This window comes from Rhizobium sp. YAF28 (genome assembly GCF_052113285.1).
Taxonomy (GTDB): Bacteria; Pseudomonadota; Alphaproteobacteria; order Rhizobiales; family Rhizobiaceae; genus Rhizobium.
Genome location: NZ_JBFRCX010000002.1, coordinates 553,496 through 610,156, shown reverse-complemented (window position 1 = coordinate 610,156; position 56,661 = coordinate 553,496). Strand labels below are relative to the sequence as shown.

The window sequence follows — 56,661 nt, the reverse complement described above, 5'->3', positions numbered from 1 at the left end:
CGGCAAGATCACCCGCGACACGAAGTTCGCAAGCGACGACCACCGCAACTTCAACCGAAATGGCGAAGCCTTCGATGTCGGCGAGACCTTCTCGGGCGTGCCCTTCGAGGTCGGCCTGCAGGCCGTCGAGGAAGTACGCAAACTGGTGCCGGCGGGTGCGAGCATGGCCGCCTTTGCGCTGCGCTGGATCCTGATGGCAGAGGCCGTCACGGTCGTCATCCCCGGCGCACGCAATGCCGAGCAGGCCAAGGCCAATGCGGCCGCCGCCGATCTTGCGCCGCTCTCGGCTGACGTCATGGCGGCGACACGCGAGATTTACAAGCGACTGATCGCACCGCATGTCCATCAGCGCTGGTAGGCCCTGACTGATTGCTCAGGCCCGGCCGGCCAAGACGGCCGGGCCTGATCTATCCATCCGGCCCGTGCTGGATCACACCGTTACGACAATCTTGCCGAACTGCTCGTTCGATTCCAGGAAGCGGTGCGCCTCGACGATCTGCTCGAAGGGGAATGTCCTTGATATGACGGGTTTGAGAGCACCGGATGCGAACCCTTCCAGAATAAACCGCTTTGCCGCGTCCAGCCGGGCCGGATCGCGGGTGATTTCGTGAACGAGATAGCCGCGCAGCGTCAGACATTTTCCGAGCACGGCAGGCAGAGGAAAGGGCGTCGGCGCCGAGCTCAGTCCGCCATATTCGATGAGAATGCCGCCCGATGACATTGCTGCCGTCAGCGGTCCGAAGATCGGGCCTGCCACGGCGTCGAAGACGACCCGCACACCGTCCGCCCCGGCGATTTCCCTCAGCCGCATTTCAAGGTCCTCCTCCTGCGATGCAATGACATGCGCGGCACCGACATCCTGCAATGACTGACGTTTCGCCGCGGTCCTCGTGATCGCGATCGGCGTGGCACCCACCATGTTGACGATCTGGATCGCAGCAAGCCCCACGCTGCTCGATGCCGCGGTAACGGCAATGAAATCACCCTTCTGCAGCCGAGCAATATCGATAAGAGCGCCATAGGCCGTGAGATATTGCATCCAAATCGCGGCTGCCGCCACCCAGGAGAGCGACGGCGGGTGCCTGACTACGTATTCAGCGGGAAATGCGACCAGTTCGCCATAAGCCGGTGTGCGCACCATGGAGATCGGCGGAATGATGCTGACGCCGTCACCCGGCGCAAAGCCATCCACGCCCTCGCCTACCGCCTCGACGATGCCGGCCGCTTCGAGGCCCAGCCCAGATGGCAAAGGCGCAGTCTCGATGTAGTTGCCGGACCGGAGCAGCGCCTCGGCTCTGTTGATGCCCAGCGCCTTGACGCGGATTTGAACCTGCCCCGGCCCGGGTGCCGGTACATTTACATCCTCGATGCGAAGAACCTCGGGACCACCCAGCTCGTGAAAGCGGATTATGCGTGCCATTTCCATCGACTCCAAAACAATTGAACCGAATGAGCTATGACAAGCGGACGACAGAAGATAAATTCGCCAGAAAGCAAGACAGAAGAAACTATGGGTTTGCAATATGGATCGTCTCACCAGCATGACCGTCTTCGTGAAGGCCGTGGATCTGGGCTCATTTGCGGCAGCGGCAGCAGCACTCGGCCTATCTGGCCCCATGGTCGGCAAGCACATCCGCTTTCTGGAAGAGCGATTGGGGGTCAGCCTTATCAGCCGGACGACACGCCGCCAGAGCCTGACGGATTTTGGGCGCGCCTATTATGAGCGCTGTCGGATGATCCTTGCCGAGACGGAGGCGGCGGATGCGCTCGCGATCGATCATCTTTCCGAACCATGCGGCAAGCTGCGTGTCACCATGCCCGTGCATTTTGGGCGTCATTGCGTGCTTCCGGTTCTGATCGAGCTTGCAAAGCGATATCCGAACCTCGAACTCGATCTGTCGCTCAGCGATCCCATTACCGATCTCGCCGATGACGGTTACGATCTCGCGATCCGGACCGGCGAACTGGCAGACAGGTCAGGCATTATCGCGCGCCGCGTCGCGCGCCAGCGCATGGTGGTCTGCGCCTCAGCGAGCTATCTCGATGCGCATGGTAGACCTGAGCAGATCGAAGATATCGGCAGGCACAATGCGATCATCTACGCACGCTCTGCCCGCTTCAGCCCATGGCTCTTCCCGCATGGCGACCAGCCTCCGGTGGAAGTTCGGCCGAACAGCCGATTGCGGCTCGATGATCTCGATGCAATTGCAGATGCGGCAACGGCCGGCATGGGGCTTGCCTGGCTGCCTTACTGGCTCATCCGCGACCGCGTGCAGGCTGGAGCGCTGGAAGTGCTGCTGCCGGGTCAGCCGGAGTTTCTCTATGACTGCCATGCGCTTTGGCTGCAGACACCGCACCTGCCGCTCAGGATCCGTCTTGCCGTCGACGCATTGGCGGCCGCACTGCCCAAATTCATGGTCTAGGTCCGTCGGGTCGTCAGTGTGATTGAGCCAAAGAAAAGGCCGGGCAAAACCCGGCCTTTCCATTTCGCGGGAATGCGAACTCAGTTCGTAGCGGTCAGGTTGACCGGGAAGAACAGGGTTTCGCCCGAGGAGTCGCTCACACCGTCATTGTCGGTCACAGCATAGGCCTTGCCTGATGCGTCGAAGGCGAAACCTTCCAGCTTGTCGAGAACATAGCCATTGGTGGCCGACTTCAGGTCGCCGATGAAATCATGGGCTTCCGTCTTCTTGACGACCGGCAGTTCGGCCCCGAGCTTGCCGGGCTTCAGGTCGGAGATTGCGACCTTATAGAGCTTCTTCAGCTTGGCCGCATCGCCGACGAGGTTGTCGCGCTCGATGATGTAGACGCTGTCGCCCTGAGCGGTGATTTCGGAGAGGCCGACCCAGCCGCTCTCGGTCTTATCAAGCGGATAGCGGACGCCGCCCCATTCCTTCTTCTTGGGGTTATAGGAGAGGAGCTTCACAAAGCCCTTCTCGTCGTCGTTCCACTCGCGCTGAACGGCCATCCACAGCGTTGTATCGTCGCCGGTACCGATGATCGTGACACCTTCGAAGCCGTAGCGGATTTCGTTGGCGAGCAACTCCTTCGGCAGGGCGATCTCGGTCTTGATGTCGCCCTTGGCGGTAACATTGTAGAGCGCATGCGGAACCAGGCGCTCGGTATAGCCTTCCGAAGCCAGCCAGAAGGAGCCGTCGGCGGCAACAGCGATGCCTTCGATATCGAGCTTCTGAGCCGGAGCGCCGTCACGCTTGACGACCAGCGCATCGGTGATGACGGCCGGCTTCTTGGTGGCGTCGATCGTGTAGATCGTCGGCTGCGAACCGAGGACGCTGTCGCTGACGGCGTAGAGCATGCCCGGCTTGCCCGGAACGGCGGCGAGGCCCGAAAGGGCTGCAAAGCCGATCGGATTGCCGTCCTTCTCGGCGGAGACAATGTGCGGATAGGCCTTCTCGCCTTCGCGGCGCTCGTAGATCATCACGTGCGAACGCGCACCGCCGTCTTTGCCGAGGTCGAGTTCATTGGCGGTCGCAAGCAGGTTACGCTGCGGAATGGCGATCGCGCCTTCCGGAGAAATACCCGACGGCAGGATCTGCAGCAGTTCCGGATCGGCGCCCGTGTCCTTGTAGACGCCGACGACGGAAGCGCGCTCGGCGAGCAGGAAGAACAGGTTGTCAGTGCCGAACTTGGCCGCTTCGAGACCTTCCGGCTCGACGCCCTTCGACGAGGAGCGGCTTTCCGGATAGTGGCCGAGCGCGGCGACGGCACGCTCGAAGGAGCTGCCGGATTCGAAGAGGACCTTGCCGGTCTTGTCGAAGATGGTGAAGCCGCGCGAACCGCCTTCATAATCGCCTTCGTTGGCGACGACGAGACGGTTGTCGTCCAGCCACTTCACAGCGTCGGGCTCGCGATGGACGCCCTTCTTCTCGCCGGTAAATTTCAGGGCGCCGTCACGCTTGGTGTCGATGCCGGTGAGATCAACGGTGCCGGCGGTGAAATGCGTCTTCACCGTGCCGGTCGCGCCGTCGAGGATGATGATCTCGTTATTTTCCTGCAGGGTCAGGGCGATTTCGTTCTGGCTGTTGAAGGCAACGAATTCCGGCTCCGGATCCTCGGGTGCAACGCCGGCGAGACCGGCCAGGGCAACGTGCTTGATTGTGCCACAATCGACGGTACCGTCGGTCTTGACCTGGAAGACGACGAGGTCGCCTGCCGGCATCTGCGGGATCTTGCCGTCGTTGACATCTTCGTCGCGCTCGTTTTCGATCGCGATAGTGCCGAGCGTCCTATCCTTGTTGAGGGCGATCGAATCAGGCTGGCCGCCGAGATCGCAGGTGGCATCGATCTTCTTACCGGCGATATCGACGATCGCCAGACGGCCTGACGGCTTCTGCTTGCTTTCGCCGGTGTTGACGGCGACGAGCGCCTTGCCGGCTGCAGTCGTGACCGAGGTCGGTTCACCGTCCATCATCAGCGCGCCGCCGGCCTTGGGCGCTTTGGCATCGGTGATGTCGATGAAGCCAATCGCGCCGAGCGGACTGTCGCTGTAGATCAGCGTGTTACCATCCTGCGAAGCGGTAATGATTTCGGCCGAGGTGGCCGAAAGCTTGTCCTTGTCAGCCGGCAGGTTGGTCGCGACCGGGAAAGAGGCGATGCGGTTGAAAACCGGCTCGGCCGCTGCCGGGAAGGCAACGGATGCAAAAAGCATGGCAGCGAGCGCTGCCTTGCGCGAAGACAATGTCATTGAAAATCCCCCAATGTCGAAAAAATCGAACAGAGGTTTTTTGCGGGACTGCCATGACAGACACATGACAGCCTGCGACATTTTGTACGGTTTGCGTCAGGCCGCCTGCCGTTCGCGACGCATCTCGCTGCGCATGATGAAGAGCGACGCGGCGAGGATAAGCGCAGCGCCGAGCCACAGATAACCAGCCGGCGCATAGCCGAAGAAAAGCCAGCCGGCGAGCACGTTCAGCGGCAGCTTCAGGTCGTCGAAAGGCTGCACATAGGCAGCGTCGGCACTGGCATAGGCGAGCGTCAGCAGATATTGCGCCACGACCGTCAGGAGGCCTGCCAGAAGGAAGAGAGCAAGTGCGGCGCCCGTCGGCACCACAAAGCCCGCCGCGAGCGCCAGGCCGCCATTGATCGGCGTCAGCAGCACCAGCAGCCACACGGTGATCGTCTCCGGCTTCTCAATGCCGGTCAGGCTCTTGGTGATGAGCGAAGAGGCGCCCCAAAGCAGGGCCGAGATAACAGGCAGAAGTGCTGCCCAGGTGAAGCTGTCCGACCATGGCTGGAGGATGATCATGGCGCCGATAAAGCCGACACCTGTCGCCATCCAGCGAGTGGGGCCAACACGCTCGCCGAGGAAAAGGCGTGCGCCGAGAATGATGAAGAAGGGCGAGGTCATGACGAGTGCGATCGCCTGCCAGATCGGCACGGAGGCGAGGCCGGAGACCCAAGCCTCGACGCCGAGCGCGGCAAGGACGACACGCACGATATGCCGCCAGGGATAATCCGTGCGCATGGCAGAAAGGCCAACCTTGCGCAGGAAGGGCAAGGAGAAAAGGAAGGCGAAGCCATATTGCCAGAAGGCTGCGGAGGCCGCCGGGAAGGCAAGCTTCATCGTGAGCCATTGGGTGACGACATTGAGGAGCGAGAAGACGACGCCTCCAAGCACCATGAAGGCTGCACCGGCGAAGGCGCGGGAGTGCGAAACTGCAAGGGAATTCTGATTCATGTCTTCCATCCGGAATAGGGACCAAACATAAATCAGGACGCATGAGGCTACAGAACGCAGACGCCGACAGATCCCTGCCCGCGCGCGGCCATGCTCATTCTCTTTCATCCGGACTCTAACCGTCGGCTCCGGAATCACACCGGATCTGCTGACCCTTCCCAAACCAAGGCTTGAGAAGGCGCTCGCGGGCTCAGGCCGTAGCCCTTACCGCCGGTGGGGACTTTCACCCCGCCCTGAGAACATCACCGTCGTAAGACAAAGCGCTGCATGCCGCAAGCGGCGAAAACAAAAAGGGGTCCGGCGATGCCGAACCCCCCTCGAAATCCTGCGCGACCGTTCTCGTTTACGGCCGGCGGACAATCTCGTATCAGCCGTTGACGGCGTCCTTCAGGCCCTTGCCGGGCGTGAACTTCGGCACGTTGCGTGCCGGAATGTCAACTTCGGCGCCGGTCGACGGGTTGCGACCCTTCGTGGCAGCGCGATGAGAAACCGTGAAGCTGCCGAAGCCAGCGAGACGGATGTCGCCCTTGTTCTTCAGCTCGGCCTGCACAACATCAAAAACTGCGTCTACGGCAGATGCTGCGTCAGACTTCGTCAGTCCAGCCTTTTCGGCTACTGCGGACACGAGTTCATTCTTGTTCATGTTTCCACCCCTTTCTAAATGGTTTGAAACAACTCAATCTGTAAGCTAGGCGCAGAAATCGCTTTCATCAGGCCCGCCGAGAACCCAAAAACCCTGCAAATCAAGGAAAAGCAAGCGTCTACATGACGTTTTCACAAAAAAGGCCGGCGTTTCCGCCGGCCTTTTTCAGGATTTGCAACAATTGGGCATAAATGTGGCCGCCAAAGCTCAATGAGCGATGGCTGCACCTGCATCATCGAGCCCTTCGACAGTCGCGATGACGGGCGTTTCCACCGTGCCATCCCACTCGATCGGCTCGGGACGACGGACCAGCGCATGCTTGATCACTTCGCCCATGCGGGAGACCGGAATGATCTCCATGTTGTTCTTCACGTTGTCCGGAATCTCTGCCAGATCCTTGGCATTCTCTTCCGGAATCAGCACCTTCTTGATGCCGCCGCGCAATGCGGCCAGCAGCTTTTCCTTCAGGCCGCCGATCGGCAGGACACGGCCGCGCAGGGTGATTTCACCCGTCATTGCCACATCCTTGTTGACCGGAATGCCAGTCATGATCGAGACGATCGCGGTTGCCATCGCGACACCTGCAGACGGACCATCCTTCGGCGTTGCGCCTTCCGGCACGTGCACATGGATGTCGCTCTTGTCGAAGAGCGGCGGCTGGATGCCGAAATCGACGGCGCGCGAGCGGACGTAAGACGCCGCTGCCGAGATCGATTCCTTCATCACTTCCTTCAGGTTGCCGGTGACGGTCATGCGGCCCTTGCCGGGCATCATGACGCCTTCGATCGTCAGCAACTCGCCGCCAACTTCCGTCCAGGCAAGACCCGTGACCACGCCGACCTGATCCTCACGCTCGGCTTCGCCGTGGCGGAAGCGCGGAACGCCAAGATAATCGTCGATATTCGCTGCCGTGACGTGAACCGACTTCGTCTTGCCCTTGATGATCTCTGTGACCGCCTTGCGGGCGAGCTTCATCAATTCGCGTTCGAAGTTACGGACACCGGCTTCGCGGGTATAATGCTGGCTGATCGCCATCAGGGCATCGTCGCTGACCGAGAATTCGCTCGGCTGCAGCGCATGTTCCTTGATGGCCTTCGGCAGCAGGTGCCGCTTGGCGATCTCGCGCTTTTCGTCTTCGGTGTAGCCGGCGATACGGATGATTTCCATGCGGTCCATCAGCGGAGCCGGGATGTTCAGCGTATTCGCCGTCGTGATAAACATCACGTCCGACAGGTCGTATTCGACTTCCAGGTAGTGGTCCATGAAGGTCGAGTTCTGAGCCGGATCGAGTACCTCGAGCAAAGCCGAAGACGGATCGCCGCGATAATCCTGGCCGAGCTTGTCGATCTCATCGAGCAAGAAGAGCGGGTTGGACTTCTTCGCCTTCTTCATCGACTGGATGACCTTGCCGGGCATCGAACCGATATAGGTGCGGCGGTGGCCGCGGATTTCGGCTTCGTCACGGACGCCACCGAGAGCCATGCGGACATATTCACGGCCGGTTGCCTTGGCAATCGACTGGGCGAGCGAGGTCTTACCGACGCCCGGAGGGCCGACCAAGCACAGGATGGGACCCTTGATCTTGGTGGCACGAGCCTGGACCGCCAGATACTCGACGATGCGCTCCTTGACCTTTTCGAGACCGAAGTGATCGGCTTCGAGGATCTTCTCGGCATTGTTGAGATCGGCCTTGATCTTCGACTTCTTGCCCCAGGGAATACCGAGCAGCCAGTCCAGATAGTTGCGCACGACGGTGGCTTCCGCCGACATCGGGCTCATCTGGCGCAGCTTCTTCAGCTCCGCATCGGCCTTTTCACGGGCTTCCTTGGACAGTTTGGTCTTGGCGATGCGCTCTTCCAGTTCGCTCATCTCGTCGCGGCCTTCCTCGCCGTCGCCGAGTTCCTTCTGGATCGCCTTCATCTGCTCATTCAGGTAGTATTCGCGCTGGGTCTTCTCCATCTGGCGCTTGACGCGCGAGCGGATGCGCTTTTCGACCTGCAGGACCGAGATTTCGCCTTCCATGAAGCCAAGCGCCTTTTCGAGGCGAGCCTTGACGCTGGTGGTTTCCAGCATCTCCTGCTTCTCGGTGATCTTGATCGACAGGTGCGAAGCAACCGTATCGGCGAGCTTCGAATAGTCGTCGATCTGGCTGGCCGCACCGACAACCTCGGGCGAAATCTTCTTGTTGAGCTTCACGTAGCTCTCGAATTCCGACACGACGGAACGCGACAAGGCTTCCAGTTCGACCGGATCGTCATGCGGCTCTTCGAGCACATGGCCGAGGGCTTCGTAGAAATCCTCGCGGCTCGTATAGGTATCGATCTCGGCGCGGGCACGGCCTTCGACCAGAACCTTTACGGTGCCGTCAGGCAGCTTCAGGAGCTGCAGCACGTTCGCAACCGTACCGACGCGATGGATCGCTGACGGGTCCGGATCATCATCGCTGGCGTTGATCTGGGTGACCAGCATGATCTGCTTGTCGGAACCCATGACCTCTTCGAGCGCGCGGATCGACTTTTCCCGTCCGACGAACAGCGGGACGATCATATGGGGGAATACCACGATGTCGCGCAGGGGGAGAACAGGATAGGCGGTGCTGGTGCTCGCTACAGACGTTTTCTTCGTCATTTTTATTCCTTTCCATCGTCCCGTTACCGGGCTCTTTGGCGCGGCCGCTTGGGACCGGCCGGCACTCTCACTTGTTGTTACAAGTGGAGGTTCTGACTACGCTTTTCAAGCCACGTTAACGCCCGCGTTCCACGGTTGTGACAGCTTTATTACATGGAACGCCAACACAATGAAGCGCCTATCTGGAGCGACGCTTACCATTTCCGAACCGCCTAAAATAACAACGCCAGCAACACGCTACGGAATCACAGCATCATTGCCAAGGGTCATCCTTTGCGCAATATCGGCGAAGGCTGTTTTCAACCTTGCCCGCAACTATTATCAGCGCCCGGCACCTGTTTTCAAATAGAAAGGGGCCTGCACAAGGCAAGCCCCTTAAAATAACGGTTCTCAGCTCAAGCTTCAGGCCGAAACGTTTGCCTTCTCGTCCTGGCGGTCGGCGTAGATATACAGCGGACGGGCCGAGCCGCGTGCGACCTCTTCGGAGATGACGACTTCACGAACGCCTTCCAGCGCCGGCAGTTCGAACATCGTGTCGAGCAGGATCTTTTCCATGATCGAACGCAGGCCACGAGCACCGGTCTTGCGGATGATCGCCTTGCGGGCGATTTCGCGCAGCGCGTCCTCGTGGAAGGACAGTTCCACGTCTTCCATCTCGAACAGGCGCTGATACTGCTTGATCAGGGCGTTCTTCGGCTCGGACAGGATCTGGATCAGTGCATCCTCATCGAGGTCTTCCAGCGTCGCCAGAACCGGCAGACGACCGATGAATTCCGGGATGAGGCCGAACTTGACCAGGTCTTCCGGCTCTAGTTCGCGCAGCACTTCGCCGACGCGGCGGTCGTCCTGTGCCTTAACGGTCGCGCCGAAGCCGATCGAGGTCTTCTCGCCGCGAGCCGAAATGATCTTGTCGAGGCCAGCAAAGGCGCCGCCGCAGATGAACAGGATGTTCGTCGTGTCGACCTGCAGGAATTCCTGCTGCGGATGCTTGCGGCCGCCCTGCGGCGGTACGGAAGCAACCGTGCCTTCCATGATCTTCAGAAGCGCCTGCTGCACGCCCTCGCCCGATACGTCACGGGTGATGGACGGGTTGTCGGACTTGCGGGAGATCTTGTCGACTTCGTCGATGTAGACAATGCCGCGCTGGGCGCGCTCGACATTGTAATCCGCAGCCTGCAGAAGCTTCAAAATGATGTTTTCGACATCTTCACCGACATAGCCGGCTTCCGTCAGCGTCGTCGCATCGGCCATCGTGAAGGGAACGTCGATGATGCGGGCGAGCGTCTGGGCAAGATAGGTCTTGCCGCAGCCGGTCGGGCCAACCAGCATGATGTTCGACTTCGCCAATTCGACGTCGCCGTTCTTGGAGGCGTGCGCGAGACGCTTGTAGTGGTTGTGAACGGCGACCGACAGGATCTTCTTCGCCTGACGCTGGCCGATGACATATTCGTCGAGGACCTTGATGATGTCCTGGGGCGTCGGGACGCCGTCACGGGACTTGACCATCGAGGACTTGTTCTCCTCGCGGATGATGTCCATGCACAACTCGACGCATTCATCGCAGATGAACACGGTCGGTCCGGCAATAAGCTTCCGGACTTCATGCTGGCTCTTTCCGCAGAAAGAACAATAGAGGGTGTTCTTACTGTCGCCGCCGTTGCTGCCGCTGACCTTGCTCATATCACTTTCCTTCCAGCACGCCGCATTTCGAACGCGAAATCACGGTCCACTCAATCAGCTCCCTGGCAGCACTCCCTACCCGGAGTTCCTGCCGACAAGGGCTTCAGGGGGTACGAACCGGGCCCAATCAATCATGTCCGGGTACCGGCGGCAACGAATTCCCCTTCGAATGCCGAATGCTATGTCACAAAAATTCAACATAGCATTAATAGTTACTATTAGCGTCTCCGCCGCCAGATGAAACCCCTTGTTCAATCACAAATGGGATAGAACTGTGGCGGCGAAAACACCATCCCTATTAATTACTAGGCCTGATCGCCTTCCATTTCGATGCGCGAGGTCAGAACCTTGTCGATGACGCCCCAGGTCTGGGCCTCGTCCGCATCCATGAAATGGTCGCGGTCAAGGGTCTTTTCGACTTCCTCATAGGTACGGCCCGTGTGCTTCACATACACCTCGTTGAGGCGGCGCTTCATCTTCAGGATGTCGCGGGCGTGGCGCTCGATGTCCGATGCCTGACCCTGGAAACCGCCCGAAGGCTGATGGACCATGATGCGTGAATTCGGCGTGGCGAAGCGCATGTCCTTGTGACCGGCGGCCAGAAGCAGCGAGCCCATGGAAGCGGCCTGACCGATGCAAAGCGTCGAAACGGCCGGCTTGATGAACTGCATCGTGTCGTAGATCGCCATGCCGGCAGTGACGACACCACCCGGCGAATTGATGTAGAGCGCGATTTCCTTCTTCGGGTTTTCGGCCTCGAGGAAGAGAAGCTGGGCGCAGACGAGTGTCGCCATATGGTCCTCGACAGGGCCCGTCAGGAAGATGATGCGTTCCTTGAGCAGGCGGGAATAGATGTCGTAGGAGCGTTCACCGCGATTGGTCTGTTCCACAACCATCGGCACGAGTGCCATAGCGGTATCGACTGGGTTTCTCATGTGCGTCCTTTTAACGTCTTTCCGGCGAAAGCCGGGAATCAAAGAAAAATGCCTTGTCCCTACATAGAGTGTCCCAGCCCCCCTCTTCAAGACACGCATAAGGATAACGTTAAGAAGCAGGCGCGACATATGGCTTTGACATTTCCCTATCCCGTTTCTCCCAAACGCTTGTTAACGGCGAGGCCAGACCTTTGGCTCTCACAGTTATTCTCTGCGACAGGATGAAGGAAGGCTTACCGCGCCCGATGGATCTCACGGGTATTTACCGGGCGGAAAGCTTACCGGCAGATATCGACGAAATTGCCGAGCGCAGATCTGTGCCATTAATCAAACAGCGAGCTTCTTCGGCAAGGATGCGGCCAATTCTCAAGGGGTTGCTGCCGTGTTCAATGTCACTACAGGTCTGTCCATCTGGTGTTCCGAAGCCCTTACGCTGGCTCTGGTTCTGTTCGTGGCCTGGCGCCACGACCGGAAAAGCGGCGCCTACCTTTATTGGGGGCTCGGCTTCCTGTTCAGCGGCATCGGCTTTGCGCTGGTTGCGGTCCGCGGCGAAATCCCCGACCTGCTTTCCATCGAGATCGGCAATGCCATCGCCCTGCTCGGACAAAGTGCCTGGGTCGCCGGCTTCCTGGCGCTCGACCGCAAGAAGATGGAATGGTGGGCGCTTCTGCCGCCAGTAATCTGGCTTGCAGGCGTCTTCCTGCCGTGGATCAACGAGGATTATTCCAACCGCGTCATTCTCTACAATCTCGCCTCGGCGACCGGCGCCACTGCGCTTGCCATGGCGATAGCCGCCGGCGATATCCATCGCGAACGCACGCGCATCATGCTGATGGCCGTCTTTGTGCTGCAGGCCTTCCTCTGCTTCGGCGTGGCGCTGGCAATGGCGCTTATCCTGCCCTCGGATAAGCAGGCGACGAATTTCAGCGGCGGGGCCGCCATGGCCAGCGCCTTCCTGCTCACCATCGCCTTCGCGCTCACCTGCCGCCTCATCATGGAACGGTCGGAACGTCACCTGCGCTTCCTGACGCTGACGGATTCGCTGACGGGCGTGCTGAACCGCCGCGGCCTGCTCGGCTATTTCGACAAGATCCAGGAAAAGGCACATGACGAGCAGCACCAGGTCGGTGTCATCCTCTTTGACCTCGACCATTTCAAGCGCGTCAACGACCGTTTCGGCCATCAGTCGGGCGATGCCGTCCTCACCGCCTTCGCCCGCCTTGCCCGTCAGTATATCCCGAACAATATCTTCGGCCGCATGGGCGGCGAAGAATTCGCGGCCTTCGTGACCGTCCGCGACCAGACGGAAGCCGAAGCGTTGGCGGAATCGATCCGCGCCGAATTCTGCCGCCTGCCGGTCAGCACGGGCGAGGCACTGATCCCCGCCACCGTCAGCGTCGGCATCGCGCTTTCCTCGGCGATCGAAGCCAATATCGACCGGCTGGTGTCGGCCGCCGACCGTGCGCTCTATTCGGCAAAAGCTGCCGGCCGTAACTGCACGGTCGTCTTCGGCGAGGAAGAAGCGGCGGCACCCGCGCCTGGCGAGCCGAACTCCCATGCCGGCGAACTCGTGCCGACGGTCGACGATCAGGTGGAAGCACTACGCCGCATGGGTGTACTTTCCCGCGCAGGCTGAGTGGCCATCTTTTCGAGGCAAGGCAAATCCGCTAAGCCTCTGCCCATGATGATACCGCCCTTCCTCAAGATCGATCCAGCCACCCGCCATGTGTCGCTCGACGGCAGCGACCCGGCCTTCTACGGCAACCCGAACGCGGTCTATGCCGCGCTCCATGCCCATTGTCCCACCTTCTACTGGGAACAGCAGAAGCAGTGGTTCGTCACCGGCTACGATCATGTGAACGGGCTGCTGCGCGACCGCCGGTTCGGCCGGCAGATCCTGCATATTGCCAGCCGCGAGGAGCTCGGCCTGCCCGAACCTGAACCGCACCTCGCCGCCTTCGATCTCGCCGAGCGCTATTCGCTGCTGGAGCTGGAGCCGCCGGAACACACGCGGCTGCGCACCCTCGTCAACCGCGCCTTCGTCTCGCGCCATGTCGAGAAGATGAAGCCGGAAATCGAAGAACTTACCAACAGGCTGATCGACGCCTTTGCCGACAAGGGCGAAGTCGAGCTGCTTTCGGCCTTTGCCGATATCATCCCGGTGACGATGATCGCCCGCATGATCGGCATTCCCGAGGAAATGGGGCCGCAGCTCCTCAAGTGGTCACATGCCTATGTGCGCATGTATATGTTCGGGCGCACCCGTGCAGACGAAGATGCTGCGGAGCAGGCGGCACGGGAATTTTCCGATTATGTGAAGACGGTCATTGCCGTGCGCCGGTCCGAACCGCGTGACGACCTGCTGACACATATGATCCATACCGAGCACAAGGGCCAGTACCTGACGGAAGACGAGCTCATCTCGACGACCATCGTGCTGCTCAATGCCGGCCATGAAGCGACGGTCCACCAGATCGGCAATTCGGTGCGCATCATTCTGGATAGCGGCTACAACCCGGCTGAGCTTTTCCGCGACGAAACCGCCACCGAGCGCACCGTCGAGGAGTCACTGCGCATCTGCGCGCCCGTCCACATCTTCCAGCGCTGGGCGCTCGAGCCCGCCGAGATCGACGGCATCGCGTTCAAGCGCGGCGACAAGGTGAGCATGATCCTGGCCGCCGCCAATCACGATCCAGCGAAATTCAGCGATCCCCTCACCTTCAAGCCCGACCGCAACGAGGCACCCAATCTCTCATTCGGCGCCGGCATCCATTTCTGCATCGGCGCGCCGCTGGCGCGGCTGGAGCTCAACGTCGTGCTGCCGATACTGTTCAAGCGCCTGCCGGGGCTCAAACTTGCCAAGACGCCCGTCGTCAAGGACGTCTACCACTTCCACGGGCTCGATCGCCTGGATCTCGTCTGGTAAGCCTTCATATCCGACACTCGGAAACGAAAACGGCCGGCAAGCTCATCGCGTGCCGGCCGTTTCTGTTCCGCGAGGAAATATCGCATCAGCCGTAACGGCCGGTGATGTAGTCTTCCGTACGCTTGACCTTCGGAGACTGGAAGATCTGCGCGGTCGGGCCGTATTCGATCAATTCGCCCAGATACATGAAGGCTGTGTTGTCAGAGATGCGGCTTGCCTGCTGCATGTTGTGAGTGACGATGACGATCGTGAACTCGCCCTTCAACTGCGCGACCAGCTCTTCGACCTTGGCAGTCGAGATCGGGTCGAGGGCCGAGGTCGGCTCGTCGAGAAGCAGCACCTCCGGACGCAGCGCCACGCCGCGGGCGATGCAAAGACGCTGCTGCTGGCCGCCCGAAAGGCCGAGGCCGCTGCCCTTCAGCTTGTCCTTCACCTCATCCCAGAGAGCGGCCTGACGCAGCGCCTGCTCGACGCGCACGTCCATATCGGCCTTGTTGAGGCGCTCGTGGTGGCGAATGCCATAGGCGATGTTGTCATAGATCGACATCGGGAACGGCACCGGCTTCTGGAACACCATGCCGACGCGGGCGCGCAGTTCATTCATCGAGAAGCTCGGGTCGAGGATGTTCTTGCCGTCGAGCTTGATCGAGCCGGTGGCGCGCATCTTCGGATACAGCATGTAGATGCGGTTCAGGATGCGCAGCAGGGTGGACTTGCCGCAGCCGGACGGACCGATCAGGGCCGAGACCTGGCGCTCCGGGAAGCTCAGGCTCACATCCTTGATCGCGTGGGCGTCGCCGTAATAGAAATTGACTTTCTCGAGGGAGATCTTATCTCTCGCCATCGGCTTTTCCAGCTTGCTGGCAGTATCGATAGTGTCTGCAGACTGAAGCATCATTTCCCACCTTTTCGGTTCAGGACGGAGCGCGATACGACGCTCAGGATTAGAACGACGGCCGTCATCACGAAGGCACCGGCCCATGCAAGATTCTGCCATTGCTCATAGGGGCTCATGGCAAACTGGAAGATGACGACGGGAATGTTCGCCATCGGCTGCGACATATCCAGGCTCCAATACTGATTGTTCAGAGCCGTGAAGAGGAGCGGCGCGGTTTCGCCCGAAATGCGGGCGATCGCAAGCAGGATACCGGTGAGGATACCCGTGGAGGCGGCACGATAGAGGACGTTGAGAGTGACCTTCCAGCGCGGAATGCCGAGCGAAAGGGCTGCCTCACGCATGACATCGGGAACCAGCCTCAGCATCTCGTCGGTCGTGCGCACCACGACCGGCAGGAAGATGAAGGCGAGCGCGATGCCGCCGGCAAAGCCGGAGAAGCGTGAGGTCGGACGGACGACCACTTCATAGACGAACAAGCCGATGATGATCGACGGCGCAGAGAGCAGGATATCGTTGACGAAGCGGATGGCCTCGCCGAGCTTCTTGCCGCGGGCGAATTCCGACAGGTAGGTGCCGGCGAGCACGCCGATCGGTGTACCGATCACAACGGCGAGAACGACCATCAGCAGGCTGCCCATGAACGCGTTGGCGAGACCGCCGCCGTCTTCGCCGGGCGGCGGTGTCATTTCCGTGAGAAGGCTGGGGCTCAGCGCAGACAGACCGTGGACCAGCGTCGTCCAGAGTATCCACACCAGAAAGACCAGGCCGAGTACGGTGGCGATGCCGCAGAGCGTCAGCGCGATTGCGCTGCCGATCTGGCGGCGGCGGTAGAGGGAGCCCGAATAGGTAGCCATGATTATTCCCCCCTCTGCTTTGCCATACGCACCAGCATGAGTTTGGCGGCCGCCAGAACGATGAAGGTGACAACGAAGAGGATGAGGCCAAGTGCTGCCAGCGACGACCGGTAGAGGTCGTCCGAAGCCTCGGCAAACTCATTGGCGAGCGTCGCGGCAATCGAGGTGCCGGGCTCCATCAGCGACACGGCAATGTTATGGGTGTTGCCGAGGACGAAGGTGACCGCCATGGTCTCGCCGAGCGCGCGGCCGAGACCAAGGAAGATGCCACCGACAACGGCAGTGCGGGTGTGCGGAATGACGATGTCGCGCACCACTTCCCACTTTGTCGAACCAAGCGCATAGGCCGATTCCTTCAGCTGCGCGGGGACGACTAGGAAGACGTCACGCATGACCGACGAGATGAAGGGGATGATCATGATCGCCAGCACGATGCCTGAGGTCAGCATGCCGATGCCGAGCGGGGCACCCGAAAACAGCGCACCGATCAGCGGGATCGGACCCAGCCAGTCGATGAGCACCGGCTGGATGTAATCCGACATGAACGGAGCAAAGGTGAAAAGACCCCACATGCCGTAAATGATCGAGGGGATGCCGGCGAGAAGCTCGATGGCACCGCCGATCGGTCCGCGGATGGAGCGCGGCGCAACTTCGGTAATGAAAACCGCGATGCCGAGGCTAACGGGAACGCCGATGATCATGGCGAGTGCCGAGGTGACCAGCGTGCCGTAGATCGGCACGAGACCTGCGAATTGCTGAGCAACCGGATCCCATTCGGTGCCGGTCAGGAAGCCGAAGCCGAAGGTGCGGAAGGCAAGAAGCCCGCCCATGGCCATGGAGATCGCCGCTGCCAGCAGAGCGGCGAGAACAAACAGGCCGCAGCCCAAAACTATCCAATAAAAAATCCGATCGCCTGCGGCGCCGTCGCGGCGCTTCACGCCCGCGGTGTCGGCGGGCAGCGATGCCAATGCTTCGCTCATATCCGTACGCTCTGCTGCTTTGAGGGGGTGTCAAAGGCATTCGGGGCAGAAAGCTTGGCTTTCCGCCCCGACCGCAGTTTCGTCAGGATCAGCTCTTGAAAGAGGCCGTCCAGTAATCTTCGATCTGCTTCACGAGCGTGTCCGGAAGCGGAACGTAATCGAGCGAGGAAGCTTCCTTCTGGCCCTTTTCGAGAGCCCACTTGAAGAAGGAGAAAGCAGCCTTGGAGCGTTCAGCGTCCTTCGGCTCCTTGTACATGATGGCCCAGGTGGTTGCCGTGATCGGCCAGGCCTTTTCGCCCGGAGCGTTGGTCATGATCAGGTAGAAGTCCTGAGCCTTGCCCCATTCTGCGCTTGCAGCGGCAGCCGAGAAGCTTTCAGCGTTCGGCTTCGGATACTGGCCGGCAGCGTTCTGGATGAGAACGTAGGGCAGCTTGTTCTGCAGGGCGTAGGCGTATTCGACGTAACCGATCGAGTCCTTGACGCGGGTAACGTAAGCAGCAACGCCTTCGTTGCCCTTGCCGCCGATGCCGACCGGCCAGTTAACGGCAGTGCCTTCACCAACCTTCGACTTCCAGTCCGGGTTTACCTTGGAGAAGAAGTTGGTCCAGTTGAAGGAGGTGCCCGAGCCGTCCGAACGGTGAACAACTGCGATCTGGCTGTCGGGCAGCTTCAGGCCCGGGTTCAGATCGGCGATGGCCTTGTCGTTCCACTTGGTGACGTTGCCGAGGTAAATGTCAGCGAGGACCTTGCCGGAGAGCTTCAGTTCGCCTGATTTGATGCCCTTGACGTTGATGACGGGAACGATGCCGCCGACAACGAGCGGGAACTGGCCAAAGCCGCCAGCCGTCAGATCTTCCGGCTTGAGCGGGGCGTCGGAAGCGCCGAAGTCAACCGTTGCAGCCTTGATCTGGGCGATACCGCCGCCCGAACCGATCGACTGGTAGTTCAGCTTGTCGCCGGTTTCCTTGTTGTAGTCTGCCGACCACTTCGAAAGAACCGGATAGACGAAGGTCGAACCAGCGCCGGTAATATCGGCAGCGGAGGCCGAGACTGCCAGAGCGGCAACCAGGCCGGCGCCGAGGCAGGCCGAAAGAAGTTTCTTGGTGAGCATTTGCGACTCTTCCCTGATGGAACGAAAGGACGACGAGGCTCGGCGCCATGGAGGGGGTGTCCACTGTCAGGGGCGCTGAATTTCCTCGTCACGGGAAGGCGGCTAGGCGTCTATTATTACAGTTTGATGACAGTTTGTGACGGGTGACATGAAATGCAACGCTGTGCATAAGTCGCTGAAGTCACTGACTTTCCTAGTGAATCGCGCGCTGACAAAGCCTTCGTAAATGAGGTGCGGCCCTATTGCCGCAGGGCTGCGGTCGATTGCCGCAGCAATGCGTGAAAATGTCGTTTTCAGACGCCAAAATGCTCCGAGGACCGGACGACCACCCGAGTGTGCTGCCGCAATCTATGCGGCAAGCTCTTGAAGCTTGCTGGATATCTCGAGTGCCGACATAGGTTTTCCGATCAGATAGCCCTGCAGCTGGTCGCAGCCGGCCTCACGCAGGATCGCCGCCTGGCGCGTATTCTCGATACCTTCAGCTGTCACGGGAATCTGCAGAGCGGTCGCCAGGGAGATGGTGGCTCTCAGAACATCGGCGCCATTCGAGGCTTGGTCGAGAGCGGATACGAGCGAACGGTCGATCTTCATGCGATCAAACCCGAACTGCCGCAATGCGCCGATGCTTGCATAGCCGCAGCCAAAGTCATCAAGCGCGAATTTTATACCGACCTGTTTGAGGTGATCTATCGACCTGCGGGCCTGTTCCGGATTTGTCATCAGGACGCCTTCCGTGATCTCCAATGTCAAACGCTTCGGATCGAAATCGAGCTCCTGCAGAAGCGAGATCACTTCGGCGGCGAATTCCGGATTGCAGAGTTGGACCGGCGAAACGTTCACCGACAATGACAGGCCAGGCCAGTTCTTGGCATGCCCGATCGATGTTTTCAGCATATGAGCGCCGAGCGCATCGATGAGGCCGCACCTTTCGGCGAGCGGGATGAAAATCTCAGGGCTTATGTTCCCTGTTGGAACTCGCCAACGCGCTAGCGCTTCAAGACCAGTAACAGCACCTGTCGCAGCAGAGACGAGAGGCTGGAAAAAGGCTTCGATCGCACCATTGCTAATGGCGCTCTTCAACAAAGCTTCCATTTCGGCGACCCTCTGGCGTTCCAGATCCAGCTCCGGGTCGTATTCGATCGCCCGGCCTCTGCCGTTTGCCTTGGCACGATAGAGCGCCATATCCGCCCTGCGGAGAAGCTCCAAAGGCGGTACGTCTCCGTCACGTGCGGCAGCTCCGATGCTTGCGCCAACTTCGATCGTTCGCCCTTCGATTTTGAAGGGCTCGGTGAACAGCGCCAGAATAGTCTCTTCTATCTCCCCACGCGCGGCGGTTCCAATCTGCACCAGCGCAAACTCGTCGCCTCCCAGCCGGGCGGCCGCAACGACTTCAGGGTGACAGGCGATCAGGGCGTTCGAGACGATCCGGATCAGGTCATCCCCTACCGCATGCCCCCAGGCGTCGTTGACAGCCTTGAATCCATCGAGATCGACCAGATAGAGCCGGGGTGGCGCAACATCGGTATCTTCCAGCTCTTCCAGCAGTGCGAGAAGCCCGTGCCTGTTCAACAGGCCGCTCAGGCTATCGTGGTTCGCTTCGAAAATCGCCGCTTGCGCCAATTGGCGCAGGCGGCGCGCCTCTGCTGCACCCACCAGCAGAACACCACCCAGAAACATCGCAAGGATGATGACAGCAGCCGCGACGTAAGGATAGACTTCGTGAAACACGGCGGTTCCGGGCGCTTTGCTGGGCCAGACAAGATGGCCTATGACGCCACCTCCTATGTCCGTGATCGGTGTGTTCAGCAGGCCCGACTCGGGCGCGGCGGCGAGGCGCAGCCCTTCGAGTTCATGCTCGTCCGAAAAAGTGTCGAGAACCTCCGACGTGAGATCCTTGTAGAGGCTCAGCACACTCAGCTTCGGAAGCTCGCCTTCTGCGGTGAAAGGCTGGATTGCCTGTGACACGATCAGCGCGATGCCCGTTTCGGTTCGGATGAAATTGACCACCGGCGCCTGTCCGGATTCAGCAGCTTTGTCGATCTGCTGGTAAAAAGCTTCGCCGAAAGAAGCACTAGGCTGGAAGGGCTTGCCTTTGGCATATGCGGAGATGACCGAAGAGCGGTCGGGGCCGATCACGACCGCGCCGTCATAGAGCGGATAATCCGCTGTGGTCTTGCCCCAGTTCTCATAGGCCCAATCCGTGGCGTCAGGAGATGAGATCGCTTTATAGGCATCATCCCATACGGCGTTGTCCGTGGTTGTCGCGCTCAAACGATTGGCAAAGGCCGAGATCGCTGCACGGGCAGCGCGCGTGGCCCTGGCATCATCGATCTTGTTTGCAGACCGGTTCATCGTGGCGACGACATGGGCCATGAGGCCCGTCAGCACGAGAGCGACGACGAGGAAGAAGATGGTTGTCGCAATGATGGAAGACGTTTGGGTTCGAACGTGCCTACCTGCAAGATTCGACGACATGCCAATCCCGAAAAGATGAATTGCAAGGCCATGTCTATGGTGACGGCAGGAGACATCATGTCCGCAATGCGCTGCAGATAAGATCTATCATTTGATGATGTAGACACTATTAACGAGAATGATCAAAAGCCATCCATCCGGGCAGCTTTTTAGACCTTGATCACATAATCCTTGCGAGTCGTTTCAACGACTTCCCAGGTTCCTTTAAAGCCTGGCCTGAGGATTATCCGGTCGCCCGCCTTCAGATGAACCGGCTCACCGCCATCCTCGGTCACGATCGAATGGCCGGAGAGCAGGCTGAAATATTCCCACTCCTCATAGACGATCCGCCACTTGCCAGGCGTTGCCTCCCAGATGCCGGAATATAGGCCGCCCTCGGCCTCCTCCAGGTTCCAGGTGCGGAATTGCGGATTGCCGGAAATGATGCGCTCGGCGGCGGGAGCGCCGACTTCCGGTTCGACGCTGTCGATATCGAAGGAGATCATGTTTGCCATGGTTATCGCGCTGAGGTCAGAAGTTTCAGGCCGAAGCCCATGAAGATGACGCCGGCCGCGGCGTCAAGTGTTCTACGGCCGCGCGCATAGACGCCTGCAACGGCAGGGTTGCGCAATACTGTCAGCACGAACGAGTACCAGAGCGAGGAGACCAGAACCATCGTGGCGACGGCAGCAGCACCCTGCATCCAGCTATGCTCGGCCGGCAGCGTCGCCGCAAAGAGCGAGGCGACGAAGAAGGCCGATTTCGGATTGGCGAGGTTGGTTGCGAGCCCCGAATAGAAAGCCTGCTTCGGGCCGATCCCTGCCCGCACGGCTTGCGGCTCTCCACTGCCCGCCTTGCGCCAGGTGCTCCAGACGAGCTTTGCACCGAGGAAGCAGAGATAGAGCCCGCCGGCGACCTTCAGGAACAGATAGGCGAAAGGTGCGGCCGCAAAGAGTGCGCTGATGCCGAGCCAGCCGGCGAGCCCCCAGCAGAAGGTGCCTAGGATGACGCCAGCGATGACGGCCACTGCCGCGCTTCGCGAACCCTCCAGCGCCGTCCGGACGACGATGAGGAAGTTCGGACCTGGCGTGATGGCGGCCACCGCCCAGATGGCGGCGACGGAAAGCAAAAACATGAAGGCTTTTCCTCAGGTGTAGTCCGTCACATAGCTTTGACAGACTTCTCATTGAAATCAAACGATTTTAGGGATGATAGCAGCCACCATGTCCGGCAATTTCCGCGAATGATCGGCTTGGCCGCCTTCACGCCAAATCCGTCACCACCAATAAAAGATCGCTGCAATTACAGCGCGCTCCGTGCCTCTCAGCCGGCTTGCGCGAGCGCCTGCGCGGCCGCACGAAGAGCGGGCGTGTCCCTCCCCTCCGTCAGCCGCTCATAAACGGGTCGAAGCAGCCCATCGGCTTCCTCGGTCCGCCCATGCTCCGTCCAGAGCCTCGCCAGATCAGTTGCCGCCCGGATTTCCCAGGCGCCAGCGCCTTGCCTGCGGCTCACGTCCAATGACAACGTAAAACAGGTCTCTGCATCCATGTGGCTCAGTCCTGGTGCAGCCAAAAGAATGCAGCCCCTCAGCCGCAGAAGCTCCGGAAGGTAGGAATAGTAGCCCTTTTCCTCGATCAGCTGCTCGGTTTCCTCTGCGAGTTCCCATGCTTCGGCAGATCGCCCGCCGGCCAGAAGGCCCATGATGAGAACGAAGTGGAACCGCACTGTGAAGAGTTCGAAGCGTGTGGCGTGAAGATCCTCCAGCTGTTTACGCAGCGCCGTAACGCCGGCTTCGAAGTCACCCCGCCGTATCGCGATCTCGGCCTTGTAAGCATGCCCCATGGAGAGATATGGGCCGAAAGCCTGGGTCTCCGCGCGGGCGATGAAGGAAACCAAGTGTTCCTCCGCCACGTCGAAATCGCCGATCCACAGAAGCGTCGCGATCGAACTCAGCGAGATCGCGAAGGATACGGGATGGCGCATCGTCTCCGCATCCTTGAAGCATTGGCGGATCACCGCGCGAGCCCGGTCGGTATGGCCTTCCAGCCAGAGATTTGTCGACCAGCCTATCCTGGCCCAGGTGTAGTGATCGAAGCCGTAATGCATCTGCTTGCTGGCTGGCGAAAGAGCGGGCTCGACAACGGGTTTCAGCGTCGCATGTGCTTCAGCGAGGCGCCCGACCAGACAGTAAGAGAGGCCGAGAAGAGCCCTGGATAGCGTGGTCGCCGCAGGATCGCCTATTCGATCGGCGATCTCGGTGCAGCGCTCGGCGTATTCCACGCATAGCCTGAACTCGCCGCTGCGCAGATGGAAGAAGTGGATCGGTCCCAGCAGTCTTGCGGCATTGAGGTCGTCGCCGCGCGCTTCGGCTATCTCCAGACTCCTGTTCAGCGCGGCAGCCGACATCTCGTTGTGGCCTCGCATGAACATCATCGATACTCCGAATGCCGCCTGGAGCTGCATCTCCTCGCTCGTGCCACGGGTGGCATCGTCCAGCGACTGGAGTGCGCGCTCCGTCCATCGTTGGCACTCCGGCAGCAAGCCCATCGCACGGAAGACAGGAGCAACGGAGGCGACAAGGCCGACCCCGAGCGATGTGTCGCCGTTCTCTCCAAAACACCATTCAAGTGCGCTGCGAACGTTATCGACTGCATTGAAGTGCGGCGCTCGCTCCAAGGGGGTCGAGAGCGACGTCCACTCGCTGCCGTTCTGTTCGAACCAAAGGCGGCAATAGGCTGCGTGCCGCCTCGCCAGTTCCTGCCACTCGTCGTCCCTGCCGAGTTCGATCACGTAGGCGCGCGTGGTGTCGAGAAGCCGGTAACGCATCATGGCACCGATCGGGCGGGCGGCCACCATCGACTTTTCCACTAGATTGTCGATAGCCGCAAAAACCGAAGCACGATCGAGCGTGTCGTTCGTCACCACCTCCAAAGCAGCATCGAGTGGAAAATTTCCCACGAACACCGCGAGCCTGCGCAGCACCGCACGTTCGGTTTCGGACAGAAGCCCATAGCTCCAGTCGAGGGTGGCCTGCAGCGTTTGCTGGCGCGGCGGGGCTGTCCGCAAACCCTGCCACAGGTGTGTCAGCCTTTGATCGAGCAATGCTGCGGTCTGCTCCAAACCATAGGCCTCGACGCGTCTGGCGGCGAGTTCGATGGCCAGGGCGACCCCGTCGAGCTTTCGGCATATGTCGCAGACAATTGCAGCTTCGGCCTCGTTTCCGTCGAGTTGGGCACCGCTGGCTATCGCACGTTCGACGAAAAGCTGCGCTGCCGGATATTGCTGAACGGCTGCGGACGGCGCTTCATTGACTTCCGGTGGATATCCCAAAGCATCCAACCTGTAGATGCGCTCGCTGTCGATGCGCAGCGCCTCACGGCTCGTCGCAATGATATGCACCTGTGGTGCGGCGTCCAGAATGGACGAAGCAATGGTGGCGACCGTTTCCACCAGGTGCTCACAGGTATCGAGGATCAGGAGAAGGCGTTTGTCCCTGAGAAACCGCATCACATCGGGTGTCGCGTCTTCGGCCTGGACCGGAAGTCCGAGCAGGGCAGCGATCGTCGTCGCAGCAAGTTTCGGATCGGCGACCACGCCGAGATCAACGAACAGCACGTGTCCGGCAAAAACCTCGGCGGCCTGATGGGCTGCAGCAATCGCGACGGTCGTCTTTCCCACTCCGCCCGGGCCGACGATCGTGACGAGCCGGGAATCCGTCAGTTGTGCGCCCAGCTTCATGACATCGACGTCACGGCCGACCATTCGGGCGAGCCGTGGAGGAAGGTTCGCATGCGGAAACACGTCCTCGACGAGCGGGCTATCGCGATGATCGGGCAACACGGCGACAGTGGGTGCGACGAAGCAGTAGCCCCTCCCCGCAATCGTGGTGATGTAGCGCGCGCCGTCCTGGCCATCGCCGAGGGCCTTGCGTAGCCCGGCCATATGGAAGCGAAGGCTGCCTTCCTCGACGAGGGCGTCGGGCCAGACCCTGTCCATCAGCTCCTTCTTGCTGACGATTTCATTTGGGGATGTCACGAGCGCTACAAGAATGTCGAGGGCACGTCCGCCCAGTTCCACAGGGACACCCTCCCTGCTCAGAAGCCTTTCGCCTACCGCCAGCTTGAACGGTCCGAAGCGAATTCCCTTGATATCCCCGACTGCTACGATCGCCATGGCTCATCCCTCTGGCCGACGTCTGTGCGCTGGCGGACATTAGTCCAGCAGTTCGATCCGTGCCACTACCCGAAGGTATTGAAACGGGAGAAAAACAGTCGATGCGCGAATATCGGCTGTTGTTAACATGCTCCGCTTTCGTCTCCTGACAACAGCTAACAACGCATAACGGGCGCTTCTCGGCATACGGCAGTAGGTTTCGGTCAGCACAAACGTGCAACTGCAACATCCTGATCCCCGAGGAGAAAGCCATGATCAAGACCGAAGTCGCTGATGCAATCGACCAGGACCGCCGCCGTTTTCTCGCCGCCGCCTCCCTGGGCGTGGCGGTTGCAAGTTCAGGCGCGCTTCTGCCTTCCCATCTGCTTGCTGCCACAGCCGATGAGGCGATCAAGCCGTTCCACGTTCATTTTCCGAACGAAACCCTCAAAGACCTCCATCGCCGCGTCGCCGCCACACGCTGGCCGGATCGCGAGACGGTGAGCGACCACTCGCAGGGCGTTCAGCTCTCCACCATCAAGAAGCTCGCCGACCACTGGGCCAAGAACTACGATTGGCGCAAGGTCGAAGCGAAGCTCAACTCCTACCCGCAGTTCATCACGAAGATCGATGGGCTGGACATCCACTTCATCCATGTGAAGTCCAAGCACGAGAATGCGCTGCCGATCATCATCACCCATGGCTGGCCGGGATCGATCATCGAGCAATTGAAGATCATCGGGCCACTGACCGATCCGACAGCGCATGGCGGCAGCGCCGAAGACGCCTTCCATGTCGTCATTCCCTCGCTTCCCGGCTATGGTTTCTCCGGCAAGCCGACTGAGCCGGGCTGGAATCCGCCGCGCATCGCCAAGGCCTGGGCCGCGCTCATGCAGCGTCTCGGTTACACGAAGTATGTCGCCCAAGGCGGTGACTGGGGCAATGCCGTCACCGAACTGATGGCGGTGCAGGAACCGGCCGGCCTTCTCGGCATCCACACCAACATGGCGGCCACCGTACCTGCCGATATTGCCAAGCTGCTGTCGTCAGGCGCCCCCGCACCCGACAGCCTCTCGGCCGATGAAAAGCGCGCCTATGAGCAGCTCGACGATTTTTACAAGAACGGCCTCGGTTATGCGATCGAGATGAACAACCGGCCGCAGACGCTCTATGGCATCGTCGACTCCCCGATCGGCCTTGCCGCCTGGATGCTCGATCATGACATCCGCAGCTATGACATGATCGCCCGCGTCTTCGACGGAAAACAGGAAGGGCTTTCGAAGGACGATATCCTCGACAACGTCACGCTCTACTGGCTGACGAACACCGCAATCTCTTCCGGCCGGCTTTATTGGGACAACGCCCACTTCCCCTCCGGCGGTTTCTTCGATCCGCGCGGCATCAAGATACCGGTCGCGGTCAGCGCCTTCCCCGACGAGATTTACCAGGCTCCGAAGAGCTGGGCCGAGAAGGCCTATCCGCAGCTCATCTTCTACAACCTCCCATCCAAGGGTGGCCACTTCGCAGCCTGGGAGCAACCCATGTTCCTGACCGAAGATCTGCGCGCCGCGTTCAAGCCGCTTCGCAAATCGATCTGACAACAGGGCGGCGCGGTGCGCGCCGCCCGACACAGCGATCTCAACCCCTTATCGAAGAAGGAGACAGACAATGCGCGACAATCAGATCGTCGATTCCAGCTTCACCGCCATCATCAATGCGCCGATCGAGAAGATCGACATTCCCAACTGGTGCTTCACACTGCCGGAGAAGGAATATCAGTCCTGCTCGCCAGCCCATATCGCCGCCGGCTTTACGACCGCGCCTGACGGCACGCGCATGTCGATCAACGTCGAGACGATCGGCGGCAGCCTGATGGTCCAGCACTATGTCGAGACGCTCGGAGAGAAGGATCATCTGATCCTCGATTCAGACTCCGACGTCTTCACGCCGACCGGCCGCGTGACCATCCATGTGACCTGGGAATTGAGCGTCAAGGCAATCGACAAGGACCGCTGCGAGTTCACCAACCGCGTCCAGTCCTTCGCCACCGACGAAATGTTGGCGAACCTGGATCGGCAGGGCATCCCCTTCGAGGTGTTCCGCACGCAGCGCCAGCCGATGTCGATCGCCCATAACAAGGGTGAGACGCCGCTCTTTGCAGCGAGCATCGAGCGCTTTGCGCTTCGTAACCAGTCATCGTCGAGAGCCGCCTAAGCGCCAAAGGAGGATGCGATGACCGAACTGTCCTACGAACACGGCATTACCGGGCTTCTGGTGGTCGACCCGTATAACGACTTCATTTCCGAAGGAGGCAAGATCTGGCCGCGCATACAGGCGGTCGCCGAGGCCAACAATTGCGTCCCGCACATGGAGCAGATTCTCAAGGCGGCACGGCAGGTCAAACTCCCCGTCTTCTTCGCGATGCACCACCGCTTTCGCGAAGGCGACTATGAGAACTGGAAGTATATCGCCCCTATTCAGAAGCTGGCCTGGAAGCGCAAGACCTTCGAGTTCGGCACCTGGGGCGGAGAATTCAAGGCGGAGTTCGTTCCTGCTGCGGGCGAGGTCGTGGCATCGGAGCATTGGTGCTCCAGCGGCTTTGCCAACACCGACCTCGACAACCAGCTCAAAAGGCGGGGCATCCACAGACTGATCGTCATCGGCCTGATCGCGCATACCTGCATCGAGGCAACGGTCCGCTTCGCAGCCGAGCTTGGATACGACGTGACGGTCGTGAAGGACGCGGTCGCCGACTATTCCGACGAGATGATGCATGCGGCGCTGGAAATCAACATGCCGAACTACGCCAGCGCCATCGTGACGACCGAGCAAATCCTCGGAGCATTGGCGGCCATGCAGAACATGGCACCGGCGGCGTAACCGGCCGTATCGAGAGCTGAAGGAGGTCGGCCGAATGGCCGTCCTTGGCGCCCACGGCATTCGCCAGCGCTCATAGACGTCGCCGACGCCTGACCGAAGAAGTAAACACCCGCCCAACAGGGGCATCCGCAACGAAAGCAAAAAGGAGTGCGTCATGGACCAGAAAATGAACCCCAAAGTCCTCTACACCGCAAAGACACACGTCACCGGCGGTCGCGAACACGGTGTCGCCCGCAGTTCCGACGGGCGTCTCGATGTAAGGCTCGGCGTACCGGGCACGGCGCGCATCGGCACCAATCCCGAGCAGCTCTTCGCAGCAGGCTGGTCGGCTTGCTTCGAGAGTGCCATCGGGCTCATCGTGAAGAAGAAGCACATCACGCTCGGCGGTGACGTCACGATCGATGCCGAAGTCGATCTCAACCTGTCCGACACTGACGGCTACTCGCTGACCGCTCGCCTTAACGTCGGCATTCCAGGCGTAGAGCGCGACGTCGCCCAATCGCTGATCGACGAGGCGCATCAGATTTGCCCGTACTCGAAGGCAACGCGCGGAAATATCGACGTCACGATCAAGCTGGTCTGACGAGGCCGACTGGCCGCGACCGGTGCCAAGAAGGAGCGCCTGCAGTAACGTCAGGCCTTCGTGATCGCGTTAACGCAGTCGCTCAACAAGGACAGTCTGGAAGCGGTCCACGCTTCCAGACTGTCCTCCGAACAACTCGATTGCCCGCCTGCCACAACGGATCGACGTACTGGCGCCGTCTACTTCATCGGCTTACGCCAGCTTTTTCAAGGCGGCGACCGGTTCCTTTGCCAGCGGTCTCGCCGAGGCAGGGTTCTGGCCGGTGATGAGGCGGCCATCAACGACGACATGGGGCTCCCAGTTGGCCACGGACGAGTACTGGGCACCCTCCGCCGTTAAGGCGTCCTTGGCCCAGCCGGCAGATCAAAAGCCGATCAGAATCTTTCCGACAATCTTGCCGCTTTCCTGCAGTTCATGCGCCTCAGCGATCTGATCCAGCACGAGCGTCACCGCGATCTTCGGAACGTAGGCTCCCGAAGCCGCGCAGGCAGAGACTTCCTCGGCCGCTTCCCGCATCGCTGGTTCCGGCATGGTGTAGACGTAGACGAAACGGAAAGCGAAGCCACCGAGCAGCGCGGGGAAGAAGGGGATCGAGAGCGTGGCTTGCGGCGACTCCGTGGAATAGGCCGAGACAACGCCGTCACGCGCGAGACAAGCGACTGCGGTGTCAATATTGGCGGTGATGTCCACGTCGACAATACGGTTGACGCCCCGGCCGTCGGTTGCCGATCTCACCGCCTGCGCGACATCCTCCCTATACCTGTTGATGACGAGATCGGCCCCTGCCGCACGCGCGACGTCCGCCTGTTCGTCTCGACTGACAGTCGCCGCCACCCATGCCCCGGCCCACTTGGCGAGAAGAATGGCGGCGTTGCCAACCGAACCCGCGCCTCCCTGGACGAGAACCCGCTTGCCGCGCAGGTCCCCATCGGCGAACAGGCATCGATGCGCAGTCATCGCAGGGACTCCGAGCGATGCTCCGGTCTCGAACGACACGTTGGCAGCAAGTCCGACAGCCTGCCCGGACGGTACCAAAACGAACTCCGCCGCGGTACCAAACGCCCTGCCCGTCTGCGCCATATAGACCCACACCCGCTCGCCGATACGGGCGTCGGGCACGCCGGGACCGACGCGGTCGATGATGCCCGCTCCATCCTGGTGCGGGACGATCCTCCGGAACGGCATCGCCTTTCCGCCAAATCCGGTTCTCGTCTTGATGTCGGAAGGATTGATGCCCGACGCGAGAACCCTGACCCGGACTTCCCCGGCCCCGGGTTGCGGATCGGGAAGTTCGCCGATGGTCAGCACTTCTCTCGCAGTCCCTTGTCTTTCGTAGAACGCAGCTCGCATAACGCACCTCTCACAAAAAGCTCGCTTCCAGCTAGGTGCGACACACGCGAACTTGCAAGTAGGCAATAGTTTTGCTTATAGGGATACAAAGTACACTATTGGAGCGCAGGATGGACGTCGATTATAAATGTCCGGTCGAGATCACCGTGGATGTCACAGGCGGCAAGTGGAAGCCGATGATCATCTACCGTCTCCTCGACGGCCCGCGTCGGTTCGGCGAGCTACGCCGCCTGGTGGGAGACCCGAGCCAGCGTTCGCTCACGATGCAGCTGCGCGAACTCGAGGCCGACGGGATCGTCACCCGCAAGGTCTTCGCGGAGGTCCCTCCCCGTGTGGAATATTCCTTGACCGAGTTCGGGCAGACCCTCGCGCCCGTGCTGATGGCGATGCGGGATTGGGGCATGTCTTTCCGGGACCAGCGCCGTTCGACATCAAGGTGACCTACCCCGTCCGCGACTACAGCTGTGGCCTGCAATGATCTGTTTCGCCCGTCCTGTCTTCTTTCCATGTTGAAGTCTCTCATCTCTACGATACGCAAACCAATAGAGGCGATGTCGATGATGTTCGATGGAAGTCAGGCAATTGACTGGATGATGAGCGAATATGAAGCGATCCGCAGTCAGATCTTCGACAGCGACTGTTCGAGATCGGCGATGATATCCTTAACGTCTTCGATGCCGACGGAGAGGCGCACGACATCAGGCCCAGCGCCGGCCGCAATCCTCTGCTCATCCGTCAACTGCCGGTGCGTAGTGGACGCCGGGTGGATCACCAGGGAGCGCGTGTCGCCGATATTGGCAAGATGCGAGAAAAGCTCCAGCCCTTCGACCAGCGCCTTGCCGGCCTCGTAGCCGCCCCTGACGCCGAAGGTGAAGACCGAGCCTGCTCCCTTGGGCGAGTAGCGCTGCTGCAGGGCGTGGTTCGGGTCATCCTCCAAGCCGGCATAATTCACCCAGGCGATCTTGGAATGGGCCTTCAGCCATTTGGCCACATCAATCGCATTGTCGCTATGGCGCTGCATGCGCAGCGGCAGCGTCTCGATGCCGGTCAGGATCAGGAAGGCGTTGAAGGGCGAGAGGGCCGGGCCGAGGTCGCGCAGGCCGAGCACGCGGCAGGCGATCGCGAAAGCAAAATTGCCGAAGGTCTGGTGCAGGACAACGCCATTATATTCCGGCCGCGGGCTGGAGAGCATCGGATAGTTGCCGGTCTTCGACCAGTCGAAGGTGCCGCCATCGATGATGATGCCGCCCATGGAATTGCCATGACCGCCGAGGAACTTGGTCAGCGAATGCACGACGATATCGGCGCCATGTTCGATCGGCCGGATGAGATAGGGTGTCGCCATGGTGTTGTCGACGATCAGCGGCAGATCGTGGCGATGGGCGATTTCGGCGATCGCGGCGATATCGACGAAGGTGCCGCCGGGATTGGCAAGGCTCTCGATGAAGATCGCCCGCGTCTTGTCATCGATCTTGCTCTGGAAATCATCAGGGTCGTCGGAATCGGCCCAGCGCACCTGCCAGCCGAAATTCTCGAAGGCATGGCCGAACTGGTTGATCGAGCCGCCATAGAGGCGGCGGGCGGCGACAAAATTCTCGCCGGGACGCATCAGCGTGTGGAAGACGATCATCTGCGCGGCATGGCCTGAGGCGACGGCGAGCGCTGCCGTGCCGCCTTCAAGGGCCGCGACGCGTTCCTCCAGAACCGCCTGGGTGGGGTTCATGATGCGGCTATAGATATTGCCGAACTGCTGCAGGCCGAAAAGGGCTGCGGCATGGTCGGAATCGTTGAAGACGAAGGCCGTCGTCTGGTAGATCGGTGTAATCCGCGCGCCGGTCGCCGGATCGGGCTGCGCGCCCGCATGGATTGCCAGCGTGTTGAATCCCGGATCGTTTTTGGCCATGTCGTCCTCCCGTACAATTGTTGACGGGCGCGATCATAGCCGCTCGAATGTGAAAGTTAACCGCGATCTTTTTCAACCGCGGCGCGTTCCGAGGAAAATCCGTTCTGCCCGACCGCGTCAACCAAAAAGACGCGGATACTCGATCGCCGGGCAACGGTTCATGACGACCTTGATGCCGCCGGCTTCGGCCTTGGCGGCGGCCGCGTCGTCGCTTACGCCGAGCTGCGCCCACACAACCTGCGGGCGGGGCTCGAGTGCCAGCGCTTCGTCCACCACCCCATCAAGATATTCGGATGCGCGGAAGACATCGACCATGTCGACCGGTTCGGGAATGTCGGCGAGACGTGCGTAAACGGTCTGGCCCTGGATCTGCTTGCCCGCCTGCCCCGGATTGACGGGAATGACCTTGTATCCGCGCGACAGGAGATAGCCCATGACACCATTGCTCGGCCGGGCCGGATTGGGCGAAGCCCCCGTCAGCGCGATGGTTTTGACGGATTTCAGAATGCCGGAAAGATAGTCGTCGGCGTAGGCATCATGATCCATATCTGGTGTCTCCGGTCTGGTGCCGCAGGAGGCGGATTTGACAGTCGCGATTCATTGAAACCGGGCGGCTCGTTTCGACGTATATATAGGTGCCGGAAATATCAGGGAGAAATTATGCCATGAAAAAAATAATCCTTGCGCTCGCGCTCGTGCTAGCTGCCTCGCCGACGCTTGCGATCTCACGCTACAATCCGCTTGCCATGAGCTGCCAGAGCGTGCGGGCGGCGATCCACAACGAAGGCGCCGTCATCTTTCGCTATACCTCGCCGCGCGGCCTTCCTCTCTACGACCGCTATGTCCGCAACAGCTACTATTGCGACGCGACCGATTATGCGGAATGGACGAGCATTCCTTCCAAGGACAACCCCAAGTGCCGGGTGCTGAACTGCCAGAATATCGACAACCTGGACGGGATGCTGTTCATTCCACACTATAGTCTCTAACTCTGCATTTATTCGGAATTGTGAATATTATCGATCCTTTCGCACCTGCGAAAGGATCGGACGATCAATCTAGGGATACAAAATATCGGCGACACCTCTCCCGGTTGTTAATTTATAATCATTTCAAAGTTATAGAATAATGTCTATATTTCAGCATCATAGGATTGTCGACACTCTCTTTCTACAGATGAATTTCACCTTTCATACATAATTTGATCACGATATGTTCATGCGTCCATTAGCGACATCTCATAGTTGTGTGAGCTGAGCGTAATTGAACGTATTTCGAGCGCACGCAGAAATTGCTACAACGATGGGCAATTGTTCACCTGATCAATCCATGCTATTGAAAATTCGACCGTGCGGAGTACACCTTCCGGGGCAAATCACGCAAACCCAGGTTGTTATTTCAAGGCAGGTTCAAACGGGAAAGCTGTGATGTTTTCCCCAATTTTGTTGCACTGCTCCTGGACCATCCACCTTGCCCCTCGATGTTCTTCTTCTCGTCCTTTTCGGTGCTCTTCTGCATGCGACATGGAATGCCATCATCAAAGCCGGCAAGGACAAATCGCTTGATGCGGCGCTGATCTCTGCAGGCGGCGCGGTCGCCTCGCTACCTTTCCTACCGTTGCTCCCCCTGCCGCAGCCACAGGCCTGGCCCTTCATCGGCGCTTCCGCCATCCTGCAATTTGCCTATTTCCAGCTGGTCGCCGCCGCCTACAGGGCCGGCGATATCGGCCTGGTCTATCCGCTGATGCGTGGCGGCGCGCCCCTGCTCATCGTCGCCACCAGCGGCTTCATCCTGGGAGAGCATCTGACGGGTGGAGCGCTTGTCGGAACCATGACGATCTGCGTTGGCATCCTGACGCTCGCCTTCGAAGCCCGCCACGGCAGCCGTCACGCGATCATGCTGGCGCTCATCAACGCCTGCGTCATCGCCACCTATACCTATGTGGACGGCATCGGCGCACGGCTTTCGGGCAATGCGATTTCCTACACGCTGTGGATGTCGCTTCTGCCGCCGGTTCTGCTCTTTGCCTGGGCGCTTTCACAGCGCGGTCTGTTGACTGTCGCCACTCACGTCAGGCGCAACTGGTGGCGCGGGCTGATCGGCGGGGCGGGCTCGATTGCCTCCTACGGGTTGGCGCTCTGGGCGATGACGAAGGCTCCGGTTGCGACGGTGGCGGCGCTGCGGGAAACCGCCATCCTGTTTGCGCTTGTCATCTCGGTTCTGGTGCTGAAGGAAAAAGCCAGCATCTGGCGTTACCTCGCCGGCATCATCATCGCGCTCGGCGGGCTGATCCTGAAACTTGCCTGATCACTCGCCCTTCCATTCGGGCGTGCGCTTGCCAAGGAAGGCGCCGATGCCCTCTTGCGCATCATCGGTCAGCATGCTGTCGACCATCACGCTTGCGGCATAATCATAGGCTTCCGCGACGGGCATTTCGAGCTGCTTGTAAAAGGTTTCCTTGCCGATCCTCAGCGCCTGCGGCGACTTCGAGGCGATGACGGAAGCGTATTTGTTGACCACCTGCGTGAGGTACTGCTTCGGCACGATACGGTTGACCAGACCGAAATCCTTTGCAGTTGAGGCGTCGATCGTCTCGCCCGTCAGCAACATCTCCATCGCCTGCTTGCGGTGGGCGGCGCGCGAAACGGCGACAGCCGGCGTCGAGCAGAAAAGCCCGATATTAACGCCTGGCGTGCAGAAGGTGGACGTATCCGTGCAGATCGCGAGATCGCAGCTCGCGACGAGTTGGCAGCCCGCTGCGGTCGCGAGTCCGTCGATCTCGGCGATGACCGGCTTTGGCAAGCGATTGATCTCCAGCATCAGATCGGCGGCCAGCGCAAAGGCCTCTTCGAAGAAGGCGACACCTTCGTCCTCGTCGGCGCGATGAGCGGTCAGCTCCTTGAGGTCATGACCGGCGGAAAAGACATTGCCGGTCGAAGCGATGACGACGATGCGGACGTCCTCGTCCTCGGCTGCACCCTGCAGCTCGCCCATCAGCGTTTCCATTGTCGATATCGACAGAACATTGGCCGGCGGATTGTTGAGCGTCAGGCGCAATATGCCGCCGGAAAGCTGACGGAGCACGAGGGCGCCCTCGCCTGAATTGTTGTTGTCCTTGCGGAAGGATACGATCTCGGCCATTGCATGTTCCTGTGTGCTGTCTAAATCCCGCTTTTGTGCCACAAGGGTGGGGCGATTTCGAGCCGAATACCGCAATGCGACGGCCTTGAAGGGCGAAACTTCCTGTTTTCAGGCACCCTAAGATGGGGTATTCACATACCGCACTGTTAAGATATTGTTTTTATTTACTTATTTTTCCGATCGTCAAAATGGCTTGTATTGACCGGCTAATCGATTGTCGCTATAAGCCGCGCCGGAAATGCAGCCTTTGCGGGCTGCTTTCTTTTTGGTCTGTCTTACGGCCGACCAACCAAGCAACAAGAAACGCCCCTCGCCTTCGGGCATGGGGATCCAAGAGAGAGTAACAATTATGGCAACCTTCTCCCAGAAGCCTGCAGAGGTGGAGAAGAAGTGGGTCGTCATCGACGCCGAAGGGCTCGTCGTTGGCCGTCTCGCTTCCGTTATCGCTATGCGTCTGCGCGGCAAGCACAAGGCAACTTTCACGCCTCACGTTGACGACGGCGACAACGTTATCGTCATCAACGCCGACAAGGTCGTTTTCACCGGCAAGAAGTATTCCGACAAGGTTTACTACTGGCACACCGGTTATGCCGGCGGTATCAAGGAGCGTACGGCTCGCCAGATCATCGAAGGCCGCTTCCCGGAGCGTGTCCTCGAGAAGGCTGTTGAGCGCATGGTTCCCCGCGGCCCGCTCGGCCGTCGCCAGATGAAGAACCTGCGCGTCTACTCCGGCCCGAACCATCCCCACGAAGCCCAGCAGCCGTCCGTCCTCGACGTCGCCTCGCTGAACAAGAAGAACGTAAGGAGCGCCTGATAGTGGCTGACCTCTCTTCCCTGAAGGATCTCGGCACGTCGTCTGAAGTAGCTGCTGCTGCTCCGGCTCACGTCCGCAAGGTCGACTCGCTTGGCCGCTCCTACGCGACCGGTAAGCGCAAGAATGCTGTTGCCCGCGTCTGGGTCAAGCCGGGCTCCGGCAAGATCATCGTCAACGGCAAGGAATTTGCGGAATACTTCGCTCGTCCGGTTCTGCAGATGATCCTGCGCCAGCCGATCGTTGCTGCTGCCCGCGACGGCCAGTTCGACATCGTAGCAACCGTTGCCGGCGGCGGTCTTTCCGGCCAGGCCGGTGCCGTTCGCCACGGTCTTTCGAAGGCCCTCACCTACTTCGAACCGGGCCTGCGCTCGGTGCTGAAGAAGGGTGGCTTCCTGACCCGCGACAGCCGCGTCGTCGAACGTAAGAAGTACGGTAAGGCCAAGGCCCGCCGTTCGTTCCAGTTCTCGAAGCGCTAATCGCTTTCGGACATGCTTTCATGGAAAGGCCGGGTTTTCGCCCGGCCTTTTCGTTTATTCGGGCTTGTTGAAGAAAGCCTCAAGCCGATATCCATCAGGATCGATGATAAAGGCGGCATAATAGAACTGGCTGTAGTCGGGACGGATGCCCGGCGCACCATTGTCCTCTCCGCCATTGGCAAGTGCTGCGGCATAAAAGGCATTGACGGCCTCCTCACTCGTGGCGACGAAGCAGAAATGCAGTCCAGAGCCGCGATCGGCCGGCACCGGGCGCTCTACTTCACTCACCCAGAAGGCAGGCCTCTCGGCGCCGTATCCCATCGTTCCGTCGAAATTCGACAGACGCTCATAGCCGAGCGGCGCAAGTACCGCATCGTAAAACTGGCGCGATCTATCGAGGCTTTTTACCCCGATTGAAATGTGGTCGAACATTGCCCGTGGCTCCTTCCTGGTTCCGTCGGCGCAGCTTCTTGGAAGCGGTTTGCGAAGTCAACGCGCCACACTCACCTATTGTCGCCGGTACTGCCGGCTGCTAAAGCCGCATCAGGTTTCAAATCGGACAAGACAGGACCTCACATGGGAGCCACCCCGTCCGCAGACAGATAGGCCGCAGCAACCTTTTGAAGTTGTTGCGGCATCTGTCCGATCAATCCAGACTGCGATGAGAAGGCAGATCGCCGACGGATGAACTCATTCGAGCGGATGAATACCTATGCCTTCCCAAAACAGGAACTGGACTTGCTCCCTGCCGGCAGCGCTGCTGCTTCTGGCGCCCTTCGATATCCTGGCCTCGCTTGCCATGGATATCTATCTCCCCGTCGTCCCGACGATGCCTGAAGCACTCGGCACATCGGCGACAGTCGTTCAACTGACGCTCAGCCTCTACATGCTGATCCTCGGCGCCGGACAGATGCTCTTCGGCCCTCTGTCTGACCGGATCGGCCGCCGCCCGGTGCTGCTTGGCGGCGCGCTGCTGTTTGCGGCCTCTTCGCTGCTGCTCGCAGCCACGTCGTCGGCCGCACTGTTCGTCGTGCTGCGTCTGCTGCAGGCGGCCGGCGCGTCGGCAGCACTTGTGGCGACCTTTGCAACGGTTCGCGATGTCTATGCCGTAAGGCCGGAAGGCGCCGTCATCTACAGCCTGCTTGGCGCGATCCTCTCCTTCGTGCCGGCGCTCGGACCGATCGCCGGTGCATTGATTGCCGATCATGCCGGGTGGCGTGCCATCTTCCTGCTGCTCGGCGGACTGATGCTTGCGGCAACCCTCAATGCATTTAGAGGCTGGCACGAAACGAGACCTGCGGCGGCGGCCAATGTCACGATCAGCATGCGCGCGATCCTGACGAATGCGCATTTCTGGACCTACACGATTGGCTTCAGCGCGGCGATGGGAGCCTTCTTCGTGTTCTTTTCCACTGCACCTCGTGTGCTGATCGATCATGCCGGCTTTTCCGGTCTCGCCTTCAGCCTTTCCTTCGCAACGGCCGCAGCGGTGATGATCATGTCCGCACGCTTCGCCGGCCGCTTCGTCGCGCGATGGGGAATGGCCGGCAGCCTTGCCCGCGGCATGGGCCTGCTTCTTGTGGGCGCATTGCTCCTCGGTCTCGGTGACGTGTTGCTTGCTCCCTCATTCGCCAGCTTCGTCCTGCCGATGTGGGTGATTGCCGTCGGCATCGTGCTGACGACCGCAGTCACAGCGAACGGTGCGCTGGCGGCCTTTGGCCAAACAGCCGGAACGGCGGTTGCGCTCTATTTCTGCATCGAAAGCCTGATCGTCGGCTGCGTCGGTACGCTCTTCGTGCTGCTATTGGATGGCAATACGGCATGGCCGCTCGCCGGCTATTGCGCGTTGATGGGTATCGTCACTCTACTTGCGTTGCGCCATATCCGCGCTCACTGCTGAGATCAAAGGGCGGCGGAGAAGATCCGCCGCCTTAGCTTGAAATCTGTCGGAAGCTCGCCTACCCCTTCCTATAGAGACAAGGAATCCGAGCATGTCCTCCACCCAGCCCTCGCCCTTCGCCACCACGCCCGAACCGCCCTATTACGTCGTGACCTTCTCCTCTGTTCGTACCGAGGGCGACAATGGTTACGGCGCGATGGCCGACCGGATGGCGGAACTGGCGCTGCAGCAGCCGGGCTGTCTCGGGGCCGAAAGCGCGCGGGATGCCGATGGCTTCGGCATCACCAATTCCTACTGGGCCGACGAGGAAAGCCTGAAGGCGTGGAAACAGGTGGCAAACCATCTTGCCGCCCAGCAGCTCGGCCGCAAGCGCTGGTACAAGCAATATAAGGTTCGCATTGCGCGGGTAGAACGCGCTTACGAATTTACCGCAGAGGAAGGAGCCTCCCATGGCGAATAAGACCATCGACCATGCCTTCACGGCACAGAGCCTGACATCGGCTGCCTCCGACCCGACCTTTGCCGGCGCGCTTTCCTTCATGCGCCGCCGCTTCACCAAGGATCTGACAGGAGCCGATGCCGTCGTATGGGGCATTCCTTTCGATGCCGCGACCTCCAACCGGCCGGGCACGCGTTTCGGGCCGCAGGCGATCCGCCGGGCTTCCGCAATCTTCGACAATGATCCGCAATATCCGTTCCAGCGCGATCTCTTCGCCGAGATGGCCGTCATCGACTACGGCGACTGCCTGCTCGACTACGGCAACCATCAGGACACGCCCGCAGCCATCGAGCGGCAGGCGAGCGCCATTCTCGACAGCGGCGCCTTCCTGCTGACCCTCGGCGGCGACCACTATGTCACCTGGCCGCTCTTGAAGGCGCATGTCGATCGCCACGGCCCGCTGGCGCTCGTGCAGTTCGACGCGCATCAGGACACCTGGCTGGACGACGAGCGCCGCATCGACCACGGCTCCTTCGTGGCCCGTGCGGTCCGCGCCGGTCTCATCGATCCTGACCGCTCGATCCAGATCGGCATCCGCACTCATGCGCCAGAGGATTTCGGTATCCATCTTCTCTACGGCCATCAGGTCGAGGAAATGAGTGCGACGGACATCGCATCGATGATCATCGCGCATACGAAGGGTTCGCCTGCCTACCTGACCTTCGATATCGACTGCCTGGACCCGGCCTTTGCGCCCGGCACCGGCACCCCGGTCGCCGGCGGTCCTTCCAGTGCGAAGATCCTCTCCGTGCTGCAGCGACTGAAGCAACTCGACATCCGCGGCGCCGACGTCGTCGAAGTCTCTCCGCCCTATGACCATGCCGACATCACCGCCATTGCGGGGGCGACGGTCGCAATGTATATGCTGGGCCTCCACGCCGAACGGCGCGCGACGGCAGGATGACTGCTGTTATCAAATTGATTCAACTTCATGGCAAACTGATTCCGGAAACAACCAGAACTCACTGAAAGTGCAGGATAATCATGGCAGCAAAGATCTTCATCGATGGCGAGGCTGGAACGACGGGTCTGCAGATCCGCGAGCGTCTGGCGGAGCGCCGCGATCTTGAGCTGCTGTCTATCCCGACCGAAAGCCGGAAGGACAAGGCGGTGCGTGCTGCACTGCTCAACGAGGCCGATATTGCCATACTCTGCCTGCCTGACGATGCGGCCAAGGAAAGCGTCAGCCTGATCGAGAACGACGGTACGAAGGTTATCGACGCTTCTACGGCGCATCGCGTCGCCGAAGGCTGGGCCTATGGCTTTCCGGAAATGAGCAAGGAGCAGGCCGGCGCCATCGCCTCGGCCAAGCGCGTCGCCAATCCCGGCTGCTGGCCGCAAGGCCCGATCGCCACGCTGCGCCCGCTGATCGAAGCCGGCCTCGTACCGGCCGATTTCCCGGTCACGGTCAACGGCATTTCCGGTTACACCGGCGGCGGCCGCACGATGATCGAGGATTATGTCGCCAAGGGCGAGGATGCGCCTGAATACATGCCCTATGGGCTGAGTTTCAAGCACAAGCACCTGCCAGAGCTGCAGCGCTACGCCAAGCTTGGACGCGTGCCCTTCTTCCAACCAGTCGTCGGCAATTTCGCGCAGGGCATGGTCGTGACCGTGCCGCTGCAGCTCTCGCATCTGCCCAAGGTGCCGAAGGGTGCTGACCTGCATGCCGCGATCGCCGACTATTATGCCGGCATCAAGGGTTTCGTCGAGGTCGCTCCCTTAGAGGTATCGGAGCGCACGCCGGAACTCAACCCGGAAATCTACAACAACACCAACCGCATGCGCCTGCACGTCTTTGCCAATGACGATATCGCGCAGGCGCTGCTCGTCGCCGTCTATGACAATCTCGGCAAGGGCGCTTCGGGCGCCGCCGTGCAGAACATGGACCTGATGCTTGGCGTATAACGCCCAGCAATTGCCTGTTATCAGGCGCCTGCGTTAAGACAGGGCCTTCCGCCCTGTCTCTTCCCGAGATACGGAGCCCCGATCGATGACGCTGTAAGCGCTGATGGCCGGCCTGCGCGCCTGGTTTGATGCCGCTCTCCCCGATCACGGCATCTCCTCGCTGATCATATTTGCTTTCGTCGCCGGGCTCGCTCGCGGCTTCTCCGGTTTCGGCGCAGCACTCATCTTCATTCCGCTTGCCGGCGCCGTCATCGGGCCGAAGCTCACCTCCCCTGTGCTGCTCGTCATCGACGGGCTTGCGACGCTCGGCATGATCCCCGCCGCATGGCGCGGGGCGGACAGGCGCGAGGTCTTCACGATGGCAGCAGGTGCCGCCCTCGGTGTTCCGGCCGGAACGGCGGTTTTGGCGCTTATGGACCCGCTTTTGTTGCGCTGGATCATCTCGGCGATCGCCATCTGCCTATTGGTGCTGCTTGTCTCCGGCTGGCGCTATCATGGCAAGCCGGTCGCTCCGCTCAGCGCGGCGATCGGCCTCATTGCCGGTCTCTTCAGCGGCGCGGCACAGCTCGGCGGGCCGCCTGTCGTCGCCTACTGGCTCGGTGGCAAGAGCAATTTCACGCGCGTGCGCTCGAACGTCATCCTCTACTTCTCGATCTCCACCGTCTTCAGCTTCGTGGGCTATTATTTCGGCGGGCTGTTCGTCTCCACGGTCTTCGCGCTCACCATCGTCACGCTGCCCGCCTATGCCGTCGGCCTCTGGGGCGGCTCAAAGCTCTTCGGCCTCGCCAAGGAGAGCACCTTCCGCATGACCTGCTACATCCTGATCGCGGCCTCGGCGATCGGTGGCATGCCTGTCTTCGACAGTCTGCTTCGTTAGTCCCCGACACGATTGCCCGCCTGCTATGAAAGCCTTACACTCCCCCATGTGAGGGGAGCTAAATGGCGTCGGTTCTGATCGGCATTGCCATCATTGGAGGCACGACCGCAACGGTGCTTGCGGCCTATTATTTCATGCATCTGCTCATGGGCGGTGACCCGGGCGGGCGCGACAGGGAGCTGGCAAGTTCAGTCATCACCCGCATCGCCAGCCTGCATGCCCTCATCCTCGCTCTCGTTTTTGCGCAGGAAATGATCGAATACCAGGCGCTGCGAACGGAAAGCGCGGTGGAAAGCAATGCGGTCGGCGATGTCTTCTATGATGCCGAGCGCTATGGCCCGGAGGCGCAGGCGCCAATCCAGAAAGCCCTGAAAGATTATGTGCGCATCGTCATCGAGCAGGAATGGAACGAACTCGGGCGAACCGGCGAACTCTCTTCGGCGGCCTGGGATCAATGGAACAACGCCTATCTGAAAATTCTCGAACTGGCTCCCGTCAGTGCCAAACAGCAGAGCCTGCGCGGCCACATGCTCGATGAAATCCATACGATCTCGGAATCCCGAGACCGGCGGGAAAACAGCGGTACCGATTCCATCAGCCTGATCTTCTGGTTTGCGGCGGTTTCGGGGGTGATCTTTACCGCCATCGGTTACTACCCTTATCCGCCTGATGGCCGCAACCTGCTGCTATTATCGATCTTCGGTGTTTTTACCGGCATCATCCTCTTCTTCATCTACGCCTTCTCCAATCCCTACAGTCCGCCCGCCACGCTATTTCCAACAGCTTTCGAGCGCTTGCAGGAGGAAATCAGCGGGCCGGATCCGTAAGTGGAAATGGCCCGAAGACCTCGCCCAAGCCTATTGCCGTCATGCGCCAAAGCAAAAGACTGTCGCTTTTCGCTGCGTTTTGCGGTAAAAGCGGCACGCTGTCAGCAAGGCCGTGCTGCTTGAACGGCGCGCAGCCCCTGTTTCACGCCGATGGGAGGCACTCATGAAAACGATCCTGAGCAACCAGAAGAACAAGATCAACACTCAGGATATCCGTCTTCATGTCCAGTTTGCTTTCACGCGCGAGGAAAAACCCGCCGCGTCTTAACCGCAGCTTCTCAACAGCATCGCAATCCCACGACAGGCGCCGGCTGCGCCTGCGCAAGTTCCTGTCCTACTTCCGGCCGCATCTTCCGCTGCTCATGGCCGATACTGCCTGTGCCGTCGTCGTTGCTGCTGCCGCAGTAGCGTTGCCGCTCTGCGCCAACATCGTCATGAGCCATCTCATCGGGCTCGCCGATTCGGCTTCGGCCTATTGGCAGATCCTCGGCATGGGCGGCGTCATGCTGGCCATCGTGGCAGCCGAGACAGGTGCGATCTTCTTCGTCGATTATCGCGGCCATATGATGGGTGCGCATATCGAGGCGCATATCCGGCAGGAACTGTTCGACCACTGCCAGAAACTCTCCTTCGGCTTCTACGACCGGCACCGCACCGGCCAATTGATGAGCCGCATCGTTGGCGATTCGTTCTGGCTGGGAGAACTTTTCCATCACGGGCCGGAAGACCTTCTGATCGCTATTCTCAAATATAGCGGGGCGATGGCAGTCCTGTTCTTCATCGACCCGCAACTGGCATTTCTGATCCTCCTGCTGACGCCTTTTGCCGTGGCTTATGCGCTGCACTTCAACAGGCGCATGAACCGTGCCCTCGAGGCGAGCAAGCAGGAAATCGCCGCCGTCAACGAAAGGGTCGAGGATGCGCTGGCCGGCATCCGCGTCGTCCAGTCCTTCGCCAACGAGGATCTGGAGCGGAAACGCTTTGCCGCCCTGAACAGGCGCTTCCTCGAAAGTCGCGCCGATGGCTACCGCAGCGAAGCCTGGTTTTCCGCTGGTGCCGAGACCTTCGCCCAGATCATTACGCTTCTGGTCGTCATCCTCGGCGGATTGCGCATCCTTGCGGCGGAACTCACCATTGCCGATCTCCTGACCTTCCTGCTCTGCGTCGGCGTCCTCGTCGATCCGGTCAAGCGGATGGCCAACCTCGCCCGGCTCTGGCAGGAGGGCTATACGGGCTTCGTGCGGGCCATGGAGATACTGGAGATCGACCCAGACGTCGTGGATCGACCTTCGGCTCATGCGTTGCATACCCCGAAGGGAGAGATCCGGCTCTCGAATGTCGATTTCAGCTATGAGGACGGAGCGGACGTGCTCAGCAACCTGTCGCTGACCATCCGCCCCGGCGAATTCGTGGCACTCGTCGGCCCCTCCGGCGTGGGGAAAAGCACGCTCTGCGCGCTGCTGCCCCGCTTCTATGATGTCACCGGCGGCTCGATCGAAGTCGATGGCACCGATATCCGTGATGTGACGCTCGCCTCGCTGCGCCGGCACCTCGGCGTGGTGCAGCAGGATGTCTATCTCTTCGCCGGAACTGTGGCGGAAAACCTGCGTTACGGCCGACCGGATGCGACAGACGAAGAGGTGGAGGCCGCAGCCCGTGCTGCCCATGCGCATGATTTCATCATGGCGTTGCCGCAGGGCTATCAGACCGATATCGGCCAGCGCGGCGTGAAGCTGTCTGGCGGGCAGCGCCAGCGGCTGACAATCGCTCGCGCCTTCCTCAAGAACCCTGCCATCCTCATTTTCGATGAGGCGACGAGCGCGCTCGACAATGAAAGCGAGCGGGCCGTGCAGAAGGCCTTCCTGACGCTCGCCAAGGGACGCACGACGTTGGTGATCGCCCATCGCCTTTCGACGATCCGCCACGCCGACCGCATTCTGGTGCTCACCGGCGACGGTATCGTCGAAGAAGGCAATCATGACAGGCTGATGGAGAGCGGCGGCATTTATGCCAATCTCTATGGGCTGCAGGCGAGCATCTGAGGTCCTGGGATTATGAGATGCGGAACAGTTCGGCAGACAGGGCCTGAACTGTTCCGCAGATCGACCAAGTGCTATTTCTCTTCACGCCTACAGCATCGGCCCGAAAATCGGAACGATTTTCGGAAAGCCTGATGCGTAGATTCCAAGAGTTAGAGCGTCCTTAGTGCGTCCGAATGGACGCACGGCGCTCTAGGGAGGAACACCATGACAGTGCTGCGCATCGTTCCGAATATCGCCGCCGCTTCCATCGAAGACGTGCGCAATTTCTATTCCGGGCTGTTCGATCTCGACATCGTCATGGATCATGGCTGGATCGTCACCCTTGCATCCGACAGGCGCGCAATCACCCAGATCGGTATTGCAACGGAGGGTGGATCGGGAACCGCAGTGCCCGACATTTCGATCGAGGTCGATGATGTGGACGAGGTCCATCAGCGCGCTGTGACGGGTGGGCATCGGATCGTCTACGGGCCAGCCGACGAGCCCTGGGGCGTACGGCGTTTCTATATTCGCGACCCCACCGGCAAGCTGCTGAATATCCTCTCTCACGCAGGCTAAATGGGTTTGCCTGAGACGGGACGATCATTGCAATGCCACCGAAAGCCTCTATTCTGCGACAGCCAATCCAAGGCACGAAATAACTGCTTTCATTGAGAATTTTCGAAAATATCCGGATCACGCCATGAACACATTAAACCGCCCGGACTTGAGCGATATTCATCAGGGTGACTGGGTGGACCGGCTGTTGCCGGGCGCATGGCGACCTTACACAAGGCTCGCGCGGCTCGATCGTCCAGTCGGAATATGGCTGACGCTGTTTCCATGCTGGGCGGCGCTGTTTCAGGCCGCCCATGGCCTGCCCGATATCCGGCAGCTAGCCGTCTTCACGCTTGGCGCCCTGCTGATGCGAAGCGCCGGCTCCACGATCAACGATATCGCGGACCGGAAATTTGACGGCCATGTCGAGCGAACCCGTTTTCGGCCTCTGGCGAGCGGGCAGATCGGCGTCAGTCAGGCGTTGACCTTTCTGGCCGTCGAGCTCGCCTTGGCGGCGTCTCTCCTGTTGTTTCTGACACCCTATACGCGGCTGGTCGCCCTCTGCGTTCTGCCGCTTGTGTTCGTCTATCCGCTCTGCAAACGCTTCACCCATTGGCCGCAGGCGGTGCTCGGCGCAGCGTTCAACTGGGGCATGCTCATGGCCTGGGCCGAAATTGCCGGCCATATTCCGGCCGGAGCCGTGCTTATGTGGGCTGGAGCCATCGCGTGGCAGATTGGCTACGATACCGTCTATGCCTATGTCGACGTGAAGGACGACAGAAGCCTCGGCCTGAAATCTACTGCGATCCTGTTCGGTCGGCATGGCAAGCTCATGATTGACCTGTTCTACGCTTTGACGATCGCCGCATGGTCGCTCGGCGGCTGGCTGTCGGGCATGTCCTTGCCTTATGCGTTCGGAATGCTCGTGATTGCCGCACACCTTGCCTCGCAGACCTGGCGCATCGATCTCGCCCGTCCTGAGGTGAACTACCGCCTGTTCCTGGCAAACATTCTGACCGGGCTATTACTGGCGGCCTCTGCGCTCACCGGAACTTGGTGAGCCCTATTGGCTCAATAAGAGCAGGGCCGATTATCGCTGGGACGGAAACCGCCGGCGCAGGCCGGATTCAGGGACGTATCCTCGCCATAATCATATCTCCCCGTCGATGTACAGCCCGAGGCGATTGCGGAAAGCGTGATCAGAGCGCCGGCCATTACGAATGTACGAAATCTGTTCATGTGAACATCCCCCTTCATAGGATCGCCCATGCGCCAAGCCGACAATCTAGCATGTCACGGCAAATCCATGCGAGGAGCATCGCATTGATCCCATTCACTCTTCCGCGAGCCAGGGGATAAGGACGTCTCTATTCCTGCTCAGTCGCGCTCGGCGATAACAGTTGCGCGGGGATATTCGCCGTAATAGCCGCGCCAGTTGGCGACCGCAAAACCGAATACCACCAACGCACCTGCCTGATGCAACAGGGCCCAATGCAACGGCACCTCGAGCAGCAGCGTGGTGATGCCGATTGCCGCCTGGATCGTGACGAGCACGAAGAGCACCACGGCGCGGCGTGCATGGGTGGTCGAGGCAGCCGCGCGCAGCGTGATCACCATGTTGATGAGGGCCAGGGCGAACAGCGTGTAGGCGCCGAAGCGGTGGATGAACTGCACCGTCTTCGGGTTCTCGAAGAGGTTGATCCAGAAGGGCTGCTGGATGAAGAGATCGCCGGGCACGACGGCGCCGTCCATCAGCGGCCAGGTATTGTAGGCAAAGCCGGCATCGAGGCCGGCGACCAGTGCGCCGAGATAGATCTGGAAGAGGGAGAAGATGGCGATCGCTGCCGCCCAGCGGTGGGAATTCTTCGTCGGGGCAGCATCATCGGAATGCGGCGAAAGCCCGCGCATGATCCACATGCAGGAGGCAAATATCAGGCAGGCCATGACGAGATGGGTGGCAAGCCGGTACTGGCTGACATCCGTGCGCACAGACAGGCCGGAGGAGACCATCCACCAGCCGATGAAGCCCTGCAGGCCACCCAGCGCCAGGATGCCGGCAAGCGGCCAGCGCAGGCGCTTCTCGATCCTGCCCGTCACCCAGAAAAAGACCAGCGGCAGCGCGAAGATCACGCCGATGCCGCGCGCAATCAGCCGGTGCGCCCATTCCCACCAGAAGATGCTCTTGAACTGATCGACCGTCATGTCGCTGTTCAGCTGCTGGAACTCGGGAATGCGCTGGTAGAGCTTGAATTCCTCTTCCCATTCGGCGGCATTCAGCGGCGGGATGACGCCGTGGATCGGCTTCCATTCGGTGATGGAAAGGCCGGAATTGGTGAGCCGCGTGGCACCCCCCACAAGCACGAGACAGAAGAGCGCCAAAAGCACGAAACCCAGCCAGATGCGCACGGCGCGGCGATTGTTATCCTGCCTGCGCACTTCAGTGCGGATCGCCTGCTCCGGGCTCAAGTTCGCGACGGCCATGATGTCTCCTTTTATCCGGCAGTTGATTTGCCCCAGCGGCTGATGCAAAACAAGCCCCGAACCTTTGCGGCATGCCGTCGCGCCGGCTCAGTCCCATCCGTTCGAAAGTTATACGATGCCCGTCCGCCTTCGCAAATTCATCGGCACGATCCTGATCATCATCCTCGTGCTTTTCTATGCGATCGTGGCGAATACGATCGCGGTCGCGACGCTCGGCAATGCGCCCTGGTGGGGGCATCTCCTTTACTTCGCGCTCACCGGCCTGCTCTGGGTGCTGCCGGCGATGGTCATCATCAAGTGGATGGCCGGTCCGAGACAGCGGTAGGGGCCGATTAACGACGGAATAACCCTGATTTGTGGAAATCCTCACTGAGGGGCGGCGGTTAAACCAAATATACGTCTGGCCGCCTTACCTTCCTCTGCAGCAATCTCTCGATCGGAGAAAGATACGTGCAGACGCAGAGGCTCGATGCTCCTGAACAAAAGTTCGACGCTGTGGCGCAAGCTGAAGCCGGCATTTCCCGGCTGCGGCAACTCAGCGTGAAACTTGCCATGGCCGAACTCGATATCCAGCTTTTCGACAGGATGGAGCCCCTGGAAGAGGAATGGCGCGCGCTGGAGCGTGACAACCTTTCCTCGCTGCACCAGAGCTATGATTGGTGTGCCGCCTGGGTGGCGGCTTTCCGCCGTCCGCTCGCCATCCTGCGTGGCAGCAGCGGCAACCGCACCGCCTTCATCCTGCCGGTGGAAATTGTCGCTTCACGCGGCATGCGGATCGCCAAATTCATCGGCGCCGACCACAGCAACATCAATACCGGCCTGTTCTCACAGGACTTTGCCGCAGACAGCGATACGGTAGACAGCCATCATCTTGCTGCCCGCCTTCGTGCAGCACTCGCCGGCAAGGCCGATCTGCTTCTTCTGCAAAATATTCCACTGGAATGGCGCAGCCGTCGCAACATGCTCTCGGGCCTGCCCATGGTGCAGAACCAGAACCACGCCTATCAGCTTCCGCTCTTCGATACGTTCGAGAAGACGCTGCAGCAGTTGAACGCCAAGAGCAGGCGCAAGAAATTCCGCGCGCAGAGCCGGCGGCTGGAGGCGGTTGGCGGCTTCGACTATATCGCGCCTGAAGCATCCTCGGAGCAACACGAACTGCTCGACATGTTCTTCCGTCTGAAAAGCGCCCGCTTCGCCTCGCTCGGCCTGCCCGATGTCTTTGCGGATGCGGAAACCAAGGCCTTCCTGCACGGCCTGATCGACAAGCGGAATGGCGACAATTTCGGCCTGCAGATGCGCGTCCTGCGCCTGAAGGGCGACTATGAGGGACGCATCGCCGCGCTGTCGGGGATTTCCCGCAAGGGCGACCACGTCATCTGCCAGTTCGGCGCGATCGACGAGGATCTGGTTGCGGATGCAAGCCCCGGCGAATTCCTCTTCTGGCAGATGATATCAGGTCTGCACGGCCAGGGAGTTGCGCTCTTCGATTTCGGTCTCGGCGACCAGACCTACAAGCGCTCCTGGGCGCCAGTCGAAACTGACCATTACGATGTGGTCCTGCCAATCTCCGGCATCGGCATCGCAGCCGGCACGGCGCACCGGGCAATCACTCGTGGCAAGGCCTTCATCAAGGCCCGCCCTGGCCTTTATAAATTCGCCCAAAATATCCGTGCCAAGGTCGGGTAAGCATGTCGCGCAAAAGTGTGCAGCGGTTTTGCGACAATGACATGCGTAAAACAAAGATTTAAAGATCAGGCGGCGTGACGCGCGGGGCTGCGCATGGCAGCCTCTTCGCCACCCGACATCAGGACGACGCGCTCGTAGCCGGCGCTCTGGAAATCCTGCATCATGCCGACGAAAGTAGCCTCGTCGATCTCGGGCAGCGACAGGATGATCTCGATTTCCTTGCTGCGCGTCAGCCGCGAAACACCGGCGACATCGGCCGCGCCACATTCGACAATGACGATATCATAGGCCGAAGTCAGAGCATCGAGCAGTAGCGAAAGCCTGTCGACGCCCCGCATGGCGTGGCGCACATCGCTCACACCCTGCGGGATCAGATGTGCATCGGACATACGGTCGCCATGGATCGTCTCGCCGAAGGCGGCCTCACCGCAGAGAAGATCGGTGACGCCCAGTGCCTCTTGGTTCTCGGCCATCAGTTCGCTTGGATAGCCGGAGCCGGTCATGTCGATCACGATTACGCGGCGTCCGGTATCGGCGAGCACGCGCGCCAGGGCAACGGTCGCGGCCGAACCATTGTCACCAGTCGGAGATATGGATACGGCAAGCGGAGCGCGGCAGTCGGTGAGATAACGCGCGACTGACGAAACGGAGAATTCGTTGTCGTCGGCAGGCGCTTCCCCTACCAGCTCGGCTTCCGGCTCCTCATCCTCATCAATGGCAGCCGTCAGCATGCTCGGTTTGGCGACCTTCAAGGCGGGAACGGGTGCTGCGTCGCCCTGCCCTTCTTCCTCGACCCTGTCCTCGACATCGGGGGCTTCCACCGGGCGCAGCGCACGGCCGCTGAAGAGTTCGGAGAGCATGATGACAATCGCGCTCATGATGAGTGTTGCGACTGCGGCAACGACGACGATCGGCACGACCTTCGGGAAATAGGGATCGACCTGCTCGATCGCCTTCGAAACAATGCGGGCGTCCGCAGGACTGGAATTCCGGTCGGCGCGGGAAGCGGCCTCGCGGTAGCGGACGAGGTAGGTTTCGAGAAGCTGGCGCTGGGCATTCGCCTCCCGCTCCAGTGCGTTGAGACCCACTCCGTCCTCACCTGCTCTGGCGCTGTTGGCCTGCAGCGTATCGGACTGCTGTTCCAATTCCTGTTCGCGCAGATCGGCAACCTTCGTCTCGTTCTCGATGCTGGCAAGGATCTTCTGCGTTTCCTGGCGGATTTGCACGCGGATATCGGCAAGCTGAGCGCGCAGGCTCTTCAGCCGCGGGTGGTTGTTCAGCAGGCTCGTCTGCAGGTCGGAGATCTGCGATTGGAGGCCGGATTCCGTCGCCTTCAGCCGCTGGATCGCCTGCGACGACATAATATCACTTAGCGTGTCTGAGGCTTCGCCCGAAGAGAGCGCGTTGCGCACGGCCTGCGCCCTCGCCTCGGCATTCGCCTTGTCGGTGCGCACGCGGGTCAGCTCGACGGAGATGTCGTTGAGCTGCTGCGCGGTAAACGTCGTGGTGCCGTTGGTCTGCAGCAGGCCATGGGTGGTGCGGTAATCGGCGACCTTCTTCTCGGCCTCGCTCACCTTCTGGCGCATGCTGTCGATCTCCGGCTCGAGCCAGCGCGTGGCTTCGGTGTTGGAGTCGAGCTTGGCGCCACTCTGGATAGCCAGGTAGACCTGCGCCATGGCATTCGGAATGCTGGCGGCGAGTTTTGGATCCTTGGAGGTGAAGGTGATGCCGATGACGCGCGAGCCCGGCACCTGATAGACTTGCAGGCGCTGAGTGAAGGCGTCGATAACGCGCTCTTCCGGCGGATTTTCCAGCGGGTTTTTCTTCAGGTGCAGCGCCACGAGGATATCGGTGAGCGCAGAGCCGTTCGCAGCCGCATCGAATTCCGGCAGATTATAGAGCTTCAGATTGTTGATGACCTGCTTGATAAGGTCCGCCGACTGCAGGATCTGCACCTGGCTCGCGATATTCAACTCGTCGAGCAGTGGCCCGGCACTGGCGTCGTTTGTCTGGGTATTGGCGAATGCGGGAGCGCGCGGCTCGATAAGGAGACGCGTCTCGCTGCGATATTGCGGTGAAACTATCTTGGCGCCGGCAAAAGCGACAGCCGCACCCAATGCGGTGATCGTCAATATTCTCAGACGACGGGCCCAGACCGCGCGCACAAGCTGGCCGAGGTCGATGTCCACATCCTGATCACTCGCTACGCGGGACATACTCATTACTCCAATACGAACTGCCCCAAGCGTAAACGACCATGGTAACTCAACGGTTAATGGCAATTCCCTCGCAAACAAGACGCTCCTGATAAAGGAATTGCGGAAATCGGCGGATTTTTTACCGGGCATTAACCCTAATAGATCGATAACGGCTCGACCGATTTATCTTCCTGTGAGCAAGCGGATGCCCTTCGTCCAGCCCAAGACCTTGATGGCTATGAGCCTTGTCGCCATGATGGCTGCACTGGCGGGCTGCACGACCTATCGGCCGGCGCCGAAGGCCTTCAACCAGGCGACGATCCAGCCCTATTCGCTCGATAGCGGCGACCGCCTGCGCATCACCGTCTTCGATCAGGCAACGCTGACCAATACCTATACGGTGGATCAGGCCGGTTACATCGCGTTCCCCCTTATCGGCCAGGTCCCTGCCCGCGGCCGCACCCTGCAGCAGCTTTCCGGCCAGATCGCGCAGAAGCTGCAGCAGGGATATCTTCGCGATCCTGATGTCACGATCGATGTCGACCGCTATCGCTCCGTCTACATCATGGGCGAAGTCGGCCAGCCCGGCCAATATGCCTATGTTCCCGGCATGACCGTGCAGAACGCCATCGCAGTTGCCGGCGGCTTCACCAGCCGCGCCAACCAGAGCATGGTCGACGTCACGCGCAAGATCAACGGACAGGTGCTGACGGGCCGCGTCAATATTTCCGGCCCGATCATCGCCGGTGACACGATCTATGTTCGTGAACGGCTCTTCTAGCTTATGGAAGAACAAAGGCCCCTCCGCATTCTTCACTGCTTCCGGTCGCCGGTCGGCGGAATTTTCCGCCATGTCCGCGACCTGGTGGAGGAACACAGCCGGGCGGGCCACGAAATCGGCATCATCTGCGACAGCTCGACCGGCGGCGAATATGAAGACCGTCTCTTCGACGATATCCGTCCTTATCTTTCGCTCGGCCTGACGCGTATTCCGATACGGCGCTCCATCAGCCCGGCTGATGCCATGGTACTCTGGAACACATTCAAGGAAATCAGGAGTTTGCGGCCGGATGTGCTGCACGGACACGGCGCCAAGGGCGGTGTGCTTGCGCGACTTGCCGGCTCAGCCTTGCGGGTCAATAGGTATCGCGTAGCCCGCCTCTATACCGCGCATGGCGGAAGCCTGCATTATTCCCGCGCCTCCATGCTCGGCCAGTTCGTGCTGCGCATGGAGCGGCTGCAGGAATATTTTACCGATGCGCTCGTCTTCATCTGCGAATATGAACGCCAGACCTATGCGACCAAGGTGGGGCGGCCGCGGGTCACCAACCGTCTGATCTATAACGGCATCGGCGCGCGGGACTTTTCAGACATCCCGACCCGCTCCGATGCCGTGCACTTCATTTATGTCGGCATGCTGCGCGACCTCAAAGGCCCGGATCTCTTCATCGATGCCTTCGCCAAGACCGAGCGCCTGCTCGGCCGACCGCTTTCGGCGCTGATGATCGGCGACGGGCCGGAACGCGACCGTTATCGCGAGATGATGGTGGAGCGCGGCCTCGGCAAGCGCATCGGCATGCTGCCGGCCATGCGCGTGAAGGATGCCTTCTCCATGGCGCAGAACCTCGTCGTTCCCTCCCGCGCCGAAGCCATGCCCTATATCGTTCTGGAGGGCCTCGGCGCCGGCAAGACCGTCATCGCGTCGCGCGTCGGCGGTATTCCCGAGGTGCTCGGTGCCGATAGTCCCGCACTGGTGGCACCGGGAGATTCCGACGATCTGGCGCGGGTGATGGCGGAAGCACTGACGGTACCCGGCTGGCACGACAAGGTCATGCCCTCTCCCGACACGGTCAAATCGGTCTTTTCCGCGTCGGTCATGGCGCGCGAAGTGCTGAAACTCTACGGCGAACTCGTCAATCCCGCTGCGGCACAGGCGATCCCGGCCGCCTCGTAAATGTTTCTTAGGGGCTTTCTGTTATCCCGCTCACATCAACGAGCGATGAAGCCCCATGAACAAGCTGGAAAAGAGCGGACAGTTCGACGTCGAAGCCCTGCGCAAGCAGGTCTCCGATACGGAGACGCGCAACGACGCCTCCAGACATGCTGCCGGCGAGACGCCTGGTATCAATCCCTATGCACGTCAGATCGCCGAACAGTTCCGAGACGGAACCTATTCGCCGACGATCATCATCGGCCAGTTGCGGCTGCTGGAATTCCTGACACAGTTCGTCATCGGCCTTGCCGCCTTCTATTTCGCGCCTGGCGACGGCAGCGACAGCATACTGATGCGGGCCGTCATGGCGGCAATCGTTTCGGCGTTGACCGTCGTAGCGCTTCAGCTTGCCGATACCTATTCCATTCCGGCTCTCAGAGCTCGCGTCCGGTATCTGCCGCGTGCCTTCGCAGCATTCGCCATCATCTTCGTGCTGACAACAGGCGCTTTCTCGCTTCTGCGCGGTCTCAGCGCTGCAACCGCGGAATCCTACGGCATCTGGTTTATTGCAGGAGCGCTCTTTCTGGTTATCGAGCGTTTCCTCGTGGCACAGGGCATGCGCAACTGGGCGCGCAACGGTATCATGGAGCGCCGCGCCGTCATCGTCGGCGGCGGCGAGCCGGCCAAGGAACTGATCCGTATGCTGGAGCAGCAGGCGGATAACGACATCCGTGTCTGCGGCATCTTCGACGACCGTGGTGAGAAGCGCTCTCCGATCATGGTCGCCGGCTATCCGAAGCTCGGCACGGTGAGCGAACTCGTCGAATTCGTGCGGATGACGCGCATCGATATGCTGATCATCGCACTGCCGCTTTCTGCCGAAGCGCGCATCTTCGAACTTTTGAAAAAGCTCTGGGTGCTGCCAGTCGACATCCGCCTTGCCGCACATGCCAATCGCCTGCGTTTCCGCCCGCGTGCCTATTCGCATGTCGGCGCGGTGCCGATGCTCGACATCTTCAAGAAGCCGATCCGCGACTGGGATTCCGTTGCCAAACGCGCTTTCGACATCTTCTTCACCATCATCGCACTCTGCCTGCTCTGGCCCGTCATGGTCGCGACGGCGATTGCCGTGAAGGCGACGTCGGAAGGACCTGTTTTCTTCAAGCAGAAGCGCCATGGCTTCAACAATGAAGTCATCAATGTTTTCAAATTCCGCTCCATGTACACCAACATGAGCGATCCGACGGCGAAGGCCGCCGTCACCAAGGGCGATCCGCGCGTCACCCGTGTCGGCCGCTTCATCCGCAAGACCTCGATCGACGAGCTACCACAGCTCTTCAACGTGCTGAAAGGCGAGCTTTCGCTGGTAGGCCCGCGTCCGCACGCCGTGCTCGCCCAGGCGCACGACCGCGCTTTCGCCGATATCGTCGACGGCTATTTTGCCCGCCACCGCGTCAAGCCCGGCGTTACCGGCTGGGCGCAGATCAATGGTTGGCGCGGCGAAGTCGACAATGACGAGAAGATCAAGTTCCGCACGGCTTACGACCTTTACTACATCGAGAACTGGTCGCTCTGGTTCGACCTCAAGATCCTGTTCCTGACGCCGATCCGGCTGCTCAACACGGAAAACGCCTATTGAGCGCGATCGACGCCTCCCCTGCGCGCGTGGCCCAGCCGCAACGGCTGACGCTCCGCCTCATCGGTTCGGCGGCGGTCGCTTTCGGGGTTTTTCTTTCCGGCTTCGTCATCGACGAGCCCGCGCCTTATGAATTGTGGATGGCAGGGCTGATCGGCCTGTGGTTCATACTCGGCCTAAAGATATCCCGCACCACCGCGCCGTTGCTGACGCTGCTGCTGACCTTCAACATTGGCGGCATGCTGTCGCTCACCCAGATGCGGGATCTGGCGACCGGCCCGATGTATATCGCCGTCTCGACGTTCCTGGCGCTGACCTCCATCTTCTATGCCGCGATCATCGAGGACAGCCACAAGCGGCTGCCGCTGATCTTCAATGCCTGGAGCTTTGCGGCTGTTATCACCTCCCTGCTCGGTATCCTTGGCTATTTCCACGCCTTTCCCGGCTCGGAAGTCTTCACGCTTTACGACCGCGCCAAGGGCGCCTTCCAGGATCCGAACGTTTTCGGCCCCTTCCTCGTGCCGCCGGCGCTTTACCTCGTGCACGGCATTCTCGCCGGAAATCTCAAGACGTCACCGATCAAGGCGGGAGCACTGCTCATCCTGGCGCTAGGCATCTTCCTCTCTTTCTCACGCGCCGCCTGGGGTCTCTTCGCCTTTGCCGTGGTGGTGCTGATCTTCATCATGCTCTTGAAGGAGCGCAGCGGCGCCTTCCGGCTCAGGGTGCTGATCCTGTCGCTAGGCGCGATCATCCTGATGGTGGCCTCGCTGCTGGTCGCGCTGCAGGTTCCCAAGGTCAGCGAGCTCTTCTCCGCCCGCGCCCAGCTCGTGCAGCAATATGACGGTGAGCATCTCGGCCGCTTCGACCGCCATCGCATCGGCTTCCAGATGATGATGGAACGGCCGCTCGGCATCGGGCCGCTGGTCTTCGGCACCATGTTTCCAGAAGACGAGCACAATATCTGGCTGAAGTCGCTGACCACCTACGGCTGGCTGGGTTTCATCAGCTATGTCGGCATGCTGTGCTGGACGCTCTATCTCGGCTTCCGCAACATGCTGCTCGACCGGCCATGGCAGCCTTTCCTTATGGTCGCGTGGATCTCCGTTCTCGGCCATGCGGCGATCGGCAACGTCATCGATATCGACCACTGGCGCCACGTTTACTTGCTGTTCGGCATCGTGTGGGGCTGCGCGGCGCTGGAAGTTCGCCACAAGCGCTCGACCCGCTCACAAACACTTGAGAAGTTCCGCAAAGGCGCTAGATTTCAGGCATGATTACAGGGACACAGATACGCGGCGCACGCGCCATGATCGGCATGAGCATCGAGGAACTCGCAGCTCATGCCGGACTTTCCGTCGAAACAGTCCAGGCGCTGGAAAATGGCGAATGGGCCGGCGAGACGCGCGCCACGATCGACGTGCGCAACACGCTGGAAGCCCACGGTATCATCTTCATCGCCAGCGGCAATCAGGATGAGGGCGGCCCCGGCATACGCATGCGCGCCCGCAGCTCCAACGATGACGGCATCCGGCCGGAAAATCTCAACGCTGCGAACGACGATTGACGGAACCAAGCGCCATCTCAGGCGTTTGGCCTGTCCTGTCAATGTGTTGGGGGTAGCCTATCTTGAATCGCAATAGCGGTCTTTATCTTGTCATCGGCGCGCTCGTCGTCGTGGTCGTCGGCCTCGGCGCCTACATCTTCCATGAGGAGAGCAAGCCTGAGGGCATCGAGATGAGCATCGGAAAGAACGGTGTCTCGATCGAGCAGAACTGAGCTTAGAGCCCTTTCTGCTCAGCGCAAAGCACTCTGGATCGGGGAGCTTTAGAGATAGGTCTTGGCGAGAATGGTCAGCTTGCCGCTGTCCTTCACGCCTTGCTTGTAAAGCTGAATGATGGCTGCGCCGATCCTGTCGGCCTCCGGCGTGCGGGGGGCGATGCCGCTGTCATCGCAAATCTGGCTCAGAACCTGCGACAGCAGGTCGATATCTTCCGAAAAGAGCGGTAGATCCTGGGGATGAACTGACGA

At 60.3% G+C, this 56,661-nt stretch carries 53 protein-coding genes, 1 pseudogene and 1 riboswitch (2 of these 55 only partly in view); of the genes and pseudogenes, 30 read left to right on the top strand and 24 right to left on the bottom strand.

What is annotated here, in order from left to right; translation table 11 throughout:
• Positions 1-358: the 3' portion of an aldo/keto reductase gene (locus AB4Z13_RS07335; RefSeq protein ID WP_310382960.1), read on the top strand. Its footprint begins 629 nt before the window's first position; only the last 358 of its 987 coding nucleotides appear in the window; its start codon lies off the left edge, out of view; the stop codon is at positions 356-358.
• Between the two features lie 72 nt (positions 359-430).
• On the opposite strand, the gene AB4Z13_RS07330 is transcribed toward AB4Z13_RS07335, so the two are convergent.
• Positions 431-1,420 carry a zinc-dependent alcohol dehydrogenase family protein gene (locus AB4Z13_RS07330; protein WP_113324479.1) on the bottom strand — a complete coding sequence of 330 codons (990 nt, stop codon included), beginning with the start codon at positions 1,418-1,420 and terminating at the stop codon, positions 431-433.
• Positions 1,421-1,523: 103 nt separating this feature from the next.
• On the opposite strand from AB4Z13_RS07330, the gene AB4Z13_RS07325 reads away from it, so the two are divergent.
• The gene (locus AB4Z13_RS07325; protein ID WP_113324449.1) at positions 1,524-2,423 is read left to right on the top strand and encodes a LysR substrate-binding domain-containing protein; all 900 of its coding nucleotides are present in this window, start codon (positions 1,524-1,526) and stop codon (positions 2,421-2,423) included.
• Positions 2,424-2,503: 80 nt separating this feature from the next.
• Here AB4Z13_RS07325 and AB4Z13_RS07320 read toward each other — a convergent pair whose 3' ends face one another.
• The 6 genes from AB4Z13_RS07320 to clpP form a co-directional block, all read right to left on the bottom strand.
• Positions 2,504-4,705, bottom strand: a complete 2,202-nt coding sequence (locus tag AB4Z13_RS07320; RefSeq protein WP_439014670.1) for an esterase-like activity of phytase family protein — start codon at positions 4,703-4,705, stop codon at positions 2,504-2,506.
• 96 nt (positions 4,706-4,801) lie between these two features.
• Positions 4,802-5,710, bottom strand: coding sequence for a DMT family transporter (locus AB4Z13_RS07315; protein WP_439014669.1), 909 nt, complete (start codon positions 5,708-5,710; stop codon positions 4,802-4,804).
• Between the two features lie 83 nt (positions 5,711-5,793).
• A riboswitch (FMN riboswitch) is annotated at positions 5,794-5,946 on the bottom strand.
• Positions 5,947-6,068: 122 nt separating this feature from the next.
• On the bottom strand, positions 6,069-6,344 hold the full coding sequence (hupB, locus tag AB4Z13_RS07310; protein WP_003558438.1) for a DNA-binding protein HupB: 276 nt from the start codon (positions 6,342-6,344) through the stop codon (positions 6,069-6,071).
• A gap of 207 nt (positions 6,345-6,551) precedes the next feature.
• A complete protein-coding gene (gene lon / locus AB4Z13_RS07305; protein ID WP_113324451.1) occupies positions 6,552-8,972 on the bottom strand; it encodes an endopeptidase La in 2,421 nt (806 codons plus the stop codon).
• Positions 8,973-9,374: 402 nt separating this feature from the next.
• Positions 9,375-10,652, bottom strand: a complete 1,278-nt coding sequence (gene clpX / locus AB4Z13_RS07300) for an ATP-dependent Clp protease ATP-binding subunit ClpX (RefSeq protein WP_007819824.1) — start codon at positions 10,650-10,652, stop codon at positions 9,375-9,377.
• Between the two features lie 305 nt (positions 10,653-10,957).
• Entirely contained in the window at positions 10,958-11,587 is a 630-nt protein-coding gene (gene clpP / locus AB4Z13_RS07295; protein ID WP_007819825.1) for an ATP-dependent Clp endopeptidase proteolytic subunit ClpP, read from the bottom strand.
• Between the two features lie 382 nt (positions 11,588-11,969).
• On the opposite strand from clpP, the gene AB4Z13_RS07290 reads away from it, so the two are divergent.
• Complete coding sequence (locus AB4Z13_RS07290) at positions 11,970-13,223, top strand: GGDEF domain-containing protein (protein ID WP_113324452.1); 1,254 nt, start codon at positions 11,970-11,972, stop codon at positions 13,221-13,223.
• Positions 13,224-13,268: 45 nt separating this feature from the next.
• Positions 13,269-14,513, top strand: coding sequence for a cytochrome P450 (locus AB4Z13_RS07285; RefSeq protein ID WP_113324453.1), 1,245 nt, complete (start codon positions 13,269-13,271; stop codon positions 14,511-14,513).
• A gap of 85 nt (positions 14,514-14,598) precedes the next feature.
• Here the strand turns inward: AB4Z13_RS07285 and pstB are convergent, their stop codons facing one another.
• From pstB to AB4Z13_RS07245, 8 genes are all read right to left on the bottom strand, one after another.
• Positions 14,599-15,408, bottom strand: a complete 810-nt coding sequence (gene pstB / locus AB4Z13_RS07280; RefSeq protein WP_439014668.1) for a phosphate ABC transporter ATP-binding protein PstB — start codon at positions 15,406-15,408, stop codon at positions 14,599-14,601.
• Complete coding sequence (gene pstA / locus AB4Z13_RS07275) at positions 15,408-16,265, bottom strand: phosphate ABC transporter permease PstA (protein ID WP_439014667.1); 858 nt, start codon at positions 16,263-16,265, stop codon at positions 15,408-15,410. Before pstA ends, pstB begins: the two co-directional genes overlap by 1 nt.
• Positions 16,266-16,267: 2 nt before the next feature.
• Positions 16,268-17,245: a phosphate ABC transporter permease subunit PstC gene (gene pstC, locus AB4Z13_RS07270; protein WP_439014666.1), complete on the bottom strand. Its 978-nt coding sequence runs from the start codon at positions 17,243-17,245 to the stop codon at positions 16,268-16,270.
• An 88-nt stretch (positions 17,246-17,333) separates the two neighbouring features.
• Positions 17,334-18,356: a phosphate ABC transporter substrate-binding protein PstS gene (gene pstS, locus AB4Z13_RS07265; RefSeq protein ID WP_007819837.1), complete on the bottom strand. Its 1,023-nt coding sequence runs from the start codon at positions 18,354-18,356 to the stop codon at positions 17,334-17,336.
• Positions 18,357-18,704: 348 nt separating this feature from the next.
• Positions 18,705-20,831: a bifunctional diguanylate cyclase/phosphodiesterase gene (locus AB4Z13_RS07260; protein ID WP_310382949.1), complete on the bottom strand. Its 2,127-nt coding sequence runs from the start codon at positions 20,829-20,831 to the stop codon at positions 18,705-18,707.
• 149 nt (positions 20,832-20,980) lie between these two features.
• Entirely contained in the window at positions 20,981-21,325 is a 345-nt protein-coding gene (locus AB4Z13_RS07255) for a cupin domain-containing protein (RefSeq protein ID WP_439014665.1), read from the bottom strand.
• Between the two features lie 2 nt (positions 21,326-21,327).
• Positions 21,328-21,945, bottom strand: coding sequence for a LysE family transporter (locus AB4Z13_RS07250; RefSeq protein WP_310382947.1), 618 nt, complete (start codon positions 21,943-21,945; stop codon positions 21,328-21,330).
• Between the two features lie 188 nt (positions 21,946-22,133).
• Complete coding sequence (locus AB4Z13_RS07245; RefSeq protein WP_442205947.1) at positions 22,134-24,983, bottom strand: ATP-binding protein; 2,850 nt, start codon at positions 24,981-24,983, stop codon at positions 22,134-22,136.
• A gap of 251 nt (positions 24,984-25,234) precedes the next feature.
• Here AB4Z13_RS07245 and AB4Z13_RS07240 point away from each other — a divergent pair, with 251 nt between their 5' ends.
• The 4 genes from AB4Z13_RS07240 to AB4Z13_RS07225 all read left to right on the top strand — a co-directional run bounded on the left by AB4Z13_RS07240 (position 25,235) and on the right by AB4Z13_RS07225 (position 28,425).
• Positions 25,235-26,560 (top strand): epoxide hydrolase family protein, encoded by a 1,326-nt coding sequence (locus AB4Z13_RS07240; protein ID WP_439014663.1) that lies wholly within the window; start codon positions 25,235-25,237, stop codon positions 26,558-26,560.
• 70 nt (positions 26,561-26,630) lie between these two features.
• Positions 26,631-27,176: a hypothetical protein gene (locus tag AB4Z13_RS07235; protein WP_439014662.1), complete on the top strand. Its 546-nt coding sequence runs from the start codon at positions 26,631-26,633 to the stop codon at positions 27,174-27,176.
• Between the two features lie 18 nt (positions 27,177-27,194).
• Positions 27,195-27,842: an isochorismatase family cysteine hydrolase gene (locus AB4Z13_RS07230; protein ID WP_113324460.1), complete on the top strand. Its 648-nt coding sequence runs from the start codon at positions 27,195-27,197 to the stop codon at positions 27,840-27,842.
• A gap of 154 nt (positions 27,843-27,996) precedes the next feature.
• The gene (locus AB4Z13_RS07225; protein WP_310382943.1) at positions 27,997-28,425 is read left to right on the top strand and encodes an organic hydroperoxide resistance protein; all 429 of its coding nucleotides are present in this window, start codon (positions 27,997-27,999) and stop codon (positions 28,423-28,425) included.
• Between the two features lie 192 nt (positions 28,426-28,617).
• Here the strand turns inward: AB4Z13_RS07225 and AB4Z13_RS07220 are convergent.
• A pseudogene (locus tag AB4Z13_RS07220) lies at positions 28,618-28,773 on the bottom strand (type 1 glutamine amidotransferase domain-containing protein); the annotation flags it as partial.
• A gap of 15 nt (positions 28,774-28,788) precedes the next feature.
• A complete protein-coding gene (locus tag AB4Z13_RS07215) occupies positions 28,789-29,733 on the bottom strand; it encodes an NADPH:quinone reductase (protein WP_439014661.1) in 945 nt (314 codons plus the stop codon).
• A 152-nt stretch (positions 29,734-29,885) separates the two neighbouring features.
• On the opposite strand from AB4Z13_RS07215, the gene AB4Z13_RS07210 reads away from it, so the two are divergent.
• The gene (locus AB4Z13_RS07210) at positions 29,886-30,215 is read left to right on the top strand and encodes a winged helix-turn-helix transcriptional regulator (RefSeq protein WP_310382941.1); all 330 of its coding nucleotides are present in this window, start codon (positions 29,886-29,888) and stop codon (positions 30,213-30,215) included.
• A 179-nt stretch (positions 30,216-30,394) separates the two neighbouring features.
• Here the strand turns inward: AB4Z13_RS07210 and AB4Z13_RS07205 are convergent, their stop codons facing one another.
• Positions 30,395-31,678 carry an O-acetylhomoserine aminocarboxypropyltransferase gene (locus tag AB4Z13_RS07205; protein WP_439014659.1) on the bottom strand — a complete coding sequence of 428 codons (1,284 nt, stop codon included), beginning with the start codon at positions 31,676-31,678 and terminating at the stop codon, positions 30,395-30,397.
• Positions 31,679-31,795: 117 nt separating this feature from the next.
• The gene (locus AB4Z13_RS07200; RefSeq protein WP_310382939.1) at positions 31,796-32,224 is read right to left on the bottom strand and encodes a CoA-binding protein; all 429 of its coding nucleotides are present in this window, start codon (positions 32,222-32,224) and stop codon (positions 31,796-31,798) included.
• Between the two features lie 119 nt (positions 32,225-32,343).
• Here AB4Z13_RS07200 and AB4Z13_RS07195 point away from each other — a divergent pair, with 119 nt between their 5' ends.
• The gene (locus AB4Z13_RS07195; protein ID WP_113324465.1) at positions 32,344-32,667 is read left to right on the top strand and encodes a hypothetical protein; all 324 of its coding nucleotides are present in this window, start codon (positions 32,344-32,346) and stop codon (positions 32,665-32,667) included.
• A 481-nt stretch (positions 32,668-33,148) separates the two neighbouring features.
• Positions 33,149-33,985 (top strand): EamA family transporter, encoded by an 837-nt coding sequence (locus tag AB4Z13_RS07190; RefSeq protein ID WP_439014657.1) that lies wholly within the window; start codon positions 33,149-33,151, stop codon positions 33,983-33,985.
• Here AB4Z13_RS07190 and AB4Z13_RS07185 read toward each other — a convergent pair whose 3' ends face one another.
• A complete protein-coding gene (locus AB4Z13_RS07185; protein WP_439014656.1) occupies positions 33,986-34,819 on the bottom strand; it encodes an enoyl-CoA hydratase in 834 nt (277 codons plus the stop codon).
• A gap of 349 nt (positions 34,820-35,168) precedes the next feature.
• On the opposite strand from AB4Z13_RS07185, the gene rplM reads away from it, so the two are divergent.
• Positions 35,169-35,633, top strand: coding sequence for a 50S ribosomal protein L13 (gene rplM / locus AB4Z13_RS07180; protein WP_007819858.1), 465 nt, complete (start codon positions 35,169-35,171; stop codon positions 35,631-35,633).
• 2 nt (positions 35,634-35,635) lie between these two features.
• Positions 35,636-36,109, top strand: coding sequence for a 30S ribosomal protein S9 (rpsI, locus tag AB4Z13_RS07175; protein ID WP_007819867.1), 474 nt, complete (start codon positions 35,636-35,638; stop codon positions 36,107-36,109).
• A gap of 54 nt (positions 36,110-36,163) precedes the next feature.
• Here the strand turns inward: rpsI and AB4Z13_RS07170 are convergent, their stop codons facing one another.
• Positions 36,164-36,541, bottom strand: coding sequence for a VOC family protein (locus AB4Z13_RS07170; protein WP_439014655.1), 378 nt, complete (start codon positions 36,539-36,541; stop codon positions 36,164-36,166).
• A 280-nt stretch (positions 36,542-36,821) separates the two neighbouring features.
• On the opposite strand from AB4Z13_RS07170, the gene cml reads away from it, so the two are divergent.
• The 9 genes from cml to ubiA all read left to right on the top strand — a co-directional run bounded on the left by cml (position 36,822) and on the right by ubiA (position 45,759).
• Positions 36,822-38,009 carry a CmlA/FloR family chloramphenicol efflux MFS transporter gene (gene cml, locus AB4Z13_RS07165; RefSeq protein ID WP_439014654.1) on the top strand — a complete coding sequence of 396 codons (1,188 nt, stop codon included), beginning with the start codon at positions 36,822-36,824 and terminating at the stop codon, positions 38,007-38,009.
• A gap of 91 nt (positions 38,010-38,100) precedes the next feature.
• On the top strand, positions 38,101-38,469 hold the full coding sequence (locus AB4Z13_RS07160) for an antibiotic biosynthesis monooxygenase family protein (protein WP_310382935.1): 369 nt from the start codon (positions 38,101-38,103) through the stop codon (positions 38,467-38,469).
• Positions 38,459-39,412, top strand: coding sequence for an agmatinase (gene speB, locus AB4Z13_RS07155; RefSeq protein ID WP_037096181.1), 954 nt, complete (start codon positions 38,459-38,461; stop codon positions 39,410-39,412). The genes AB4Z13_RS07160 and speB overlap by 11 nt, the downstream gene beginning before the upstream one ends.
• Before the next feature lie 80 nt (positions 39,413-39,492).
• Complete coding sequence (argC, locus tag AB4Z13_RS07150) at positions 39,493-40,416, top strand: N-acetyl-gamma-glutamyl-phosphate reductase (protein ID WP_310382933.1); 924 nt, start codon at positions 39,493-39,495, stop codon at positions 40,414-40,416.
• Positions 40,417-40,519: 103 nt separating this feature from the next.
• Positions 40,520-41,293 (top strand): sulfite exporter TauE/SafE family protein, encoded by a 774-nt coding sequence (locus AB4Z13_RS07145; protein ID WP_439014653.1) that lies wholly within the window; start codon positions 40,520-40,522, stop codon positions 41,291-41,293.
• A 62-nt stretch (positions 41,294-41,355) separates the two neighbouring features.
• Complete coding sequence (locus tag AB4Z13_RS07140) at positions 41,356-42,120, top strand: bestrophin-like domain (RefSeq protein ID WP_439014652.1); 765 nt, start codon at positions 41,356-41,358, stop codon at positions 42,118-42,120.
• Between the two features lie 221 nt (positions 42,121-42,341).
• On the top strand, positions 42,342-44,162 hold the full coding sequence (locus tag AB4Z13_RS07135) for an ABC transporter ATP-binding protein (RefSeq protein ID WP_442205946.1): 1,821 nt from the start codon (positions 42,342-42,344) through the stop codon (positions 44,160-44,162).
• 204 nt (positions 44,163-44,366) lie between these two features.
• The gene (locus tag AB4Z13_RS07130) at positions 44,367-44,720 is read left to right on the top strand and encodes a VOC family protein (protein ID WP_310382929.1); all 354 of its coding nucleotides are present in this window, start codon (positions 44,367-44,369) and stop codon (positions 44,718-44,720) included.
• 124 nt (positions 44,721-44,844) lie between these two features.
• Positions 44,845-45,759, top strand: coding sequence for a 4-hydroxybenzoate octaprenyltransferase (gene ubiA, locus AB4Z13_RS07125; RefSeq protein WP_439014650.1), 915 nt, complete (start codon positions 44,845-44,847; stop codon positions 45,757-45,759).
• 317 nt (positions 45,760-46,076) lie between these two features.
• Here the strand turns inward: ubiA and AB4Z13_RS07120 are convergent, their stop codons facing one another.
• Positions 46,077-47,180 (bottom strand): COX15/CtaA family protein, encoded by a 1,104-nt coding sequence (locus tag AB4Z13_RS07120; RefSeq protein ID WP_442205945.1) that lies wholly within the window; start codon positions 47,178-47,180, stop codon positions 46,077-46,079.
• 115 nt (positions 47,181-47,295) lie between these two features.
• On the opposite strand from AB4Z13_RS07120, the gene AB4Z13_RS07115 reads away from it, so the two are divergent.
• Both AB4Z13_RS07115 and AB4Z13_RS07110 read left to right on the top strand, forming a co-directional pair.
• Positions 47,296-47,505: a DUF2842 domain-containing protein gene (locus tag AB4Z13_RS07115; RefSeq protein WP_037071678.1), complete on the top strand. Its 210-nt coding sequence runs from the start codon at positions 47,296-47,298 to the stop codon at positions 47,503-47,505.
• 125 nt (positions 47,506-47,630) lie between these two features.
• Positions 47,631-48,866, top strand: coding sequence for a GNAT family N-acetyltransferase (locus AB4Z13_RS07110; protein ID WP_439014648.1), 1,236 nt, complete (start codon positions 47,631-47,633; stop codon positions 48,864-48,866).
• Between the two features lie 65 nt (positions 48,867-48,931).
• Here AB4Z13_RS07110 and AB4Z13_RS07105 read toward each other — a convergent pair whose 3' ends face one another.
• Complete coding sequence (locus tag AB4Z13_RS07105; RefSeq protein WP_439014647.1) at positions 48,932-51,082, bottom strand: GumC family protein; 2,151 nt, start codon at positions 51,080-51,082, stop codon at positions 48,932-48,934.
• A gap of 187 nt (positions 51,083-51,269) precedes the next feature.
• On the opposite strand from AB4Z13_RS07105, the gene AB4Z13_RS07100 reads away from it, so the two are divergent.
• From AB4Z13_RS07100 to AB4Z13_RS07075, 6 genes are all read left to right on the top strand, one after another.
• The gene (locus tag AB4Z13_RS07100; protein WP_007819909.1) at positions 51,270-51,845 is read left to right on the top strand and encodes a polysaccharide biosynthesis/export family protein; all 576 of its coding nucleotides are present in this window, start codon (positions 51,270-51,272) and stop codon (positions 51,843-51,845) included.
• A 3-nt stretch (positions 51,846-51,848) separates the two neighbouring features.
• Positions 51,849-53,018 carry a glycosyltransferase family 4 protein gene (locus tag AB4Z13_RS07095; RefSeq protein ID WP_007819912.1) on the top strand — a complete coding sequence of 390 codons (1,170 nt, stop codon included), beginning with the start codon at positions 51,849-51,851 and terminating at the stop codon, positions 53,016-53,018.
• Positions 53,019-53,073: 55 nt separating this feature from the next.
• Entirely contained in the window at positions 53,074-54,636 is a 1,563-nt protein-coding gene (locus AB4Z13_RS07090; protein ID WP_439014646.1) for an undecaprenyl-phosphate glucose phosphotransferase, read from the top strand.
• Positions 54,633-55,907: an O-antigen ligase family protein gene (locus AB4Z13_RS07085; RefSeq protein ID WP_439014645.1), complete on the top strand. Its 1,275-nt coding sequence runs from the start codon at positions 54,633-54,635 to the stop codon at positions 55,905-55,907. The genes AB4Z13_RS07090 and AB4Z13_RS07085 overlap by 4 nt, the downstream gene beginning before the upstream one ends.
• Positions 55,904-56,197 (top strand): helix-turn-helix domain-containing protein, encoded by a 294-nt coding sequence (locus tag AB4Z13_RS07080; protein ID WP_113325260.1) that lies wholly within the window; start codon positions 55,904-55,906, stop codon positions 56,195-56,197. The genes AB4Z13_RS07085 and AB4Z13_RS07080 overlap by 4 nt, the downstream gene beginning before the upstream one ends.
• A 62-nt stretch (positions 56,198-56,259) precedes the next feature.
• Positions 56,260-56,409, top strand: a complete 150-nt coding sequence (locus AB4Z13_RS07075) for a hypothetical protein (RefSeq protein WP_310382923.1) — start codon at positions 56,260-56,262, stop codon at positions 56,407-56,409.
• A gap of 48 nt (positions 56,410-56,457) precedes the next feature.
• On the opposite strand, the gene AB4Z13_RS07070 is transcribed toward AB4Z13_RS07075, so the two are convergent.
• Positions 56,458-56,661 carry the 3' portion of a hypothetical protein gene (locus tag AB4Z13_RS07070; protein WP_037096147.1) on the bottom strand. 9 nt of this gene lie beyond the right edge of the window, so the window shows 204 of its 213 coding nt (coding positions 10-213); the start codon falls outside the window, past its right edge; it ends in the stop codon at positions 56,458-56,460.

What these genes read in the sequence shown, in the direction of transcription:
- AB4Z13_RS07330 (WP_113324479.1), bottom strand. Translation starts at nt 1,420, where the DNA reads ATGGCACGCATAATCCGCTTTCACGAGCTGGGTGGTCCCGAGGTTCTT.
- AB4Z13_RS07325 (WP_113324449.1), top strand. Translation starts at nt 1,524, where the DNA reads ATGGATCGTCTCACCAGCATGACCGTCTTCGTGAAGGCCGTGGATCTG.
- AB4Z13_RS07320 (WP_439014670.1), bottom strand. Translation starts at nt 4,705, where the DNA reads ATGACATTGTCTTCGCGCAAGGCAGCGCTCGCTGCCATGCTTTTTGCA.
- AB4Z13_RS07315 (WP_439014669.1), bottom strand. Translation starts at nt 5,710, where the DNA reads ATGGAAGACATGAATCAGAATTCCCTTGCAGTTTCGCACTCCCGCGCC.
- hupB (WP_003558438.1), bottom strand. Translation starts at nt 6,344, where the DNA reads ATGAACAAGAATGAACTCGTGTCCGCAGTAGCCGAAAAGGCTGGACTG.
- lon (WP_113324451.1), bottom strand. Translation starts at nt 8,972, where the DNA reads ATGACGAAGAAAACGTCTGTAGCGAGCACCAGCACCGCCTATCCTGTT.
- clpX (WP_007819824.1), bottom strand. Translation starts at nt 10,652, where the DNA reads ATGAGCAAGGTCAGCGGCAGCAACGGCGGCGACAGTAAGAACACCCTC.
- clpP (WP_007819825.1), bottom strand. Translation starts at nt 11,587, where the DNA reads ATGAGAAACCCAGTCGATACCGCTATGGCACTCGTGCCGATGGTTGTG.
- AB4Z13_RS07285 (WP_113324453.1), top strand. Translation starts at nt 13,269, where the DNA reads ATGATGATACCGCCCTTCCTCAAGATCGATCCAGCCACCCGCCATGTG.
- pstB (WP_439014668.1), bottom strand. Translation starts at nt 15,408, where the DNA reads ATGCTTCAGTCTGCAGACACTATCGATACTGCCAGCAAGCTGGAAAAG.
- pstA (WP_439014667.1), bottom strand. Translation starts at nt 16,265, where the DNA reads ATGGCTACCTATTCGGGCTCCCTCTACCGCCGCCGCCAGATCGGCAGC.
- pstC (WP_439014666.1), bottom strand. Translation starts at nt 17,245, where the DNA reads ATGAGCGAAGCATTGGCATCGCTGCCCGCCGACACCGCGGGCGTGAAG.
- pstS (WP_007819837.1), bottom strand. Translation starts at nt 18,356, where the DNA reads ATGCTCACCAAGAAACTTCTTTCGGCCTGCCTCGGCGCCGGCCTGGTT.
- AB4Z13_RS07260 (WP_310382949.1), bottom strand. Translation starts at nt 20,831, where the DNA reads ATGTCGTCGAATCTTGCAGGTAGGCACGTTCGAACCCAAACGTCTTCC.
- AB4Z13_RS07255 (WP_439014665.1), bottom strand. Translation starts at nt 21,325, where the DNA reads ATGGCAAACATGATCTCCTTCGATATCGACAGCGTCGAACCGGAAGTC.
- AB4Z13_RS07250 (WP_310382947.1), bottom strand. Translation starts at nt 21,945, where the DNA reads ATGTTTTTGCTTTCCGTCGCCGCCATCTGGGCGGTGGCCGCCATCACG.
- AB4Z13_RS07245 (WP_442205947.1), bottom strand. Translation starts at nt 24,983, where the DNA reads ATGGCGATCGTAGCAGTCGGGGATATCAAGGGAATTCGCTTCGGACCG.
- AB4Z13_RS07240 (WP_439014663.1), top strand. Translation starts at nt 25,235, where the DNA reads ATGATCAAGACCGAAGTCGCTGATGCAATCGACCAGGACCGCCGCCGT.
- AB4Z13_RS07235 (WP_439014662.1), top strand. Translation starts at nt 26,631, where the DNA reads ATGCGCGACAATCAGATCGTCGATTCCAGCTTCACCGCCATCATCAAT.
- AB4Z13_RS07230 (WP_113324460.1), top strand. Translation starts at nt 27,195, where the DNA reads ATGACCGAACTGTCCTACGAACACGGCATTACCGGGCTTCTGGTGGTC.
- AB4Z13_RS07225 (WP_310382943.1), top strand. Translation starts at nt 27,997, where the DNA reads ATGGACCAGAAAATGAACCCCAAAGTCCTCTACACCGCAAAGACACAC.
- AB4Z13_RS07210 (WP_310382941.1), top strand. Translation starts at nt 29,886, where the DNA reads ATGGACGTCGATTATAAATGTCCGGTCGAGATCACCGTGGATGTCACA.
- AB4Z13_RS07205 (WP_439014659.1), bottom strand. Translation starts at nt 31,678, where the DNA reads ATGGCCAAAAACGATCCGGGATTCAACACGCTGGCAATCCATGCGGGC.
- AB4Z13_RS07200 (WP_310382939.1), bottom strand. Translation starts at nt 32,224, where the DNA reads ATGGATCATGATGCCTACGCCGACGACTATCTTTCCGGCATTCTGAAA.
- AB4Z13_RS07195 (WP_113324465.1), top strand. Translation starts at nt 32,344, where the DNA reads ATGAAAAAAATAATCCTTGCGCTCGCGCTCGTGCTAGCTGCCTCGCCG.
- AB4Z13_RS07185 (WP_439014656.1), bottom strand. Translation starts at nt 34,819, where the DNA reads ATGGCCGAGATCGTATCCTTCCGCAAGGACAACAACAATTCAGGCGAG.
- rplM (WP_007819858.1), top strand. Translation starts at nt 35,169, where the DNA reads ATGGCAACCTTCTCCCAGAAGCCTGCAGAGGTGGAGAAGAAGTGGGTC.
- AB4Z13_RS07170 (WP_439014655.1), bottom strand. Translation starts at nt 36,541, where the DNA reads ATGTTCGACCACATTTCAATCGGGGTAAAAAGCCTCGATAGATCGCGC.
- cml (WP_439014654.1), top strand. Translation starts at nt 36,822, where the DNA reads ATGCCTTCCCAAAACAGGAACTGGACTTGCTCCCTGCCGGCAGCGCTG.
- AB4Z13_RS07160 (WP_310382935.1), top strand. Translation starts at nt 38,101, where the DNA reads ATGTCCTCCACCCAGCCCTCGCCCTTCGCCACCACGCCCGAACCGCCC.
- speB (WP_037096181.1), top strand. Translation starts at nt 38,459, where the DNA reads ATGGCGAATAAGACCATCGACCATGCCTTCACGGCACAGAGCCTGACA.
- argC (WP_310382933.1), top strand. Translation starts at nt 39,493, where the DNA reads ATGGCAGCAAAGATCTTCATCGATGGCGAGGCTGGAACGACGGGTCTG.
- AB4Z13_RS07145 (WP_439014653.1), top strand. Translation starts at nt 40,520, where the DNA reads ATGGCCGGCCTGCGCGCCTGGTTTGATGCCGCTCTCCCCGATCACGGC.
- AB4Z13_RS07140 (WP_439014652.1), top strand. Translation starts at nt 41,356, where the DNA reads ATGGCGTCGGTTCTGATCGGCATTGCCATCATTGGAGGCACGACCGCA.
- AB4Z13_RS07135 (WP_442205946.1), top strand. Translation starts at nt 42,342, where the DNA reads ATGTCCAGTTTGCTTTCACGCGCGAGGAAAAACCCGCCGCGTCTTAAC.
- AB4Z13_RS07130 (WP_310382929.1), top strand. Translation starts at nt 44,367, where the DNA reads ATGACAGTGCTGCGCATCGTTCCGAATATCGCCGCCGCTTCCATCGAA.
- ubiA (WP_439014650.1), top strand. Translation starts at nt 44,845, where the DNA reads ATGAACACATTAAACCGCCCGGACTTGAGCGATATTCATCAGGGTGAC.
- AB4Z13_RS07120 (WP_442205945.1), bottom strand. Translation starts at nt 47,180, where the DNA reads ATGGCCGTCGCGAACTTGAGCCCGGAGCAGGCGATCCGCACTGAAGTG.
- AB4Z13_RS07115 (WP_037071678.1), top strand. Translation starts at nt 47,296, where the DNA reads ATGCCCGTCCGCCTTCGCAAATTCATCGGCACGATCCTGATCATCATC.
- AB4Z13_RS07105 (WP_439014647.1), bottom strand. Translation starts at nt 51,082, where the DNA reads ATGTCCCGCGTAGCGAGTGATCAGGATGTGGACATCGACCTCGGCCAG.
- AB4Z13_RS07100 (WP_007819909.1), top strand. Translation starts at nt 51,270, where the DNA reads ATGCCCTTCGTCCAGCCCAAGACCTTGATGGCTATGAGCCTTGTCGCC.
- AB4Z13_RS07095 (WP_007819912.1), top strand. Translation starts at nt 51,849, where the DNA reads ATGGAAGAACAAAGGCCCCTCCGCATTCTTCACTGCTTCCGGTCGCCG.
- AB4Z13_RS07090 (WP_439014646.1), top strand. Translation starts at nt 53,074, where the DNA reads ATGAACAAGCTGGAAAAGAGCGGACAGTTCGACGTCGAAGCCCTGCGC.
- AB4Z13_RS07080 (WP_113325260.1), top strand. Translation starts at nt 55,904, where the DNA reads ATGATTACAGGGACACAGATACGCGGCGCACGCGCCATGATCGGCATG.